At 69.7% G+C, this 56,294-nt stretch carries 50 protein-coding genes and 2 pseudogenes (2 of these 52 only partly in view); 27 read left to right on the top strand and 25 right to left on the bottom strand.

Annotated elements, in window-relative coordinates; translation table 11 throughout:
* Window positions 1–64 carry the beginning of a hypothetical protein gene (locus tag WMF11_RS25575; protein ID WP_437910902.1) on the bottom strand. 1,046 nt of this gene lie to the left of the window's left edge, so the window shows 64 of its 1,110 coding nt (coding positions 1–64); it begins with the start codon at window positions 62–64; the stop codon falls past the left edge of the window.
* A gap of 10 nt (window positions 65–74) precedes the next feature.
* Window positions 75–1,556, bottom strand: a complete 1,482-nt coding sequence (locus WMF11_RS25570; protein WP_437979250.1) for a serine/threonine-protein kinase — start codon at window positions 1,554–1,556, stop codon at window positions 75–77.
* Between the two features lie 367 nt (window positions 1,557–1,923).
* Between WMF11_RS25570 and WMF11_RS25565 the strand changes: the two genes are divergently transcribed.
* Entirely contained in the window at window positions 1,924–2,547 is a 624-nt protein-coding gene (locus tag WMF11_RS25565; RefSeq protein WP_437979249.1) for a TetR/AcrR family transcriptional regulator, read from the top strand.
* A 10-nt stretch (window positions 2,548–2,557) separates the two neighbouring features.
* Here the strand turns inward: WMF11_RS25565 and gcvA are convergent, their stop codons facing one another.
* Complete coding sequence (gcvA, locus tag WMF11_RS25560) at window positions 2,558–3,493, bottom strand: transcriptional regulator GcvA (protein ID WP_437979248.1); 936 nt, start codon at window positions 3,491–3,493, stop codon at window positions 2,558–2,560.
* A 69-nt stretch (window positions 3,494–3,562) separates the two neighbouring features.
* On the opposite strand from gcvA, the gene WMF11_RS25555 reads away from it, so the two are divergent.
* Window positions 3,563–4,213 (top strand): glutathione S-transferase family protein, encoded by a 651-nt coding sequence (locus tag WMF11_RS25555; RefSeq protein ID WP_437979247.1) that lies wholly within the window; start codon window positions 3,563–3,565, stop codon window positions 4,211–4,213.
* Window positions 4,214–4,375: 162 nt separating this feature from the next.
* Here WMF11_RS25555 and WMF11_RS25550 read toward each other — a convergent pair whose 3' ends face one another.
* Window positions 4,376–4,894, bottom strand: a complete 519-nt coding sequence (locus tag WMF11_RS25550; protein ID WP_437979246.1) for a hypothetical protein — start codon at window positions 4,892–4,894, stop codon at window positions 4,376–4,378.
* A 519-nt stretch (window positions 4,895–5,413) separates the two neighbouring features.
* Between WMF11_RS25550 and WMF11_RS25545 the strand changes: the two genes are divergently transcribed.
* From WMF11_RS25545 to lon, 4 genes are all read left to right on the top strand, one after another.
* Entirely contained in the window at window positions 5,414–6,016 is a 603-nt protein-coding gene (locus WMF11_RS25545; RefSeq protein WP_012237139.1) for an RNA polymerase sigma factor, read from the top strand.
* A complete protein-coding gene (locus WMF11_RS25540; protein WP_437979245.1) occupies window positions 6,013–6,891 on the top strand; it encodes a tetratricopeptide repeat protein in 879 nt (292 codons plus the stop codon). The genes WMF11_RS25545 and WMF11_RS25540 overlap by 4 nt, the downstream gene beginning before the upstream one ends.
* Before the next feature lie 49 nt (window positions 6,892–6,940).
* Entirely contained in the window at window positions 6,941–8,737 is a 1,797-nt protein-coding gene (locus WMF11_RS25535; protein ID WP_437979244.1) for an LA_2272 family surface repeat-containing protein, read from the top strand.
* A 235-nt stretch (window positions 8,738–8,972) separates the two neighbouring features.
* Entirely contained in the window at window positions 8,973–11,372 is a 2,400-nt protein-coding gene (lon, locus tag WMF11_RS25530; RefSeq protein ID WP_437979243.1) for an endopeptidase La, read from the top strand.
* Window positions 11,373–11,499: 127 nt separating this feature from the next.
* Here lon and WMF11_RS25525 read toward each other — a convergent pair whose 3' ends face one another.
* From WMF11_RS25525 to WMF11_RS25500, 6 genes are all read right to left on the bottom strand, one after another.
* Window positions 11,500–13,299 carry a tyrosine-type recombinase/integrase gene (locus WMF11_RS25525; RefSeq protein WP_437979242.1) on the bottom strand — a complete coding sequence of 600 codons (1,800 nt, stop codon included), beginning with the start codon at window positions 13,297–13,299 and terminating at the stop codon, window positions 11,500–11,502.
* A gap of 70 nt (window positions 13,300–13,369) precedes the next feature.
* Window positions 13,370–13,828, bottom strand: a complete 459-nt coding sequence (locus WMF11_RS25520) for a hypothetical protein (RefSeq protein ID WP_437979241.1) — start codon at window positions 13,826–13,828, stop codon at window positions 13,370–13,372.
* A 700-nt stretch (window positions 13,829–14,528) separates the two neighbouring features.
* On the bottom strand, window positions 14,529–15,317 hold the full coding sequence (locus WMF11_RS25515) for a TSUP family transporter (protein WP_437979240.1): 789 nt from the start codon (window positions 15,315–15,317) through the stop codon (window positions 14,529–14,531).
* A 503-nt stretch (window positions 15,318–15,820) separates the two neighbouring features.
* On the bottom strand, window positions 15,821–16,147 hold the full coding sequence (locus WMF11_RS25510; protein WP_437979239.1) for a YnfA family protein: 327 nt from the start codon (window positions 16,145–16,147) through the stop codon (window positions 15,821–15,823).
* Window positions 16,148–16,177: 30 nt separating this feature from the next.
* The gene (locus tag WMF11_RS25505) at window positions 16,178–16,624 is read right to left on the bottom strand and encodes a hypothetical protein (RefSeq protein ID WP_437979238.1); all 447 of its coding nucleotides are present in this window, start codon (window positions 16,622–16,624) and stop codon (window positions 16,178–16,180) included.
* Window positions 16,624–16,953 carry a hypothetical protein gene (locus WMF11_RS25500; RefSeq protein WP_437979237.1) on the bottom strand — a complete coding sequence of 110 codons (330 nt, stop codon included), beginning with the start codon at window positions 16,951–16,953 and terminating at the stop codon, window positions 16,624–16,626. Before WMF11_RS25500 ends, WMF11_RS25505 begins: the two co-directional genes overlap by 1 nt.
* A 178-nt stretch (window positions 16,954–17,131) precedes the next feature.
* Between WMF11_RS25500 and WMF11_RS25495 the strand changes: the two genes are divergently transcribed.
* Both WMF11_RS25495 and WMF11_RS25490 read left to right on the top strand, forming a co-directional pair.
* Window positions 17,132–17,668 (top strand): RNA polymerase sigma factor, encoded by a 537-nt coding sequence (locus WMF11_RS25495; RefSeq protein WP_437979236.1) that lies wholly within the window; start codon window positions 17,132–17,134, stop codon window positions 17,666–17,668.
* The gene (locus WMF11_RS25490) at window positions 17,655–18,194 is read left to right on the top strand and encodes a hypothetical protein (protein WP_437979235.1); all 540 of its coding nucleotides are present in this window, start codon (window positions 17,655–17,657) and stop codon (window positions 18,192–18,194) included. The genes WMF11_RS25495 and WMF11_RS25490 overlap by 14 nt, the downstream gene beginning before the upstream one ends.
* 189 nt (window positions 18,195–18,383) lie before the next feature.
* Here the strand turns inward: WMF11_RS25490 and WMF11_RS25485 are convergent, their stop codons facing one another.
* From WMF11_RS25485 to WMF11_RS25475, 3 genes are all read right to left on the bottom strand, one after another.
* On the bottom strand, window positions 18,384–20,126 hold the full coding sequence (locus tag WMF11_RS25485; protein ID WP_437979234.1) for a transposase: 1,743 nt from the start codon (window positions 20,124–20,126) through the stop codon (window positions 18,384–18,386).
* 456 nt (window positions 20,127–20,582) lie between these two features.
* The gene (locus WMF11_RS25480) at window positions 20,583–20,879 is read right to left on the bottom strand and encodes a hypothetical protein (RefSeq protein ID WP_437979233.1); all 297 of its coding nucleotides are present in this window, start codon (window positions 20,877–20,879) and stop codon (window positions 20,583–20,585) included.
* A 16-nt stretch (window positions 20,880–20,895) separates the two neighbouring features.
* Window positions 20,896–21,993, bottom strand: coding sequence for an IS630 family transposase (locus tag WMF11_RS25475; protein ID WP_437979232.1), 1,098 nt, complete (start codon window positions 21,991–21,993; stop codon window positions 20,896–20,898).
* Between the two features lie 356 nt (window positions 21,994–22,349).
* Here WMF11_RS25475 and WMF11_RS25470 point away from each other — a divergent pair, with 356 nt between their 5' ends.
* The 3 genes and pseudogenes from WMF11_RS25470 to WMF11_RS25460 form a co-directional block, all read left to right on the top strand.
* Window positions 22,350–22,553, top strand: a complete 204-nt coding sequence (locus WMF11_RS25470) for a helix-turn-helix domain-containing protein (protein WP_437979231.1) — start codon at window positions 22,350–22,352, stop codon at window positions 22,551–22,553.
* Window positions 22,550–23,110 (top strand): annotated as a pseudogene (locus WMF11_RS25465) (sigma-70 family RNA polymerase sigma factor). Before WMF11_RS25470 ends, WMF11_RS25465 begins: the two are co-directional and overlap by 4 nt.
* Before the next feature lie 307 nt (window positions 23,111–23,417).
* Window positions 23,418–24,757 (top strand): annotated as a pseudogene (locus WMF11_RS25460) (IS3 family transposase); the annotation flags it as partial.
* A gap of 187 nt (window positions 24,758–24,944) precedes the next feature.
* On the opposite strand, the gene WMF11_RS25455 reads toward WMF11_RS25460, so the two are convergent.
* The 6 genes from WMF11_RS25455 to WMF11_RS25430 all read right to left on the bottom strand — a co-directional run bounded on the left by WMF11_RS25455 (window position 24,945) and on the right by WMF11_RS25430 (window position 30,558).
* Complete coding sequence (locus WMF11_RS25455) at window positions 24,945–26,318, bottom strand: P63C domain-containing protein (protein ID WP_437979230.1); 1,374 nt, start codon at window positions 26,316–26,318, stop codon at window positions 24,945–24,947.
* Between the two features lie 108 nt (window positions 26,319–26,426).
* On the bottom strand, window positions 26,427–26,774 hold the full coding sequence (locus tag WMF11_RS25450; RefSeq protein WP_437979229.1) for a hypothetical protein: 348 nt from the start codon (window positions 26,772–26,774) through the stop codon (window positions 26,427–26,429).
* A gap of 341 nt (window positions 26,775–27,115) precedes the next feature.
* The gene (locus WMF11_RS25445) at window positions 27,116–27,937 is read right to left on the bottom strand and encodes an ATP-binding protein (protein ID WP_437979228.1); all 822 of its coding nucleotides are present in this window, start codon (window positions 27,935–27,937) and stop codon (window positions 27,116–27,118) included.
* Window positions 27,934–29,523 (bottom strand): IS21 family transposase, encoded by a 1,590-nt coding sequence (gene istA, locus WMF11_RS25440; RefSeq protein WP_437979227.1) that lies wholly within the window; start codon window positions 29,521–29,523, stop codon window positions 27,934–27,936. Before istA ends, WMF11_RS25445 begins: the two co-directional genes overlap by 4 nt.
* Before the next feature lie 48 nt (window positions 29,524–29,571).
* Entirely contained in the window at window positions 29,572–30,291 is a 720-nt protein-coding gene (locus tag WMF11_RS25435) for a hypothetical protein (protein WP_437979226.1), read from the bottom strand.
* A gap of 15 nt (window positions 30,292–30,306) precedes the next feature.
* Complete coding sequence (locus tag WMF11_RS25430; RefSeq protein ID WP_437979225.1) at window positions 30,307–30,558, bottom strand: hypothetical protein; 252 nt, start codon at window positions 30,556–30,558, stop codon at window positions 30,307–30,309.
* Window positions 30,559–31,017: 459 nt separating this feature from the next.
* Between WMF11_RS25430 and WMF11_RS25425 the strand changes: the two genes are divergently transcribed.
* Window positions 31,018–31,233, top strand: a complete 216-nt coding sequence (locus WMF11_RS25425; RefSeq protein WP_437979224.1) for a hypothetical protein — start codon at window positions 31,018–31,020, stop codon at window positions 31,231–31,233.
* A gap of 111 nt (window positions 31,234–31,344) precedes the next feature.
* Here WMF11_RS25425 and WMF11_RS25420 read toward each other — a convergent pair whose 3' ends face one another.
* A complete protein-coding gene (locus tag WMF11_RS25420) occupies window positions 31,345–31,485 on the bottom strand; it encodes a hypothetical protein (protein ID WP_437979223.1) in 141 nt (46 codons plus the stop codon).
* Window positions 31,486–31,772: 287 nt separating this feature from the next.
* Entirely contained in the window at window positions 31,773–32,813 is a 1,041-nt protein-coding gene (locus WMF11_RS25415; protein WP_437979222.1) for a DUF1835 domain-containing protein, read from the bottom strand.
* A gap of 1,012 nt (window positions 32,814–33,825) precedes the next feature.
* On the opposite strand from WMF11_RS25415, the gene WMF11_RS25410 reads away from it, so the two are divergent.
* The gene (locus tag WMF11_RS25410) at window positions 33,826–34,359 is read left to right on the top strand and encodes a hypothetical protein (protein WP_437979221.1); all 534 of its coding nucleotides are present in this window, start codon (window positions 33,826–33,828) and stop codon (window positions 34,357–34,359) included.
* Window positions 34,360–34,676: 317 nt separating this feature from the next.
* Here WMF11_RS25410 and WMF11_RS25405 read toward each other — a convergent pair whose 3' ends face one another.
* From WMF11_RS25405 to WMF11_RS25395, 3 genes are read right to left on the bottom strand one after another with little or no spacing between them, the layout of a single operon-like run.
* The gene (locus tag WMF11_RS25405; protein ID WP_437979220.1) at window positions 34,677–36,221 is read right to left on the bottom strand and encodes a hypothetical protein; all 1,545 of its coding nucleotides are present in this window, start codon (window positions 36,219–36,221) and stop codon (window positions 34,677–34,679) included.
* A gap of 38 nt (window positions 36,222–36,259) precedes the next feature.
* A complete protein-coding gene (locus WMF11_RS25400) occupies window positions 36,260–37,858 on the bottom strand; it encodes a hypothetical protein (RefSeq protein WP_437979219.1) in 1,599 nt (532 codons plus the stop codon).
* A 51-nt stretch (window positions 37,859–37,909) separates the two neighbouring features.
* Window positions 37,910–39,019: a hypothetical protein gene (locus WMF11_RS25395; RefSeq protein ID WP_437979218.1), complete on the bottom strand. Its 1,110-nt coding sequence runs from the start codon at window positions 39,017–39,019 to the stop codon at window positions 37,910–37,912.
* A 230-nt stretch (window positions 39,020–39,249) separates the two neighbouring features.
* Between WMF11_RS25395 and WMF11_RS25390 the strand changes: the two genes are divergently transcribed.
* The 14 genes from WMF11_RS25390 (at window position 39,250) to WMF11_RS25325 (ending at window position 56,028) form a co-directional block, all read left to right on the top strand.
* Window positions 39,250–40,329 carry an RNA polymerase sigma factor gene (locus WMF11_RS25390; RefSeq protein ID WP_437979217.1) on the top strand — a complete coding sequence of 360 codons (1,080 nt, stop codon included), beginning with the start codon at window positions 39,250–39,252 and terminating at the stop codon, window positions 40,327–40,329.
* Window positions 40,330–40,448: 119 nt separating this feature from the next.
* Window positions 40,449–41,321, top strand: coding sequence for a helix-turn-helix transcriptional regulator (locus WMF11_RS25385; RefSeq protein WP_437979216.1), 873 nt, complete (start codon window positions 40,449–40,451; stop codon window positions 41,319–41,321).
* Window positions 41,322–41,377: 56 nt separating this feature from the next.
* Entirely contained in the window at window positions 41,378–41,938 is a 561-nt protein-coding gene (locus WMF11_RS25380) for a sigma-70 family RNA polymerase sigma factor (RefSeq protein ID WP_437979215.1), read from the top strand.
* The gene (locus tag WMF11_RS25375; RefSeq protein WP_437979214.1) at window positions 41,935–42,147 is read left to right on the top strand and encodes a hypothetical protein; all 213 of its coding nucleotides are present in this window, start codon (window positions 41,935–41,937) and stop codon (window positions 42,145–42,147) included. The genes WMF11_RS25380 and WMF11_RS25375 overlap by 4 nt, the downstream gene beginning before the upstream one ends.
* A gap of 1,630 nt (window positions 42,148–43,777) precedes the next feature.
* On the top strand, window positions 43,778–44,197 hold the full coding sequence (locus WMF11_RS25370; RefSeq protein ID WP_437979213.1) for a hypothetical protein: 420 nt from the start codon (window positions 43,778–43,780) through the stop codon (window positions 44,195–44,197).
* A 333-nt stretch (window positions 44,198–44,530) separates the two neighbouring features.
* The gene (locus WMF11_RS25365) at window positions 44,531–44,965 is read left to right on the top strand and encodes a BlaI/MecI/CopY family transcriptional regulator (RefSeq protein ID WP_437979212.1); all 435 of its coding nucleotides are present in this window, start codon (window positions 44,531–44,533) and stop codon (window positions 44,963–44,965) included.
* Window positions 44,965–45,978 (top strand): M48 family metalloprotease, encoded by a 1,014-nt coding sequence (locus WMF11_RS25360; protein WP_437979344.1) that lies wholly within the window; start codon window positions 44,965–44,967, stop codon window positions 45,976–45,978. The genes WMF11_RS25365 and WMF11_RS25360 overlap by 1 nt, the downstream gene beginning before the upstream one ends.
* A gap of 89 nt (window positions 45,979–46,067) precedes the next feature.
* Window positions 46,068–46,526 (top strand): TolC family protein, encoded by a 459-nt coding sequence (locus WMF11_RS25355; RefSeq protein ID WP_437979211.1) that lies wholly within the window; start codon window positions 46,068–46,070, stop codon window positions 46,524–46,526.
* Entirely contained in the window at window positions 46,523–48,130 is a 1,608-nt protein-coding gene (locus WMF11_RS25350; RefSeq protein ID WP_437979210.1) for an efflux RND transporter periplasmic adaptor subunit, read from the top strand. The genes WMF11_RS25355 and WMF11_RS25350 overlap by 4 nt, the downstream gene beginning before the upstream one ends.
* Before the next feature lie 17 nt (window positions 48,131–48,147).
* Window positions 48,148–51,300 (top strand): efflux RND transporter permease subunit, encoded by a 3,153-nt coding sequence (locus WMF11_RS25345; protein ID WP_437979209.1) that lies wholly within the window; start codon window positions 48,148–48,150, stop codon window positions 51,298–51,300.
* A gap of 896 nt (window positions 51,301–52,196) precedes the next feature.
* Window positions 52,197–53,222, top strand: coding sequence for a cysteine synthase family protein (locus WMF11_RS25340; protein WP_437979343.1), 1,026 nt, complete (start codon window positions 52,197–52,199; stop codon window positions 53,220–53,222).
* Entirely contained in the window at window positions 53,209–54,606 is a 1,398-nt protein-coding gene (locus WMF11_RS25335) for a hypothetical protein (RefSeq protein WP_437979208.1), read from the top strand. The genes WMF11_RS25340 and WMF11_RS25335 overlap by 14 nt, the downstream gene beginning before the upstream one ends.
* Window positions 54,590–55,015: a BlaI/MecI/CopY family transcriptional regulator gene (locus WMF11_RS25330; RefSeq protein ID WP_437979207.1), complete on the top strand. Its 426-nt coding sequence runs from the start codon at window positions 54,590–54,592 to the stop codon at window positions 55,013–55,015. The genes WMF11_RS25335 and WMF11_RS25330 overlap by 17 nt, the downstream gene beginning before the upstream one ends.
* Entirely contained in the window at window positions 55,012–56,028 is a 1,017-nt protein-coding gene (locus WMF11_RS25325; protein ID WP_437979206.1) for a hypothetical protein, read from the top strand. Before WMF11_RS25330 ends, WMF11_RS25325 begins: the two co-directional genes overlap by 4 nt.
* A gap of 42 nt (window positions 56,029–56,070) precedes the next feature.
* On the opposite strand, the gene WMF11_RS25320 is transcribed toward WMF11_RS25325, so the two are convergent.
* Window positions 56,071–56,294: the 3' portion of an aminotransferase class V-fold PLP-dependent enzyme gene (locus tag WMF11_RS25320; RefSeq protein ID WP_437979205.1), read on the bottom strand. 1,093 nt of this gene lie beyond the right edge of the window; only the last 224 of its 1,317 coding nucleotides appear in the window; its start codon lies off the right edge, out of view; its stop codon occupies window positions 56,071–56,073.

Below are 56,294 nucleotides of genomic sequence, written 5' to 3'. Positions count from 1 at the left end.
GGGCGGCAAGGAACATCGCGAGCGCCAGCAGGCGCCCGAGGTGCTTCACGGGCAGGCTCGTCATGGTGGTGTCCTCACTTGCGATCGTCGAACAGGTTGCCGCCGGGCGGCGCAGCGGCCGGGGCGGCGGGCGGCCGGGTGGCCGGAGCCTGCGTGGCGGCCGGGGGTCGTGGTGCGGCGCTCGGCCGGCGCGGCGCCGCGGGCTTGCCGCTGGCCGGCGCCGCGGGGGGCGCAGGGGGGATCTCGGCCGGGCCCGGCGCCGCCGTGCGGTCGTCCACCGGCGCGGGGGCCTCGGCGCCGCCGGGCGTGACGGTCGGCGAGAGCGACGCGGGCGCGGTCGCCGGCTGTGCCGCGGCGTCCGCCGGCGACCGCGCCGCCGACGCGCTGGCGGCCGGCTCGCTCGCCGCGCCGTCGCCGCGCGAGCGGGACGTCAGGAACGCGAAGACCGCGAGCGCGGCGATCAGCGACACGAAGGCGCCGGCCGCGACGGCGAGCCCCACCGGCCGCTTCCGCGGCACGACCGTCCCGCTCCACGTCGGCGAGGTGTTCAGCGACGTGTTCACCACGGTCGGCGAGGTGGTCACCCCGCTCGCCGAAGGGAGCTCCGGCCGCGGGGGCCCCGAGCTCCGCGAGATCCCGCTGATCCGGTCGACCGAGAGCCGGGCCCGCCCGGTCGCGAACGGCGCGAGCGCCTCGGCCAGCTCCCCGACGTGGCGGAACCGCTGCTCCGGCAGCTTCTCCAGGCACCTGCGGATCACCGCCTCGAGCGCCGGGGGCACGTCGGAGCGGAACGCGGCGAGGGGGCTCGGGATCCCCTGCATGATGGCCACGCAGAGCTGCGGCATCGTCGCGCCGTCGAACGGCGGCGCGCCGGTGAGCAGCTCGAACAGGATGACGCCGAGCGACCAGATGTCGGTGCGCGCGTCGACGTCGCGCGAGGACTTGAGCTGCTCGGGCGACATGTAGAGCGGCGACCCCATGATGGCCTTCGTGTCGGTGATCCGCGGGTCGGAGCCGCCGGTCGCCACCTTCGAGATCCCGAAGTCGAGCACCTTCACGCACGGGGAGCTGTCCGCGCGCCGGGTGAGGAACAGGTTCGCCGGCTTGAGGTCGCGGTGGATGATGCCCGCGGCGTGCGCCTCGGCGAGCGCCTCGCAGGCCTGGAGGACGTACTCGACGGCCGCCTGCGGGGTCATCGGCCCGCCCGCGCGGAGCGCGTCGGCGAGGTCGCTGCCCGACAGGTACTCCATCACCATGTACGGCGTGCCGGAGTCGAGCGTCCCGACGTCGGTCACGCGCGCCACGTGCTCGCTCTTGACCTTCACCGCGGCGCGCGCCTCGCGCACGAAGCGCTCGGCGAGCGTGCGCGACTTCGCAGCCTCGGGCAGGAGCAGCTTGATCGCGACCCGCTCCTCCAGCTGGAGGTGGGTGGCGGCGACGACGACGCCCATCCCGCCGGCGCCGATCACCCGCTCGACGCGGTACTTCTCGGCGATGACCTGCCCCGGTCGCACCAGCCCTTCGGCTTCGTCGTGTGTCGGCGCGGTGCTCGTCATGGCTCGGTCCCCTCGCACGCCGGACCGCGGATCCCGTGAACAGCGCGATCTTCGCGAAAAATCCGGTGCAAAGCCAGCCCACGATAGCCGCCGGGCGTACGGCGATCAATCTCGGGGCTGGGCCCCGTCGCGCGGGCGCGGCCCGCGCGCCGTCGGGTTCGTGCGCCATCGCCAGCGGCCAGCGCGCCCCCGCGCCCATGCCAGCGCGCCGCCACACCCGCGCCAGCGCGCCGCGCCCGCGCCCGTGCCCGTGCCCGCGCCCGTGCCCGCGCCCGTGCCCGCGCGCCGTGGCGTCCCCGTGGTCCCTGCCGGCCGCCCGCCAGGACGCTTCCCCCGGCCGTGAATCCGGGAGAACATCGCTCACCTCATGGAGCACGGTTACCCCGGCGGCGCCACTGAGCGGCGCCAGCGGATCCTCGAGGCGACAGAGCGGCTCCTCCGCCGGTACGGGCCTGCCAAGACAACCGTCGCCGATATCGCGCGCGAGGCCGAGATCGCGGTCGGCGCCGTGTACCTGGAGTTCGCCTCGAAGGACGCCATCGTCGAGGAGCTCTCCCAGGGCGAGCACCGCGCCGTCATGGCCGCGATGCGCGCCGCCGCGGCCGGGGACGACGTGCCCTTTTGCGACCGGCTCCGGGCGGTGTTCGACGCCCGCGCGCGCGCTTTCCTGGCGCTCGCCGGCTCGGGCGCGCACGCGTGCGATCTCGTGCATTGCCAGAGCCGCGCCGTGAAGGCCGCCCACGCCCGCTTCCTCGACGAGGAGCGCGCGCTCCTCCGCGATCTCGTCGCGCGCGGCGCCGGCGCCGGCGAGCTCGACGCCGCCGACCCCGAGCTCACCGCGCGCGCCCTCCTGCGCGCCTATGCGAGCTTCGCTCCTCCGTGGCTGTTCCAGGGCTCCCGCGAAGAGGTCGAGGCGATGCTGTCCGCGGTCCACCGGATCGTCCTTTACGGCCTCGTCGGCCGCGGGCCCGCCCGCGAGCCGGGGGGCTGACGCCGCGCCGTCAGCCTCCGGGCCTGCGCAGGCTCGCGGCCTCGGATACGACCCAGTCCCTGAAGGCGGCAACCGGCTTTCGCCGCAGGCTCGCGCGCGTGCTCACGAGGTAGTAAGCGAGGCCCGTCGGCAGCGCCGGGAGCCTGGGAAAGAGCAGCACCAGGCGGCCGAGATCGAGCTCGGCGGCCGCGAGCGACCAGCGCGCGAGCGCCACCCCCTGACCGCGCACCGCCGCGTCCACCAGCATCGACGAGTCGGTGAGCTGGCTCTGGCGCACCCGCGCTGGCAGGCGGCGCGAGCGCTCGCGAAACCAGCGGCCCCAGGCGTCGGGGTGGTCGTCCCCGAGCAACACCTCGTGGCTCAGGTCCTCGACGCGCCAGCGAGCGCGTTTGCTCGCGACGCTCGGCGCGGCGGCCACGATCAGGGCGTCGTCCGCCAGCTTGACGGTGATCAGGCCCGGGTAGCCGCCGAGGCCATAACGGATGCCGATGTCCACCGGCTCTCTCGCGAGATCGATGAGGCGTTCGGTGGCGGAGATGCGCACGTCGACCTCCGGGTGGCTCACAAGGAACTGCCCGAGCCGCGGCACGAGCCAGCGCGCCCCGAACGACGGCGTGACGCTGACCGACACGGCGGGCCGCGCGTCCGCGGCGGGCCGCCGCAGGCGGGCGTTCGCCTCGCGCAGCCTGGCGAACACGACGCCCAGCTCCGCGGCCCAGCGCTCGCCGTCCTCCGTCAAGCTGATGCCGTGCGGCGAGCGCCGAAACAGCGCCGTCTCCAGCGTGTCCTCGAGGGCGCGGATCTGGTGGCTGACGGCGGCCTGGGTCACGCCCAGCTCGCGCGCCGCGCGGGTGACGCTCGCATGGCGCGCCGCGGCCTCGAACGCCTGAAGGGCGGTGAGCGACGGCAGCGGCGGAGGGGGATCCCCCGGGGCAGGGCTGGTCATGAGAATTTCTCATGTACCATGGAAAACATTCGTTCGCTCGTCCAGGCGCGCCGCGGTATTCCGGGATTCATGAAGCTCTACCGACTCCGATACAGCCCCTTCGCCCGCAAAGTTCAGATGCTGCTCGACCTCCTGGGCCGCCCGTACGAGCTGGTCGAGGTGCCGTACGATGATCGCGACGCGCTGGCCCGCGTGACCGGCGGCTACATCTACGTGCCGGTGCTGGTCGGCGACGACGGCCGGGTGACGGTCGAGTCGCGGCGGATCTGCGAGCTCCTGCTCGAGGACCCTGCCGCCCGGCGCTTGACGTTGGATGTCCTCGAGGGCCCGGTCTGGGCCTACGCGGACTTCTGCGACGGACCGCTGGAGGACGTGCTCTTCCGAATCGCGTCGCCGCGCATCCGCGACGCGTGGGAGCGGCCGGGTCAGCGCGCCCTGTACACGCTGATCAAGGAGCGCAAGTTCGGCGCTGGCTGTATCGAGCAGTGGGAGCGCGACACCCCGGCGCTGCTCGAGCGCGCGAAGACCCTGCTCGCGCCGACCGTCCGGACGCTGAAGCGATCGCCGTTCGTGTTCGGCGAGGCCCCGAGCCTCGCGGACGCGGCGCTTTACGGCAACCTGGCGATGTTGTTCGAAGCGGATCGGGCGCTGCCCGGAGCGCTGGCGGCGGAGCTGCCGGGGTACATGTCCCGGCTCGAGCGGCTCATCCCGTCGCGCTGAGCCTGGGCTCCCCCGCCGCGCTCATTGCCCCGCTTCGTAGAGTTCACCAGTCCGGCGATCAGGAGTCGGGCTGTGGGGTAGGAGTGCGCGCAACTCTACGAGGCTCACGATGCGGCGCGCTTCGAGCTCAGGGCTCTGCGCCCCCGGGGAGCGCCCCGCGGCTCAGGTGCAGACGCCCTCGACGCACGCGTTGCCGCCCGGGCAGTCGCAGTCCGCCTCGCAGGAGATGGCCGGCTCCGGCGGGGGCGCGCAATAGCCGTCTTCGCAGGACTCGCCCTCGGCGCAATCGCACGAGGCCGCGCACGGCGTCTTGCAGATCCCCTCGACGCACGCGTCGCCGCTCGGGCAGTCGCACGCCGCCTCGCACGCGATCGGTCCCCCTGGGGAGCTCCCGCCCGCGCCGCCGCTGCTCGCGCTGCTCTCGCCGCCGCTGCCAGCGGTGCTCTCGCTGCCGCTGCTGGCGCTGCTCTCGCCGCCGCTGCTAGCGCCTTCCTCACCGTCGTCGTCATCCGTGTCCTCGTCATAATCCGGGCGCTCGAAGTCGGGACCGTCGGGCGCGTCGATACAGTCGTCGTCCCAGTCGCAGTCCTCGCCAGTCTCGATGTAACAACCGACCGTCGTCATCGAGAAGAAGGACAAAGAGAGACCGAGACCCCACTCGAAGGCCGTGCGCATGCTCATGTGTCATCACTCCTGATCAGCGATGGATCCAGGGCAGCGGCGCGGCTCGTCGGCGCGGCGCCCTCTGCCCACTCGGAGCTGCGTGCCCGCTGCCACGCGATCCGTTCAACGGGTCGTGCGCCTGCGCACGATCTCGACGGTCGCCGGTCCGGAGCTCGCGGGCGGGGGGGTGGACCCCGGCGGTCGATCGCGCTCCCTGGCCGTCGATTTCAGCCGTCCGGACCCCGGTGGTCGATTTTGCCGACCGGGGTTGAACGTTCCGGACCCCTCCGGGCACGAAACCGACGCGCCGACCATGAACGCTCTTCTCCACGCCGGGCACGACGGGGTGTGCCTCACGCCGACCCGGGCTCTCCGACGCTTGTTGATGGCAAACGGGCAACGCCGCCGAGCGCGTTCGGGTGTAACGATGATGGCGCAGGGATGGACGGAGATGGGACGGATCGAGCAGCGGGTTTTCCGGGGGCACAGCCGTCCGGCGACGCCGAGCCCCCGCGCGCCGGGGAGAGGTGGCGCCCGATGAAGACCATGGCGCTCCTTATGCCGTTCTTCTTCTCCCGCGGCGCCGAGCGCGCGCAGGACGCGGAGGAGGAGCTCGTCGAGCGGCTGCGGCGCGGGGACGCCGCGGCGGTCGGCGAGGCGTACGACAGGCACTACGGCGCGGTGCGCGGGTTCGCCCGCCGCCTCACCGGCGACGACGCGTCCGCCGAGGACCTGGCCCACGACGTCTTCATCAGCCTGCCGCAGGCCGCGCAGCGGTTCCGCGGCGGCTCGTCGCTCAAGACGTTCCTCATCGCGATCGCGGTCAACCACGCCCGCCACCACCTCCGCGCGGCGGCGCGGCGCCGCGCCGCGATGGAGCGGCTCGCCCTGGAGCCGGACGAGGAGCACGCGTCGAGCCCCGAGCGGGAAGCCGGCCGCGCCGCGCTCGCCCAGGCCCTGAACCGCGCCCTCGACGCGCTGCCGACGGCCCAGCGCGTGGCGTTCGTGCTCTGCGAGGTCGAGGAGCGCAGCGCGCGCGAGGCGTCCGAGATCATGGGCGTGCCCGAGGCCACCGTGCGTACGCGGCTGTTCCACGCCAAGCAGAAGCTCCGGACGCTGCTGGAAGAGAGGGCGCCGTGAAGGAGAAGGACGACGTGCTCCGCGAGGCCGCGCGCGCGCTGCGCTCGGAGGCAGACGCGTCGCGCAACCGCCGCGACGAGACGCGCGCCCGCGTGATGAGGAGCCTGAAGGCCCAGCGCGCCCGCCGCCTCGCGATGGTCCGCGTGGTGGTCCCGCTGGCCGCCGTGCTCGTCGGATCGGTCGCGTGGGCCTCGGCCGCGCGCTGGTTCCCCGGCGGCTGGGACGACCTCGCGTCGCGGCTCGGGCTGCGCGTCTCCGAGGCGCCCACCATGCCGCCCGCGCCGCCGCCGCAGCGCGCGCTGTCCGGGCCGCGGCACGCGGCCGAGGCGCCCGCGCCGCCCGAGGCCGAGGCGCCCGCGCCGCCCGAGGCCGAGGCGAGCGCGGAGGCGGTCGCGCCGGAGCCGCCTCCGCTGCCTTCGCCGATCGCGGAGCCCCCGATCGCCCCTGCGCCGCCGCGCGCGCCGGTGCTTGCGGTCGCGCCGGTCCGGTCGGCCTCGCGCCCGGTCGCGGCCGTCGCGCCGCGCGCCGCGCGCCTGCCGACCGCGCCGCGGCCGGCCGCGGGCGATCCGCAGGCCATCGAGCGTCCGCCGGCCGGCCCCGACGCGGACGCGCTCTATCAGGCGGCGCACCGCGCGCACTTCGCCGAGCGCAACCCGGCGGCCGCGCTCGACGCGTGGAACGCGTACCTGGCCGCCGCACCGCGCGGCCGCTTTGCGGTGGAGGCCCAGTACAACCGCGCTCTCTGCCTCGTTCGCCTCGGCCGCAAGGACGAGGCGCGGCGGGCGCTCGATCCGTTCGCGCAGGGCGCCTTCGGCGGCTACCGGAAGGACGAGTCGCGCTCGCTGCTCGAGGCGCTCAGCGGCGCGGACGAGTGAGCGTGGCGGCGCGTGAACGAACGCGCGGCGAGCGGGCACAGCACGGTCGATGAACACACCCGACACCGCTCCTCTCCCCGCGGCTCCGAGGGGCTCGCCGCGCCGTTCCCCGGGGCTCGGCGCGCGCCTCCGCGCGGGCGTCCTGCTGCGCGCCCTCGCGGCGGCGGCCGCGTTCGCCGCGATCTCCACGCCTCCCGCGGGTGTCTTCGCCGAGGAGCCGAGCGCCGCCGGCGTCGATCTCGTCATCGACGGCGCGCCGTGGACGCTCGATCCCGATGCGGTGAGCGCGGCCATCGGCCGCGAGCTCGGCGGCGGCGTGACGCTGGCCCCCGCGGCGATCGCCGGGCGCTCCACGCTGGTCCTGCGCGGCGAGCCCGACGGCCGCGTCACGCTGACGTACCGCGCCTCGGACGGCCGCCGCATCGAGCGCACCATCGACGTCCCCGAGGATCCCGATCGCGCCGCCGAGGCGATCGCCTTGCTCGCGGGCAACCTCGTCCGGGACGAGGCCGCGGAGCTCGCCGCGGAGCTCGCCGCGGCGCTCGGCAAGCGCCCGCCCGAGGCGCCGGCCGCGGCGCAGCCAGCGCCCGCGGCGCCCCCCGCGCCGCCCGCCGCCGGCAGGCCACCTCCCCGCGCCGCGCGCCCCGCGAAGGGTGCGCGCCCCGCCCCCGCGCCACCGGAGCCGCCTCCGTGCGCGTCCCCCGGCGCGACGAGCGTCCTCTTCGGCGCCGACGTCCTCCCCCTCGTCGGCTCCTCGACCTCCACCGGCACGAACGTGGTCCGCCGCTACTCGCTGAACCTCGTCGCCGGGTACACGGCGGGCACCACGGGGATCGAGCTCAGCGCGGGCGCCAGCATCTCCTCGTCGTTCCTGTGCGGGGCGCAGCTCTCGACCGTGGCCAACCTCGTGTTCGGTCCGGCGCGCGGCGTGCAGGTCACGAGCGGCGTCAACGTCGTCGGCTCGCTCCGGGGCGCGCAGATCGGCGCGATCAACGCCGCCGCCGGCCAGGTCGCGGGCGCGCAGGTCGGCGTGCTCAACGCCGCCGGCCAGGTCGACGGAGCCCAGGTGGGCATGGCCAACCTCGCCGTGGGAGCGTCGATGGATCTTCAGATCGGCGTGGCCAACGTCGCGGTGAGCAAGGCGACCGACGTCCAGATCGGCCTGGCCAACGTCGCCGTGGGCGAGGCGACGGACGTGCAGCTCAGCCTGGTCAACGTCGCCGCCGGCGGGTCGGCCGACCTGCAGGCCGGCCTGACCAACGTGGCCGCGGGCGAGTCGGCGGACGTGCAGATCGGGCTCCTCAACATCGCCACCGGCAAGGTGGGGGGCGCTCAGATCGGCCTCGTGAACTACGCCGACGACTCGCCGTTCTCGCTCGGGTTGTTCAACTTCATCCGCAAGGGCCGCCTCCACGTGGACGTCTGGGGGCTCGAGTCCGGCATCGTGGTGGCCGGCGTCAAGCACGGGAGCGACCACTTCCACAACATCTACGGGATCGGCCTTCGCACGATCGGCAATCGCCCTCTCCTGGTCTCCGCGCTCGGCCTGGGCGGCCGCTTCTCCATCCACCAGCGCGCCTACGTCGACGTCGACGTGCTCGGGTACACGCTCCACGAGCCCTCGACGCTCGAGTCCGCGGCCACGATCGCGCAGGCGCGCGCGCTCCTCGGCTTCCGCCTCTTCCCGGAGCTCGCGATCTTCGGGGGCCCCAGCTTCAACGTCTCGTTCGGCGACACCCCGGCGGACGCCCGCCTGAGCCCCTACGGCAGCACCCCCCTCGGCTCCGACGCCACCAGCACCAAGCGCGCCTGGCCCGGCCTCGTGCTCGGCGTACAGGCGTTCTGATCCGGCCGTCGCGCTCGCCGGGGGGGCGGGTTGACGGATGCGTGAACGAATTTACTTTTCGTTCATCGATTCATGGAGCTCGCCCGAGCGGTTGCTCGCGGCGGTCTACGTGAGCCCATCCGCGCGCTGCGCTGCCCTGACGGGCGGAGGCGCAGCGCGCTGTCCACGCAGTCCACCTGACCTTCGACCGATCCGGCAGGGATGGCGCGAGCCGACCGCTGCCACAGGAGTTCGCATGAGCCAGCTTCGCAGCGGCGCCAGCGCGCCTCGTTCTCCCTTTCCCCTGCTCCCGCTCCGCACCGGCGTCCTCTTTCCCGGCACCGTGCTGACGCTCCCGGTGGGGCGCCCCCGCTCGGTGGCGCTGCTCAACGCCGTCCACGCCGGCGACGTGATCGGCGTCATCGCGCAGCGCGATCCGAAGCGCGAGGATCCGCGGCGCGAGGACCTCCACGACATCGGCACGTTCGCGCGGGTCGTCGACATCTCGCGCGTCTCGAACGGCTACCGGCTGGTGATCGAGGGGCTCGATCGCTTCGCGCTCTCGGCCCTGGTCGAGACCGAGCCGACGTGGCGGGCCGAGGGCACCCTCGCGCCCGAGTTCCTCGGCGAGGCCGAGGAGGCGCGCCTGCTCGCGGCGTCGCTGCGCGAGCGCGCCCGCGAGGTCGGCCCGAAGACGGGGACCAACCTCGCCGAGATCGCCGCCTCGAGCCGGGCGGAGCCTGGCGTCTTCGCGGATCAGGTCGCCGGCGCGCTCGGCCTGCCCACCGAGAAGGAGATGGAGGTGCTCTCGGAGCTCCGCGTGGTGCCGCGGCTCCAGCGGGTCGCCGGCCTGCTCGCCGAGGCGTCCGCGCTGGCGGACCTGAAGAAGAAGATCGACGGCGACGTGCGCCGCGAGCTCGGCAAAGGCCAGCGCGAGGCGATCCTCCGCGAGCAGCTCCGGGCCATCCAGAAGGAGCTCGCGGGCGGCGAGGAGGGCGAGGACGAGCTGGCGGCCCTCCGGCGGCGCCTCGACGAGGCCGGGCTCCCCGAGGAGGCGCGCGCCGTCGCCGATCGGGAGCTCCGCCGGCTCGAGTCGGTCGGCCCGCAGAGCGCGGAGCACAACGTGATCCGCACGTACCTCGAGTGGATCGCGGACCTGCCGTGGAGCGCGAGGGCGGAGGTGAAGGACGACCTCGACGCGGTGAAGGCGAAGCTCGACGAGGATCACCGCGGCCTCGACGACGTGAAGCGCCGCATCCTGGAGCACATGGCGGTGCTCAAGCTGACCGGGAAGGCGCGCGCGACGATCCTGTGCTTCGCGGGCCCCCCCGGCGTGGGCAAGACCTCGCTCGGCCAGTCGATCGCCGACGCCACGGGCCGCCCGTTCGTGCGCATCTCGCTCGGCGGCGTGCACGACGAGGCGGAGCTGCGCGGCCACCGGAGGACGTACGTCGGCGCGCTGCCCGGCCGGATCGTGCACGCGCTGAAGAAGGCCAAGGTGAAGAACCCGATCGTGCTCCTCGACGAGGTCGACAAGCTCGGCGCCGGGTGGCGGGGCTCGCCCGAGGCGGCGCTGCTGGAGGTGCTCGATCCGGAGCAGAACCGGACGTTCGTCGACCACTACCTGGAGCTCCCGTTCGATCTGTCGGAGGTCGTCTTCCTCTGCACGGTGAACGATCTCGGCGCGCTCTCGGCGCCGCTGCGGGACCGGCTCGAGGTCATCGAGCTGTCCGGCTACACGCCGGACGAGAAGATCGCGATCGCGCGGTCGCACCTCGTCCCGAAGCAGCTCAAGGAGCACGCGATCGACCCGGGGTCGCTGTCGATCACGGACGAGGCGCTCGCGGCGATCGTGCGCGACTACACGCGCGAGGCCGGGGTGCGGCAGCTCGGCCGCGAGATCAAGAAGCTCTGCCGGGCGGTCGCGCTGGAGATCGCGCGCGCGGCGGACGGCAAGGCGCCGCGCGTGGTGGTCGAGGCGAGCGATCTCGGGACGTACCTTGGCAAGGTCCGGTTCTTCAGCGACGTGGCGGAGCGGACGAGCGTCGCCGGCGTCGCGACCGGGCTCGCCTGGACGCCGGTGGGCGGGGACATCCTGTTCATCGAGACGTCGCGGATGCCGGGGAAGGGGAGGGTCGAGATCACGGGTCAGCTCGGCGACGTGATGAAGGAGTCGGCGAAGGCGGCGCTCACCTACGTGCGCAGCCACGCCATCGAGCTCGGGGTCGACACGGCGAAGCTCGAGGCGGAGGACCTGCACATCCACGTCCCTGCGGGCGGCGTGCCCAAGGACGGGCCGTCCGCGGGCGTGACGATGTTCACGGCGCTGACGTCGCTCCTCTCCGCGCGGCGGGTGCGCTCGGACACGGCGATGACGGGCGAGTGCACGCTGCGCGGGCGGGTGCTGCCGGTCGGCGGGATCAAGTCCAAGGTGCTCGCGGCGCACCGCGCGGGGATCAAGCGGGTCGTCTTGCCGCAGAAGAACGCGCGTGACGCCGAGGAGATCCCGAAGGAGGTGCGGGCCGAGCTGGAGCTCATCTTCGTCGAGGACATGAGCCAGGTGATCGCGGCGGCGCTGGAGGAGGCGCCAATCGAGGCGGCGGGCACGGGCGGCGTGACCGGGGCGGCGGCCGGGGAGCCGGCGGCGGCCGCGTAGCGGAGAGGGGGTGAGCCGAGCCGCCGCGCCGGCGGGGGGCTGTGCGCGGCGGCGCGCGGGTGGGCGCTCGGCCATCCGCCAAGGCCGGGGCGGGGGAGCTTGCGCATGAGCCACCGCCCGGCATGTCTCACTTCGGGCCATGCCTTCTGAGACGTTTCGTCGCGCGCCACACAAGGCGCGCCTGGGACGTGGAGCCTCCTGAGAGCTTATGGTTCTTCCCTGGCGGCGACGCGGGATCGGAAGAAAGAACAAAAATTTCGAAAGGTTGAGGCTCGTCGTCGACCGGGTGCTCCTGAGGCGTGGCCCAACGCGGGCCCAACCGGCCGCCTTCGGGTGCATCCGCCTCCACCGTGGCAGGGATGGCAACGTCGCCCCCGGTCAGCGCCCGGTGGAGCGGAACGGCGGCGATGGAGATCGCGCTGCTCGCCGAGCCCGTTTCCTCGGACGCTGGACCGCCCCCCACTACCGAGCCGCCCTTGTCGGTCAGCTCGGGGATCGCTTCATCCAGGGGGGCGAAGTCGCCCAGGCCGAGCTCCGCGACCTTGCGCGCGGCGCGCTTGTAGTGGTGGATCTGGCTGCTCGACTTGTGACCGGTCCGATCGGAGATCCACGTCTCTGTGCGACCGGTGGAAAGCCGGATGGTGATGAACGTTGCACGGGTGTCGTGCAAGCGGATGTTCAACCTAGATGCAGTGGTCTCGAACAACTCAGGCCGGCTGATGCCGGCGCGTTGAAGGTTCGCTCTAAAGTCCTTCGCACCATTGTGCCCGGGCAAGGATGTGCCTAAATTCCCTACGAAGACGCGTGCCTTCTCCGGACAGATCTCTCGCCACTTCCGGAGCGCCCGCACAACATCGGGTGAAAGCGCCCATGCGCGAGGATCGTCCGTCTTGTTCTCGTCGAGAACAACGGCTCCCCGGTCAAGGTCCAAATCCGACCATTCCAGCTTGCCGGCCTCGTCAGCGCGCATTCCCTCGCGAATGAGGAAGCCATAATAGATCCGAATGCACAGCGGGATCTCCTCGCACTGCATGAGGCGATGGTCCTCGTCAGGGTAGAGATATCCCTTCGCCTTTTCTCCGTCAACTTTCGGAATCCATCCGCGCGGCAAAGGATTGCTTCCGATAAGGCGTGCCGGATAGGTCGCCAATGCGAGTATGCGATGGATGACCTTCGCGATGTTTCTGCGCGATCCGGACTCCAGGTGCCCCGGAAGCAGTGACATCGCGTGATCGGCGTGGTCGAGCGTGAAGCGCACGAGAGGGACAGGACCGAGCACGTCGAGCACGTGATTCAGCCTGTGTCGATAGGTCCTCACGCCCCGAATTGCCTTCACGTGATCCGGGTACTGCTCGGTCAGGCTGCCAGAGAGAACCCGCTCAGCGAACTCGCCGAAGGTGGATTCTCCGGTTGCTCGAGCGCGCGCTTCGCCCTTGCACAGCTGGTCGATCGCGAGCCGGACATCACGGAGCGCGCTGCCCTCGCGCGCCGCAGCGTGCTCCAGCAGCGGTATGCCGAGCACGATCTGACCGGCAGCGAGCAGGCGCCCCGCGAGGTCGGCCAGCACCTCCAGGCGCGCGTTTGCTTCGTGCTCGGTCCGGCACGTCGGCAGGCTGAACGTGGGTCGACCGGCCTCGCCGAGGCTGAGGCGCGCGGTCCATGTCTTCCCGCGCAGCCGGACGGATCCGGCGCCATTCGCGCGCTTCTCGCCTGGCACTGGGCGAATTTCGGCCAGCGAGCGTTCCGCCGAGCTCGCCGAGCCCTGCGCGGCCGTGTCGGGGGTGGCTCCCTCGTCGGGTTGCGAGGGGCGCCCAACCGAGCGGCTCGGACGCGCGTGCCGCTCAGTCGATGCCGCTGCGGGAGGGGAAGAGGAAGAGAGGGCAGGCGAGCGCTTGGCGCGCACCCGCCGGTGGGGTACGTCGGTCATGGGTCGGTCTCCGGTGATGCGGGGGTCGATCAAGGGCCCGTCCGGCGTTCCAGCGCCGAGCGGGCCCGCTCTACTTCAGCGGCAGCCTAGCACGGCTTGTTCTTGCGGGCGGAGCGCTCGCCTGGCCGGTGCGCGGACATGGGGCAGATTCGAGGCCGGCAGAGGCCAGCACGGCGGCAACCCGCGTGCGCTCATCCACCTCCGCGGCACGCCGTGATACCGGGTCACTGGCCAGCGCCTGGAGGTAGGCGATGAACGCCTCGCGCTGGACCAGGCGCAGCTTGCCAAGCCTCGTGACGGGCAGCGGGAAGCCCAGCCCGCGAATCGTGTCGAGGAAGACGCGTGCCGGGATCCCGGTGACCGACTCGACGTTCCTCTGTGAGAGCATCTCCGGCTGCGGCGCCGTGAGCGTGAGCCCGTCCAGTGGGATCGCGAGCGTCGCCGTTGCCGTGGCGGGCTGTGCAAGCCCCCTCGGTGGGCACGATCCTCTGGCGGGCACCTCCGGGAATGTCCTCTCGATCACGCGCATGCCGTTGTCCGCCTGACGAAGGGCAAGGGGCGCCGAGCCACGCGCGAGAGCCGCTCGTGTCATGCTGTACCTCCATCCGTGTTGGGGTCGTTCGCAACCGTGACCGACGCTTCCGGAAGTGGCACGAAACGGTAATTCTGCGTCGCCGGTAATTCGGCACGAATTTGCCGGAGAACTGCCTGGGGAAAAGGCCTTGCTACATCGCGGGGTTGGGTGTTCTGGAAGGCCCTGCCGAGGGGGTCGAAAACGGCGGGTTGCGACGGGCTCGATTTGGTAATTTCGCGCGCTCCGCCGACGCCGCGCGTGGAGGCGACACGGAGGGGGAGCCACGGTAGGCGCGGAGAACGCGATCAGTGCTCGCGCACGTCGAGGCGCGCCGCAAGCAGCAGGATTTCGCCGTGACATATCCGTGGTGCCCGCGTAGGACGCCTGGCCACCCCAGTGCGGAAGTTCCTTGGGCTACAGAGGATCTCCAGCGGGTGGTGTCCGAAATAGGGCCTCTCCCAGATCGAGTGTTCGGAAACTGAAATTGCAGTGTCCGGAATGATGATATCTGGTGTGACCTCGTGACCCGCCCATAGATTCGGCCGGAAGTAGTGAGCCCCGCGAGCGCGCTAATTGACCCTTAAAATAGAACGAAACGCCTATTTCGGCATTTCTGAGTATATAAAACATTGGGGATCCTAGCCAGCGTGCGCGTTCACAGCCTGTTTGACGGCTCCTTCGCGTCGTCGGTCGCGAGCGCTGCCGGAGCCCGCTGAGCCCGTGGTACCGTCCGCCTATGCGCGCGAGGCTCATCCTGGAGAACGGCGGTCACACCCCGTCGAAGGTTGTGGAGCTCGACGAAGCGCCCGCCGTGAGCTCGATCGTCCTTGGGGACCGCGAGCGGCGCGTGGTGCTCGTGAACGAGGTCACGCTCGGGGCGAGCGCGCGTACGGCGAGCGATGCTCGGCGCGTCTATGAGGCCGCACGATGGCGGAAGACGCGCACGGCCGAGATCGAGATGACGAGCAGCACCCCCAAACCGAACTTGAGCGCGCCCGCAGGTACGAACGGCACGAGGTAACCGCCGAGCAGCGCGCCGCCACGGCACGAACGCCTCGACCATCAACGCCAAGCCGATCGCGACGAGCAGCACGAAGATCCAGCGCTCCAACTTCGCAGCCGGGATGCGCGCCGCGTAGCTCGCTCCCAGGTAGGCGCCGACCATGGAACCCGCTACGAGCGCGAGCAGCACGGGCGCGAGAGGGATCAAGGGATCCACGCCCGTCACGCGCAGCCGCGCGACGAGCGAGGCCGCGAGCGTGATCAGGCTCACCTCAAGGTTGAGCGCGACGGCGCGGGCAGCGGGGTAGCCGAAGTTGGCCTTGAGGACGGGCAGCCGAAACTCGGCGCCCCCAAGGCCGATCAGGCCGCCGAGCGTCCCGATTGGAGCGCCGAACTGGAACGCCGCGATGGGGCTGCGCCGAGGGGAGGACATCCGGCGCATGGTTGAGTGGGGCTCTGGGCTGGCGCGACCGGTAAGGGGCCCCTAGTTCGCCCCACCGCTGCGCGTGCGGGCGGCTGGGATGTCGAGGAGGGGCCGCGCCGATGGCGTGGCTCAGGCGTCAGGTCAGGCGTCAAGGCGGACCGTGGCCCATTGCTCAAAATTGAGCACCACCTCCGCTGCCGCGTCCACGTGAGCGCGACCTGCGCGGTCGAGACACCGAGCTCCCTTCGCGAACGCGATGTCCACGGGGCCAGTGGAGCGTTCGAAAAATTCGTGAACATTTGGGGCTCGACCTCAGGGCCGGGCTCGGGAGTGGTCCCCGCAGGCTTGCCCGCGAGAATAACGAAGAGCTTGAGGATGCGTCGCATGGTGGACTCCGCGAAACAGGAGGCGAGGCGCTTGGCCAGCCTGCGAGGAGGCAGTCCACCTGGGCACCGAGCATCTGGACCGCGCGCCTCGCCTCCGGGAGGGGCAAAGCGCGGCGCCCGCGGTAGCGGGACAGCCTACTGGCGCGGCCCGAAGGTGATGATGGCCATGCCGATCAGGCACACAGCCGCGCCGATGATGTCCCAGCGATCTGGTAGCTGCTTTTCGACGAGCCACCCCCACATCACCGCGGACGCGACGTAGACGCCGCCATACGCCGCGTACGCCCGCCCCGCGCTCGGATGAAACGAGAGCAGCCAGGCGAAAAGCCCGAGCGCGACGGCCGCGGCGAAGAGCAGCAGCAGCGACCGACCGCCGCGCATCCACAAAAACACGAGATAGCAGCCCGTGATCTCGGCGACTGCTGTGATCACGAACAACGGGACGATGGCGAGCGGATTCATCCGAGGCGAGAGTGTACCGGTCGTCCCGTTTCAGCCAGGTTCTACCGGCAGGCCGACCCGTCCGGCTTCGGATACGAACGTGAGCCCGGCGTCGCCGAGGGCGCGCTTCATCGCGTCGAGCGTCGGCTCGCTACGCAGCGTCTCGGGGAGGCGCATGAACTCCTCGAGCACTCCGGCGGCGCTCTCTGGTCCGCGCGTCTCCCAGACGATCGAGGTGCCCTCGCGCGTGATGCGGAAGTCGAAGAAGCGGCAGCATTCCTGCTCGCGCCGCGCCAGGGCGCGGAGGTGGGCTTCGAGCGCGGGCTCGCCGCGGAAGTGCCAACGGAAGGCGCCCTCCAGCGGCTCCGTGCGCTCGAGGTGAACGAACGCGTCTCGGAACTCGGCTGCGCGCCTTGCCTGCTGTTCCTGACCCGTGAGCGTACAGGCGATCGGCTCCGCGGGGATCGCGCAGCCGCACGACGAGGGGTCCTTCGACATCACGCGCTCCTCGTCGCCGCGCCGCGAGCGCAGCAGCTTCCGTCAACCTTGCAGGCAGGACCACACCCCGAGGCATCGTTCCTCTTGAACCACCTCCGGGCGGCCATCACGCCCAGAGCGACGACAAACACGCTGCCGCCCACCAGGAGCTCAGAGCCCGGGCGGAACACCGACGAGAGCGTGGCGACGGCGCCGCTGCCGAGGCCCGCAGCGGCGAGCAGCGGGATGGCGCAGCAGGCAGCGCAGCCGATGAAGGCGGCCACGCCAGCGAGACCGAGGTGGCGCTTCGAGAGGATGGGTTCTGACGTGTGGACCGAGGGCGTGCTCATTCGTGGGCTCCTTGGACGGCTCACCGCGAGCCGCGCGCCCCCCCACTAGGCAGCCTCGGACCGAGCGTGACCCACCGGCTCGGACGATTTTCGGGTCACGCGCGAACGCCGCCCGCCTACCGTAGCGTGCCCGAGTGCTTGCGATCGTTCGGGGTCGTCGAGGTAAGGCCAAGTACGCATGGACGCAGCCCGCCGGAAAGCCATCCACCACGCCATGGTTCGGCTCTCCGATGGAGACCGGACCGCGTTCGACGTTCTGCTCGACGACCTCTGGCCTGTGATCCTCTCGTTCGCGGAGCGTGGGGTGGGCCGGGGCGCGGATGCCGAGGACGTCGCGCAGGAGGTCTTCTACAAGGTCTGCGCTCGAATCGCCGAGTTCGATCGAAGCCGCGACGGCCTCTCTTGGGCGTTCGGGATCGCCAGCTACGAGATCATGACGCACCGCCGCCGGCTCCAGCGCCGCCGCGAGGTCTTCGACGAAGCGTCCGTGGCAGGCCAGCTGGATGGCTCGGCGTCGCAGGAGGAGCAGCTCCTCGCGCGGGAGATCGCACTCGCCTTCGAGCAGGCCGTAGGCTCACTCACGGAGGAGGATCGGGTGTCGCTCGGGCTCGTGGACGGCACGTCCGATGCCGCCGGCGCCACGCTCCGCAAACGCAAGCAGCGCGCGCTCGACCGTCTGCGCGGAATCTGGAGGCACATCCATGGTGAACCGTGAGCAGCTGAAGCGCCTTGGCCTCCGCGCATACGAGGTCGGCCGGCTGCGCGTCGCTGCGCGCGCGGCGTGGATCCTGGTGCCTGTCGTGCTCGTCTGCATGCTCGAGACGGGCGAGCGCGAGACCTGCGCGTGCCTCGGAGTGCTCCTGCTCGGCGCGAGCTTCTTCCTGCGCTGGCGCGACCGGCAGGGGGCGGACTCGGTGCGCTACGGGCTCCTCGCTGGCGCGCTGCCGCTCCTGGCGGGGCTCGCCGTCGCCCGGGCGGCTCCGGCCTGCGCGGACGCGCCGATCATCTCGGTGTGCACCGCCGTGTGTCTGGGCGTCGGTGTTCCATCGGGTGTGTGGCTCGGCGCCCGCCTCGTCCGGGGCTCGGCGCCCGCATCGACCTGGCTGGGGGCGAGCGGCATCGCGGTCCTGGCCGCGAGCTTGGGCTGCGCGGGCCTCGGCATCTCGGGTCTCATCGGCGCAGGCGCTGGCGTGGTCCTCGGCGCTGCGTCCGCGAAAGTGCTCTTGCGCGCTCCGACGTAGCTGACACGGGGGGCTTCCGTGGGATCGCGCGCTCGGCATTCCGGAACTTTCAGCGAGAGCCCAAGCCGCGCGAGGATCTCCCTCGCCCTCGCTGGCTCAGGCAGCGGTGGTGCCCTAATTACCCCTCTTCTGCCCTAGCCTGGATTTTCACAGCAGAAGATCGGTTAACATAAAGGCCACTGACGGCGGTCAAGCGAACGCGACCTCGAGCGAAGCTCCTCCCCACCAGGGGACAGCGACGGGCGTCGCGAGCAAGCCGGATTCAAGCAGCATCGGGTTGTGAGCCCGACGAGGGAGGCGCACGTGAACGCGCTGCGGGCTGACCTCGACCCTCGCCGTCGTGTCGAGGAAGCGGCGGAAGATCTGCCGCGCCTTGGCGTGCTCGAAGCCGTGCAGGTGCTTGCCGAGCAGCCGGTAGAGGCCGGTGGCGATGACGGTCAAGGTCACGTCGAAGTCGACCTTCATGGCCACCGCAGACGACAGCGCATCGACGTGGAAGAAGTGGACCTGGTCCTCGAGGTTGTTCTCGATCAGCATGCGCCGAGCGTAGCGCTCGAGGATCGTACGCGGCGTCGAGCGGGTGTCGTTGGTCAGCAAGACCGTGGGCTCGTCGTGACCGAGATCGCGCGCGCAGATCTGGCGGATCGGCGCGGGATAGTCCCTGCCCAGCCGGATCGTCTCGTCGAGGACCTTGGGGTTGCGAAACTTGCGGTGCGGTACATCAAGCTCCACCCGGCGCCAGGCTGCAGCCGGAGCGTTCAGCACGTGGCGCTTGAGGACATCCGTGCGGCGGCGCAGCGTGACGAAGGTGATCCCCTGGGCATCGAGGCGGCTCAGGTTCTTGTAGGTGGTGAGCTTCGAATCGAACACGAGGTGCGGGGGCATTTGGCCGTGCGCCTTCTTCCAGAAGTCGACGAAGCGCAGGACCTCATCGCTCTCCTCTCCCTTGCGCAGGTCGGCGTTGGCGTAGCAGAGCACGTCGGTGTCCGCGTCCTGGGCGATGAAGGTAAGCACGGCCTTGTCGCGGCGACTGCGCTTGGAAAGGTAGTGGCGCTCGACGAACTCGTCCTGCCCGAAGAAGGGAACGGCGTGAAAGTCGAGGTTGAACGACGCGCCCGCGAGCGCGAGATGCGCGCGCAGGTGTTCGAGCCAGCCGCGCAGCAGTCGCACCGAACTGGAGCGGCCCAGGCGATCGGAGTACTGCGCGAGGAAGGTCGTCTTCGGGATGACGTTGAGCCCCGCGAACAGCGACAGGCCTTGGTCGAAGACCCGATCCATCACGTGGCTCTTGCGCTCGATGGACGTCAGCTTCAACGCGAGGGCCGCAAGCAGCGCGTGGGCTGCCGGGATCGCCTTCGAGCCAGGCAGGGCTGCTTCGTCGGCGAGCCGATCAAGGCCCACCTTGACGAGCAGCGGGAGGAGCACGAACAAACCGCCGACATGGGTCTCGAACGTCGCAGGGACGAGCTGAAAATTGCGGACATCGGCGCGGCTGGCGCGCTCGGGGCGCGTCCTGGCGGGGCGCTCGTCGTCCTTGCGACGCGGCAGCCTGGAGAAGCCCTCCTCGCGCAACACCTCGGTGATGGCCGTGGGGCTGAGCTCGATGTGCTGGCCCCGGAGCTCCTCGGCGATGTCGTAGATCGACAGGTTGCGCTTGCGCATCGCGATGATCAGGCGCCGGGCGCGGGACTTCTTCGGCTGCTCGTGCGGGCCGCGAATCGGCTCGGCGAAGAAGGCACGGTCAGGATCGTGCCGGAACTGATGGCAGAGCACGCGGAACGAGCCGGAAGTGTAGCCGAAGGTCTTCGCGACCTCGGCGCTCGAGCGACGCTCCACAAAGTAGGCGCGCAGCGCCTCGTACTGGCGGTGCCGCGCCTGGGTGGGCGCCAGGAAGAAGCGGGCGGGGTCAGTTAGGGCAGTTGGTGCGCTCATCGTAAAAAACGTGACCCACACATAAGGCATCACGTCAAGGTGAGGAGAGCGGTGCAGAGAAGCGATGAAGCCGATTTCTGCTGGATTTCAAGGTCGATCGGCGCTGCCGGCGCATCAGCTACGTCCGATGAGGGGGAGAGGCTGACGGACGAGAAATTCGCCCATAGCGCACCCTTTTCCCTCACGGAATCCTTGATGCCGCCGCTTGCCTGTCTCACGCCGTTCGGCGTAAAACCGTGTCCCTCGATTCCCGAACCGGAGGGACGGCCTCATGCTGCGCCGTTAGGCGAACTATCTCGGTGAAAATCCAGGCTAGTACAGCGTTCCCCAACTTCGTCCCTGGATCGGCGATGTGCCAGCCCCGCTACGAGCTGAGCCGGCCGGGCTTACGAACAAAGCGAGTTCGTCGCTGGACGTCGACGCAACGCCGGCGGCGCAACGCCAGCGCCGGGCCAGCTACTCGATAGGCGCGAGCGTCCAGGGGAAGTCGGTCATCAATAGCTTGAGCAAGTCCTGCCACATGCCACGGAGGCCGGTCTTCTCCCACTTGCCGGTGTGGGTTGCGATCTCGAGCGTCCAGAGGTGGACGGTGTCACGGCGCAGCCTGGCGTGCGCGATCGGGTCGGTTTCAGGACCCGACTCGATGATCACCAGCTGCCCGTACTTCCGGGCCCTCAGGTGGGGCAGTCCGTGCGCTTCGAGGTAGGAGCGGACCGCGGCGGCGTGCTCCGGGGCGGCGTGCGGCTTGGACATCGGCCCGCACGGAAGCTCAGGCTGCGTACGATGGCAAGGTCGCCCTCCACTGGCCGCGGAACTTCCAGCGGAAGGGCCGGGCTTGGTGCTCGTTCCAGTGGCGCACGAAGCCGAGCACGCACCGGCTCAGCTCCTCGGCAGAGGCGAAGGAGGCGTGCTTGAGCACCCGACGGCTCAGGATGCTGAACCACAGCTCGATCTGATTGACCCACGACGCGTGGGTGGGCGTGTAGACGAAGTGGAAGCGCCCTCCGTGCCGCGCATTGAACTCGTTCCACCTGGCACCGTGGTGGATGTTGAGGTTGTCCCAGATGATGTAGACCTCGCCCGTGGGGTAGCGCTTCGCCACCTCGTCCATGAACGCGAGCAGATCGGCGGCGGTGCGTGTCGGTCCACAGCGCGACACCACCTCGCCCGTCTTGACGTTGAAGGCGCCGATCAGCGTGAGCGTGCCGTGGCGTTGGTACTCGAACTCCCGGCGTGCGGCTTTTCGGCTGCGGCACGGCTGCATGGGGAACCGATGCTCCAACGCCTGCATGCCGGTCTTCTCATCGACGCACAGCACGGTCGCGCCTGCGGGAGGCTCCAGGTACAGCTTGCAGATCACCTCGACCTTGGACCGGAAGTCCGGGTCCGGGCTGTGCAGCCACAGCCGGACCCGATGCGGTCGGAGGCTGGCTCCCTGCAGCACGCGCCAGACCTCGGTGCGGCTCAGCTCCACCTTGGTCTCGAGCTTCAGGGCCTTGGCCAGCTGGTCCAGGGTCCAGACCTGCTCGAATGGGACCTTGTGCTCATCGGGGCGGCAGCAGGCCAGCTTGATGAGCTCGTAGTGCACCGCGGTCGCCACGCGCGGCGGTCGGCCCGTGCGCGGCTTGTCCTGCAGCACCGCCTCGTCCGCGATCGCTGCGACCCGGTTGCGCCACTTGCGCACCGTCTTGATGTCGCAGCCCACGGCACGCTGGATCTGCTCGTTGCTCCATCCCTCGTCGGCCAGGAGCGCGATCCGGGCACGCTGCGCATCGCGCTGCGAGGTCTTGGGCGAGCGCGCCGCCTGCTGCAGCTTCTGGCGCAGCGGCCCGGGCAGCAGGACGGGTTTTGCGCGAGCTCGGGGCACCTACGCGCGTGGGACCTGCCCCGAGCCGAGGGCTTCAAAAACGCATGCGATCGCAGGTGACCCGGCAACCTCGCCTCGCAGAACTCAATGCGCTGCGCGTGCTCGCCACACTCTGGCCGCGCACGACCCCGATGGGCTCGGCTGGCTCACCTCGGATCCAGGGACGAACTTGGGGAACGCTGTACTAGTTTGACTCCGGGCCTCGCATGAGCGGCTAAGTTCGGCCGGAAGTAGTGCAGCCCGCGACGGGGCCAACCGTCCGGGCTGCGCCGCCCTCTGCCCGCCCGCGCCGCACCCTGTCCATGGGAGGCGAGGAGGCGCAGCGCCTCCGTGCCGCGCTCCGTTCGCTCCGATCCATGGCCCGCTCGACCCGTTGCCTCGCCGAGATGCTGGGCATGGGCGAGGGGCACCTACAGAACATCATCTGCGGCCGGCGCCCATCGTACGGCGTCGCCGTGCGCGCCGCGAAGCTGGCCGGCGTCACCGTCGAGCGACTGCTCGGCGGACTCGCTGCGGCGGACCGCTGCGCAGCGTGCGGCGCCCGGCGGGGTGCTCCATGACCAAGGCGCGGAAGGGGGCCGGACGCCCGCCTGCCGCACGACATCCCCGGAAGAAGCCGACGATGGAGGCGATCCTCGCGGAACGCGGCATCGTCCTGGCGACGCTCGCGGGCATCCCGAAGCGCGACCGGCGCGACGTGGAGGCCGAGGTGTTGCTCAACGCCTGGAACGCCGTCCGACGCGGGCTCTACAGACCAGACCCGCGCGACAAGCCGCGCGACGCGCTGAGGAAGTGGCTGCACGGCATCGCGTGGCGCCTCGCCTCGCACTACGTGCACAGCGCGTGGGCGCGGCGCGCTGTGCTCCATCCGTAGCCGCTCGGGTTGCTCCGCGAGCTCGTCGGCATCGACATGCACGCCCAGATCGAGGCGCGGGAGGTGCTCGACGCGATGGCCAGCCTGCCGGACTGGCAGCTGGAGGCGCTGCTCTCCGTCGACAGCCCGGAGAGCCTCGTCGCGTACGCCAAGCGCTGCCGCATGAACCCGAGCACGGCGGCGTCGAGGCTCAGGATCCCCCGGGAGGCGCTCGCGCTGAAGTTGAGGAGGCGGCGGCGGTAGGCCGTCGCCACCTTCGCCTCATCCCGCCACAGCCACATCCAGACGGCGTGCCGCTGCGGCACCGCACCGCGAAGCGCCTTGCCGCCTGCAGCAAGTCACTGGTGATGGGCCATGATACATCAGCCCGGAGCACTTGCGAGGCCCTCTGTGCCAACGTCGGGTGAGACAGGCTGCCCCTGGAAATCTGTGGTGAGAGGGCGGAGAATGGACCTGACCCGTGCCGAAGCCTTCCCATCTCCGATCCGTCGATCCTACCCCCGCCCCAGCGGCGCAGGGCGCTGCTCCCCGCCCGAGTGGCGTCGCCGTCGAGGCCATGCCGAAGCCGGGCAAGAGGCGGAAGTTCTCGGCGGCGGAGAAGCTGCGCATCGTTCGCGAGGCAGCCGCGTGCACCCAGCGCGGGGACATCGAGGCACTGTTGCGTCGCGAGGGCATCTACAGCTCCCTCCTGACGGCGTGGCGCAAGCAGCTCGCACTCCATGGCAGCGAGGCTCTCGCGGGGCGAAAGCCCGGCCGCAAGCCGAAGCAGGACGCGAAGGATCGGCGCATCGCCGAGCTCGAGAAGCGCTCAGCGCGCCTCGAGGAGAAGCTCGCACTCGCTGAGAAGCTCATTGATCTCCAAAAAAAAGTTTCTGCCATTCTGGGCATCAACCTCACGAACGACGAAGAGCGCTGATGGACGTCATCGAGGAGCTCGATGACCCGCACGTCCCCATCGCCCAGGCGTGTGCGGCACTCGGCGTCAGCCGCGCCACGCTCTACCGGCAGACCCTGCCCGCGAAGCCGCCCGCGCTGACCAGGCCCGCTCCGAGCCCACGCGGGCTCAGCGACACCGAGCGGCAAGCCGTGCTCGACGTGCTGCACAGCGACGAGTTCGTCGACCAGCCACCACCGGAGGTCTACGCGACGCTGCTGTCGCGCGGCGTCTACCTCGCCTCCATCCGCACGATGTACCGCCTGCTCGCGGCGTCCGGCGAGAGCGGCGAGCGCCGCGCGCAGCGTGGGCCGATGAAGCATGCCAAGCCGACGCTCACCGCCACGGCCCCCAACCAGATCTGGACGTGGGATATAACGAAGCTGCGCGGGCCGCTGCCCGGGGTCTTCTACTGCCTGTACGTCGTCCTCGACCTGTTCAGTCGCATGACCGTCGGCTGGCTGCTCGCCGAGCGGGAGAGCGCAGAGCTCGCCGAGCACCTGTTCGCAGAGACCGTCACCCGCCACGGCGTCGAGCCCGGCTCGCTCACGGTGCACGCCGACCGCGGCTCCGCGATGAGGTCGGAGGGGCTTGCTCAGCTCCTCGGCTCGCTCGGCGTTGTTCGTAGCTTCAGCCGGCCTCACGTCAGCGATGACAACGCCTTCTCCGAGTCGCAGTTCAAGACGCTCAAATACCAGCCCGACTATCCGGAACGCTTTGCCTCGTTGGCTCATGCACGAGCGTGGTGCCAGGAGTTCTTCAGCTGGTATAACGACATTCATCAGCATTCTGGCCTTGCGCTCTTCACACCTGCTGATGTATTCTATGGCCGCGTCGAAGATATCGCGGCTCGGCGCCAGGTCGCCCTCGACACGGCCTACGCCGCGCATCCCGAACGCTTCCCGAACGGTCCGCCCGTCGTACGCAGGCCGCCCGCTTCGGTAGCCATCAATCCGCTGTCCGTCGACGCCGCCGCATGCGAGGACGCGGCGCCGCCGCACACGGGCACGACCAGCGCGGCGTCCGAGCCCGTCGCTGCACCCACCGCCGTGCCGCGGCCGCCCCGATCTCGACCGGTTGGGGCCCAGAGCCGGAACGCGCCCCTCAGCGCGATCCCCTCATAGGATTCTCGTCCGGACTGTCTCAAACCCGTTGGCATTCTCCGAGGCGCCAGCGTTTGTCGGCATCCACCTCTACCAGCCCCTCGGCGCTCATCCTTCCAAGGAGTTTGCGCATGTTTTGGGCGGCGTTCCGCGCCTCACGGGATCGTGATTGGCCCGTGCTGTCGTGCCCGTAAACGGCCAGCGTGAGGTCGGAGAACGTCGCCGACTCCTCGTACCGCAGCATCCTGAGAACCTGTTCGCGTACACTGGCCGAGGCAGAAAGCATCTTGATCCCGCCGAGAACGGGCTCTTCTTCCGGAGCCTTTGGGAGCGCCATGGGCTCCGACGCCGCCTCGTCCAGCGACGGCTCGATCTGGAGCGGCGGCTGCAGGACCTCGCGCATGAGAAGTTGCTCGCCAGCCTTTGGGAACGCCACGCGGAACATCTCCTCGAAGTGCGTCTTCGTGCTCGACACGGTCATCAGCGTGGTGACGGACGCGAGGTGGCGGTCCACCGTCGGCTCACCCAGCGCCTCGCTCAAGAACTGGTGATGCTTGTGCTTGCGTCTCTTGTCGACCACAGGGTTCAACTCGCGCAGGCGCGCAAGCACGGGCGGTGGCAGACGCTCGTAGACGTATTTGTTGATGAACTTGCCGACGTAGCGTGGCCCCTGAGTCACGCCGGGTTTGTATTGCCAGCCGTGGATCCGGTAGACCTGACGAAAGAAGCTGTCGGGGAAGAGTCGGACCCATGGGCGCATGTCCTCGACGACGTACGCCTCCACGAGACGCTGAAGTTCATCGCTCGCGCGGTCTGCCTGGTAGCCCGTCGCTTCGTCGATGAGCGCGATCACGCCCACCTTCGCGAACGCTCGCATGACGATCTCCGCGCCATCGGCGACCCGCAGCTGGTTCGGTCGAAGCACGCCGGCGCGTCGAGCATCGAGCAGCGCCTCGCACACGAGATTGAGGATGTCCGCCAGGTATCCGTAGGCGGGCGATCCGCCTGACATGGGCATGAACTTAATCGTGTTCGCGAGCCGGTCCGACAGTTCCGTCGAGATGAACGGCTGAAGATTGTTCGCGGCCAGAAACTCGGGCACGGGCGTCCCATCTGGGAGAGCCGTGCGGCTCTTACCGCCGGACCCGAACGCTCGGAGCAAGCCGTTAACGGAGAAGACGCGCTTCCCGTTGCTCAGAACAGAGCAAGGGATGCCCGCGCCGAGGTCGAGGATCCCGGTGTGGGTCTCGCGCGGCAGGCCCTTGATCGCGGCCCAACGTTCGGCCGCAGCCCGCTGCGCGATAGACTTCCGCTCCTCCGGCGACAGCGCATCTCGCCTAGCGAGGCCGCCCTTGGATGCCTTTACCGATGAGCGCTTCTTCGCGCGCTTAGAGGTGCCCTTGCTTGCTGCCACGTGTTCCTCCGTTCGTTGTCGAGCAAGCATCACGTAGCACGCGCAAGCAAGCATGCGCAAGCATGCGGTCGAAAATGTAAGCAAGCATCGCCGGATGCGACGGAGCGGCTACTCCTCCGGCGGATCGCCGAACAAAGACATCTGGACCGGGGTCCTCGGTCTCGGACGCCAGGCGAACAGGTCGAGCTGGCGGGACGACTCCGGCGGAGGACCGGCGGGTTCGACGGCGGTAGGCGTCGCGACGGGCGCCACAGGCGGCGGCTGCGGAGCAGAGGGCGCCGACGGAGCGGAGCCGCCAGGAAGCACCCGGAGCCAGCCACGCCCCGCGGGGAGCTCGCGGGCGGGCCCCTCCGGCTTCGGGATGGCGAGCGGCTGCGGCTGCGGCTCCTCCCCTGCCGGCTCCTCCAGCGCGGCGACCATGAGCTGCTCCAGCGTCCACACGGTGTCCGTTGCCACGTTTCAGGGTCATGGGGCCACCCCGTTGCAGGGTCATGGGGCCAGGGGGAGACGACGTGGTCGGCCTCGACGATGCCCGAGACCGCGAAGCGTGTCGAGGTCCCCGGAGCCGGGAGCGAAGCGACCGGCGACGTCTCTCTTTTTTGCAGGGTCATGGGGCCACCCAGGCCCCCTGGTAGGCTCTGGCGGAGAGGAGGGGCCACGACGCTCACGAACAGGTCCCCCGGCCCCCGCGGCACCGGCGGTTACCTCGAGGAGGGCGGGCCAGGCGCGCCGCGGGGAGCGAGGGGGTCAGAGGCGGCGCGGCCCCGGGTGCGACGTCCTCGCCGGGACCGCAGCGGTCATCGACGCTTGGTGCGTGGATGGGTGGGCGGCTTGCCGCGCGCGGGCGGCGGTGCGGCCGTGCTGCTCTCGTCGAGCTTCGGCTTGAGCCGTGGCCTGTACGACTCGCCCTCGATGATGAAGTCGAACGCCGCGTTCTTGAACCGATCGACGGCGCTCTGCGCGAGCAACACGTCGTCGAACATCCCGAGCCACTCGGCCGTGTCGCGATTGCTCGTGACGATCATCGACCCGCGGCCCGTGCGTTCGAGGAAGAGCTGGTAGACGTCACGGCTCTCTTCCTTGTTCATCGCCTCGAGCGCGAAGTCGTCCAGGATGAGCAGGTCGACGGTCGTGAGCGCGATCATCTCGGCGTCGCGTGAGTTGTCGAGCCTGCTCTGGCGCAGCCTGCGCAGCATCGCGTCGGCGCGCAGGAAGCGCACGCTGTAGCCGTGCTGACACGCGAGGTGTCCGAGCGCGTTGGCGAGGAAGGTCTTGCCCACGCCGACGGAGCCGAGGATGACGATGTGCTTGTGCTCTTCAAGGAAGAGCAGGCTCGTGAACCCCCCGAGCAAGCGCCTATCGAAGCTCACCTTCGCGGTCTTGTCCCAGAGCTCCAGGCGCATGCTTGGGTCGAGCCCGGCGTCGCGCACGCGGCTGTCCGTCGCGCTCGCCTCGCGGCGCGCGATCTCGTCAGTCAGCAGCATGAGCAACATCTCCTCGTGCCCCATCGACTGCTTCTCGGCGAGCAGGAGGCGCTCACGCAACGTCGCTGCGATGCGGCCGAGGCGCAGCCGCTTGAGCGCCGTGACGAGCGCAGGGTCGACGTCGTTGGCGCTCATCGCACCTCCTCCTTCGTCACGGCAGCCGCCGTCGTACGTGTCGCGAAGTGCTCAGTGCTGCGCGCGAACCGCGGCGTGGAGAGCGCAACGACCTTGCGGTCCTCGGTCGACGGTGACGCGGCCGGCTTCGCCGTCTCGAGCATGCGCGTCACGCGCTGCACGTCGACGACGTCGAAGGCGAGCGCGCTCTGGCAGATCGCCTCGACGCGCCCCTCACCGAACTTCTTGCACAGCCGCAGCAGCGCATAGACGAGCCGCATGCGCGTCCAGGGCAGCGGCACGTCGAGCAGCCGCTCGGCGTAGATGCCGACGTGCGCCCCGCACTTTCTCGCGCTCGCGACGAGCGAGGCCACGTCGCGCACCGCCGCGACGGCCTTGCCCGTGGGGTAGTCGCTCGGGTCGGTGGAGCGCTTGCCCGGAGCGACCCGCGCGTGCAGCTTCACGAGCTCGGTACCCGCGTAGATTCTCACCGACGCGCGGTCGGCGCGGACGCGCACCGTGCTGCCGACGTAGCGCGTGGGCACGCTGTAGAGCGACCGGAGGACCTGCACATGATGATCGGGGTGCACCTTCGCGTCAGTCCAGTGCGGCACGTCGAACGGCGCTTCCGGCGCCGGCCTCATGGCGCCCTTCTCGCGTGACTCGAACACCTCGCGCGGCACCTCGCGTGTCGTGCCGTGGATGCGCGCGCCAGCGACATCGCGACACCACAGCTCCGCGGATGCGCGGGCCTCGTCGAGGCTGGCGAACGACTCGCCGTCGAACCAGCTCTCGCGCACGTAGGCGACCTGGTTCTCGACACGCGCCTTGTCTTTGGGCGACCTGACGCGTGCGGCATCGACGAACAGCCCGCGCGTCTGTGTGTAGTCGAGGAAGGCCGGCACGAGCACGACGGCGAGCTCGTCGGCGCGCAGCACGATGGCCTTCATGTTGTCCGGCAGGATCACTCGTGCCATCGCACCGAAGAACTTCCACGCCGTGTCCAGGCCCGCGCACACCGCCGTGGTGGTCTGCTCGAACGACGGCCACACGAACTGGTAGCGGCTGTACGCGAGCGTCACCACGAGCACCCACAGATTGCGAACCCGCTGCGTTGCTGGGTCGAACAGTCTACCCATCAGGCCGAAGTCGACCTGCGCGACCTCGCCGGGCTCGGTGTCCGCGACGCGAACCGTCGGCGTCTTCTTGCGCCACGCGAGCTCCTCCATGGCGAAGCGCCGGAGCGTGCCGTAGCTCGCGCTGACGCCGTGGTCGCGCTTGAGCAGCACGTGGATCTTCGTCAGCTTCAGCGGCCGGGGCTGGGCGAGCCAGGCCTCGATACGTGCGCGATGCGTGCCGATCTCTTTCCACTCCTCGCTCGTGTCGGGCACGGGGCGCGCCTGCACGCGCTGGGCGATCGCGTGGATCTCCTCGTCCGTCGGCTCGCGGTCACACGGCAGTGGCAACGTCGTTGCAGCCTCGAAGTACCTGCCGACCGTCTTGCGATCGAACCCTGTCGCGCGCGCCACATGACGCGCGCTCTGCCCCGCCGCACGACGGCGGAGCATTTCCTTGATGTCAACCATGATCAGCTCTCGGTAGGGCATCGGCCTCCTTCCGACGGCGACCCGCGCCGTCATCGGAAGGAGCCCGTCTCAGATCCCGACCTCGGCGTCCCGAGCTGGCCCCATGAGGCTGCAAAAAACCTCGGAAGCTGGCCCCATGACCCTGAAAAAAACTGGGTCACGCCCCCGCGCGGGTGGCCCCATCCTCCTGGATTTGGGGTGGCCCCATGACCCTGCAAAAAACGCCGTCAGGTGGCCCCATGAGGCTGAAAACTGGCAGTCCGTGATGCCCGCTGCCATCGCCGGGGTGATCCGCATGTTCCGCGGGATGTGGCAGAGGTTCACGTAGACGTAGTGCAGCGCGACGGCGGCGCAGTGCCGCGAGAGCTTCTTGCTGAAGGCCAGCGTGCGGCGCCGGAGCCGCGCGTTCCACTGCCGCGCGGTGAGGTTCGACCGCTCGATCGCGTAGTTCGTCGCCTTCGCAGGGTCCGGCGTCCCGAAGATGGCGCGCTTCTGGATGAAGTCGACGCCGCGCTCGACCGCGAACTTCTCCGACGTGCCCGGCTTGCCAGGGCGCGAGCTGAAGCTCTTGACGGTCTGCATGTACGGCACGGCGCGCCCGAAGTTCGCCGCGATCGGCTGCGCGTACAGACCGAGCCCGTCGGTCGTGATCTGCGGCATGACCACGAGCCGCGCGCGCACGTCTTCGACGAGAGAATCGGAGCTCTCCTGGTCGCGCTTCCCGACGTGCCAGGCGATGATGAGCTTGCTGGTGCGGCAGATCGCGGCCCACGTCCACTGCTCGCCCACACTCGCCGCGTCGTCCTACGCGGCGTCCACCTTGTTCTGGCGCTTGCGCCACCACCCGTGCATCTCGTCGAGGTCTACCAGCGAGCACGTCAGATCGCGCACCAGCCGGTCATGGAGACGCGCGCAGCCTTCGCCCGTCGCCTGCCCGAACCGGCCGATCGTGTCCTGGTGCACGCCGGTCATGCGCGACGCGGCGCGGATGCTGGTGCCGTTCACGAGTGCGGCGAGCACCTCTAGCCGCCGCTCCGCCGGGAGCACGTTCGCCATGGGCCTTGCACCTCTCCGGAGGCGGGCCTGTGATCGCAGTGCGACGCGCGACGGGTGGGCCCCCATCCGGCGTTCCGCAGCCCCGCTTCGGGTACCAGCCGAGGCGGGGCGCTTTACCTGTGCAAGTGAGTATAGCCCTTGTTTCCTAGGTCTCCAGCACAGCTAGGACACTAGATGTCCGAGCCATTTGCGCAGATCCAGCGTCGAACGCAGGCTTTTGTGCACGGTGAAGGGGAACGACTGCGCCGTGTGTCGCGCCTCGCCCTGCGAGATGCAGGACGCCTTGGCGGGGCTTCTGTGGTGTGAACCGGTCACATGGCCAACGGCTGGCGACGGGGCAGCGGAAGCCTGGGGGCCGGCAGCTGCGCTTCCGTCCCAAATGGGCGGAGGTCTCTATGGTTGTCGTCGGCCGCGGAATCCATGTGGCCCGACGAGCGTCGCCGGAGTAGCGTCCGTGCCATGGAAGACAACGAGAAGAAGATCGAGCAACTCCGGCAAGCGATCGATAGGCTGTCCGAGCGGAAAGCGGACCTCAAGCAGCAGCGAGACGCGGCGAAGGAGGCAGGTGACCTGGAGGAGGTCGAGCGTCTGACGCGCGAGATCCAGAACACTGAGCAGTCGGCACAGAGTAACGCCGACGCGATCGACAAGGTGCGCCAGAAGATGCTGCCCTGATTCGAGGGGGCACATGCCCTAATTAGGGCACCACCCAGGCAGCCCGCGCGAAGCCGCCGCGAAGCGGCGCCGAAGTCCGGCCATCCCTGGCCGGACTTCGGGCGGGCGGAACTAGCCGGCGTCGAGGTCCCCGGGCACGAACTCGGGGCCTCCGTCGTCCACTTGGGCACTTTCAGGGCCGTCGCAGATGTCGAGGCGAACGTCGGCCAGCTCGGGGCAGTGGCTCTCCACCTGGCCGATCGCAGGAGCCATGCTGGCAAAGGGCGAGCGTGACCCCGTCGCCCATCTGGCCGAGTACAGGAGGGGCGCCAGCGACGAGGCGTGCGGGCGCGAGCTCGGCGCGGCCCCTCTCCGCCGCTGGGGTGGTAGAGGTCGAAGCGCATGCCGGGAAGCACGGTGCGGCCGCCAGGGTCAAGCCGAATAGTCGCGGCGCTGCGGATTTACGGGCGAGGGCCGTTCGCCAACCAATCGGTTGACGAACGCCTCGAGGGAGGTGCGTTCCGCTGTCAACGGATGTGCAGATACGTCGATCCTAGTCCTCACAACCGAGCCAGCCCACCATGTTCGAGCAACACCCAGGGGGCTGAAGTCGAGTACGCCTCGATCCCAGCCATGGGCAAACTAGGTGCGTCCGCGAGGCGTTCGAGGCCTTCTCGGAGCTTCATACCACGTTCGGTGAGCCGATAGACGAACGACTTCATTGGAAGGCCCGGCTTCGGGCCAGGCGCGCGCTCCACAGCCGCGCTCGAGTCGTGGTCTGCCCACTGCTCCAGACGGTCTACCAGGAACATGTCGCCTGTGCAGGAAAGAAGCTGCCACAGATCCATCCCCAATTGCGATTTGTGGACGGCTACGGCAACAGGAGTTTGCCACTCCGCCGACAGAAGATTCAGTATGAGCTCGTCGAATCGACTGAGGCGTAAGGCTCTTTGGGTGGTCAGTATTGGAAGGAATGAAGACAGCAGCGCCCACAATGGGGCGAGCTCTGGAAAACCTTTGACGCCACGGGCGCAGCTTTGGGCAAAAGGTAAGGGATTCGCATCGGCGTATAAATCCCAGAGTCGGACGGCACGATTGTAGCGTTCGCGCGGCCAGGGGCGAGCTTTGCTGAGGCGCTCGAGAAGAACCTCGTCAGGATGATCGGACACTGACGCGGAGCAGTCGAACGGTGGCATCGGTTTCCCGGGAATCTTTGTGTGTACTGGATCAAAATCGAGGATGAGGACGTCACGGTACGCGAACCCCAGGTGGCGCAACCAACTACAGGCCCTCCAGAGGTTTACCCGTTCGTGGAGACTCGACGATGCCCACAATACAACGGGAAGATCCCAGTGGACATCCGATGAATAGAGCCGGTCCCATTCTTTGCCATAAGGGTCTTTGTTAGAAGACTCTTCAGGCGAAGAACACCACGCCTCACGCGTCCGGGCATGCTCCATGGCATCCAGGCGACTCGGCCCGATGGTAAGGCGATCGGCGGCGCGCACGACGTTGGCTGCGCCGATCTCCAGCAGCCGATCTGTTGTCCGCGTGTCGAAGGCTACATGCGTGGCCCCACGAAGAGTGTTGGAGGTCGTCATGTTTAGTAAAATCCACACTTGTGACACTCTGCGGTTGGGTAAGGCTCATCCCGTTGGCAGAAGTCACGACAAACGGCGCAAAGTGACTTTTTCGGGTCGATCAGACGCGTGCAAGGCCACCCCTTGTCCTCGCAAGCATCGTACATGTCGGTGCATCTAGAAACTCGTGAGCATCCTGCCAACAGTTCAGACGATTCTCCCCCAACGTCGTCACCGTTTCGGAACCCGTCCCCCGTAGCTGCTGACCCCGGTGGGTATGGGTCTCCGGCCCCTGTGCCTTCCGTCCCCCTAAGATAGCACTCGCCCACGTCGTAGTTGCACGCCCACACCGTGAGACCGAGAGGAATAAGAACAGGGATCGCCTTCAATTTCGGCCTGTGGCGCATGCCCATCCTCCAAGCTTTTCCAGATGCGTGTGCGGAGGGGCGGCGTCAACTGTGATTCAGGGCATGGATTGCGTCCCTGCGGCTACGGCTTTTCAGTCTCGCCCCGGTCCGAAGCCGGGCTCGAGCTGAGCGCAGCGGGTTGCACATCGCCGCGGCCGAGCTCGGCGCGGCCCCTCGGAGGTCGAGGCGCACGTCGGCGCGGCCTTGAGCCTGCTCGGCGCGTTGTGACGCCCGGGCGGGAGGTCTCGAGCGTGAGCGCGGCGCAGCCCCCACGGCGGGGTGCGGAGGTCGAGGCGGACGGACATCGGCGAGCGCGGCGCGATCTCCGTCCACCTGGTCGAGTTCGGGCGGGTCGCCAGCGACGAGAAGCTCGAGCGCGAGTTCGGTGCAGCCCGCCCCCGCGGCATGGCGCGGCGGTCGAAGCGGACGCCGACGACGGCTGGCGACGAGGAGCCCGGGCGCGAGCGCCACATAGCCCTTCGCCGCGGCGCTGCGGCCGTCCGGGACGCGTCGACCCCAGAGCATGGGGATCTGCTCGCCGAATTTCTCTTTGACGCCCACGTCATGCCCAGAAAGATCGTGCGCGCTCTCATATCGCCTGTCGCGGCTCGGCCAGGGCTTCCACCATGTCCATGCGCTTACTCGGCAAGATCGGCTTGCTCTACGTCGGTGCGCTCGTCGTGGTTCCGGCGCCAGCCCAGGCACTCGAGTTCCACGGCGGCGTGAGCGTGGGCGGAATCCAGATTGGGACCGAACCCAGGCTTGCCGTGAGCCCCTTCGCCGGATGGCTCTGGCGCAGCGAGGGGGACCTCCGGCTCGAAGTCCACAACATGCTCAGCATCGTTCCAGGGGCAGGTATCGGGGTCTACGATCGAACGGCGGTCACTCTTGGGTATGCCACGAAGACAACCACCGCCAGCCTCGGGCCGTCCCTGGCGATCTACTCGATGCCGGTGTGTGGTGCCGTGATCTGTGACCGCGTGGTGGGGGTTGCTCCAGGCGGCCGCGCCCAGTCCGACTGGTACTTCGCCGGGCCCTTGGGCGTGTCCACCAGCGTCCATGTGGACTGGGCTGGCGGCAGTAGTCGCGTTCTCCCTGGAAGTCTGGTCGTGATGTTGACCACTGGACCAATTTGGAGATTCGAGGTGAAGCCGAAATGAACATGCTGGCTGTTTGTTGTTACGACTGACACCGGTGCTCAGCGTCGGCGAGCTCGGGGCCGTCGCCGTCGACCGGTTCGAGTTCGGTCGCATCGCCGGCGAGGTCCCCGAACGCGGGCCGGTGCTGCGGCCTGGTCGACTACGCGGGGGGCCGCGGCGTCGAGGTGGACGCTGGCGAGCGCGGGGCCGTCGCGCAGGTCGAGGGCGACGTCGGGCGCTGGTGACTGGACACCGGTGCTAAGCGCCGGGCGCGCTCGTAGCTGTTGCCATCCACCTGGTCGAGCTCGGTCACGTCGCCCTGATGTGTCGTTGTGATCCTATTCAGGGAAGCGCTGCGTCTCGACCTGGATGCCGTCCTCCCCGTGGATCTCTTCGCCGGACCAATCCCAGCTCACGCCGCCCTTTCCCGGCGGTCCCAGCTCGTAGGTCACGCCCTCCAGCGTGAGCTGGTCCTCGTCGAGGGTTGCGATGCCGATCGAGTCGCCGCCGCGCCCGGGGCCGCCGTAGCCGCCGTCGCCCCCTCGGCCGCCGTCGCCTCCCTGACAGGACCATGTGCCGTCCCCCACGGCGCCGCCTAGTTCGCCTCGGCCCCCATCGCCGCCTTCCTCGGGCTCCCCGCCGTTGCCACCTGGGCCCGCGGCGATGGTCCTGATGACGCTATCGCGCAGCGTCAGCTTGGCGTGGAGCGCGACGATGCCGATGGTCGGGTGCCCGTTTTCGCCCCCGCGGCCGCCCCTGCCGCCGCAGCCACCGGCGCCTCCCGAGCCGCCGCCGGCGCCTCCCTTGGCGGCCACGCCGCACGCGGTGAGCCCCCCTCGACGGCCGCCGCCGCCTCCGCCGCCTTGACCCGGCATGCCCCTGCCGCCGTCGCCTGCCCAGTCGGCCACCCAGCCTGTCTCGGTGATACGCCCGATGCCCTGACCCGCGGTGCCTACGACGCCGTACATGCCGGAGATCCCGTTGTTTCCACCGTTGCAATGGATGCCTGGCAGGTCCCCGCCTCCTCCCAGGCCAGCGTACGTGGCGTCTGGAGTTGGCGTCGGCTCCCCGTCATCCCCGTCCTCCGCGCCGTCGGGGAGCCCGTCACCTCCCTTGCCCCCGACGCTCGGGAGTCCACCGTCGCACCGATTCACCACCGCCGGGCCGCCGGAGACGGTGTCTGCGGAGCACGCATCGTCGCCGTACACGCCATCCGGTCCGATCGGTGCGTGAATTCGATCGTCCCATTTCGCCCCTTCGTGACCTGCCCATCCGTACGACGTGCCAACCTCGCTCCGGATGAGCTCCACGGCCGTGCCGGATTGCACGAGGATTCCGATCGGGCCGGCCGACTTGAACCGCATGTCGACGATCGTCGATACCCCGTCCGCGGCTCCCGTGTCTCCGGCGCTCGCCGGTACGACGGTCATGGCGATGCCGTCGGTACCTGAAATCTGAAGAATCGAGCGCCCGAAGCGGGGCATCCGCTTCCAGTCGATGCAGCTGAAGCCACCGATGAGATCCACGCCGGAAGGCAGCGCGAGGGGCCCGAAGAAGCCGTCGGCGCACGCGAACACGCGCCCTCGTGCGGTACGTGCGAGCTCGACGGCGCGCTGCAACGTGCGCACGGGCCGCTCCTTCGTACCCGGGTTCGCGTCGTCGCCGTCGCCCCAGACGCCGGCCACGAACACCCCGCAGCCATCCTCCCAGACGTCTGCGGCGAGGCGCTCGAGACAGAACGACTCTGTCGGCGCGTCACCCTGACACGACGAGGTGCCGTCGCACCCCGTTCCGCCAGGCTCGTTGGGACCCGGTGCGGTGCCGCAGCCGGCCGCGACGAGGAGCAGCGCGGGGGACAGATAGATCGCTCTTGTGATTCGCATCGTTCTCCCTCGATGTCGTGTCACGCATGGACGGACATTCACTGGGGTGGTGGCGGATCGGGAACATCGAATTGACGGTAAGGCGCTGAGTCGCCCTGCTGGCCCTTCCCGACGTCGTCATCAGGTGCTGCATTGCCGGCCAGGCCACCCTCCCCACCTCTTCCGGCGTTCGCGGGGGCGTCCGGACCGAAGGCCACGTAGGCGCCCAGGGACGCGACGCCATACGAAGGGCCGCCGAGGCCACCTCCGGCATCGCCTCCGCGACCGCCGTAGCCTCCGTTGCCCCCGTTGCACGCCTTCCACCCGTCGGCCGCATAACCGACCCCGCCCTGGCCACCGAACACCCCAACGCCGCCCGGTTGGCCCGTCCCGCCAACGCCACCGCCGCCGCCGTTGCCTGCAAACACCTCGGTCCGCTCGAGCGTCAGCGCGCTCCCCTGCAACGCAACGATGCCGATGCTCGCCCCGCCATAGCTGCCGCCCTTGCCTCCCTGGCCGCCGCAGCCCCCGCTTCCTCCCGAGCCGCCGGCCGCCCCGGCCTTAGGTCGGCCCGCCGGGCACGCCGTCATCTCGCCCCGCGATCTGCTGCCGCCGCCGCCGCCGCCCCCCTGGCCGACGCCGCCCTTCTTCCCGTCCTCACCCCGGACGCCGATCCAGCCATCCATGCTGAGCTGGCCTATGCCCACCGCGCCGGCCGCGCGACCGCCGTCAAGGCCGTCCATCCCATCTGCGCCAGCACTGCAACGCGCGCTCCCCGCGCCAGTGCCTCCAAGGCCCTTGCCTGCTGGATTCGCCGCGGGCACCGGCTGCCCCCAAGCGCCATCGCCCCCGGACTCGAGCCCGCCGTAGCCTCCAGGTCCGCCCGTCGACTCGATGCCGTCGTCGCACACCGTCACGACTGGCAGGGCACCCGCTGCGAAATCCTCCGTGCAGGCGTCCGCGCCGTCGTTGCCCACCACGCCGCCGTTGGCCGGTTCACTGTGCGCGTCCTTTCCCGGCTCCCCATCCTTGCCGCTGCCCGCGATGATCTTGCTGTCCCGCACGATCGCCCGCGCCCCCGAGCTCAAGATCATCGCGATCGACGACTTTCCATCGCTCGCCGAGGCGTCGGCCGCCACGGCGCGCACGCCGACGATCAACGACGTCGCGTCGCCCCCCGCGATGCTCGCATCGTCGCCCCCGCGGACCCGCACCGGGATCCGCGCAGGCGGCGCGATGACGGTCGACGCATTCGGCACGATGCCCGACCATTCATACGACCAATCACCGCCGTCATCGCAAAGACGTCCGCCCCAGAGGTCGACCCCGGAAGGCAACGTGATCTCCTCCTCGAACGTTCCGCCGCACGCAAGCACGCGCCGGGTCGGCGCCTCGCCGTGGCCTCGTCCGCTCGCGGCGAGCCCGATCGCGTGTTGCAGGGTCTTCACCGGCGCGCCCGTCGTGCCAGGGTTGCTGTCGTCACCCGACGACGCGCTGACGAACACCCCGCATTCGTCGAGCGCCGGCGCCGTGGTGGGGTCGCCGTCACAGCGAGACGTCGGCGGTGTGAGGCAGAGGCGTCGGTCGTAGCAGCTATCGTCGTAAGCGCACCCGGAGAGGCCGCCCGCGCCGACCGTGGAAACGGTGCCTACAGCCAACAGCAGCCGCATTCGTCGCGGTTCGAGAAGAGACATGTCCTGGCCCCCTGATCACCACGCGCCGTACGCAACGAGGCCGGCCTGTGTCGGCGCGACCGTCGGCACCAGCGCGACCCGAGCTTTGGTCGGTTCAGCCTGCAGTAAAGAGAAGTCCGTGAAGAACGAAGCCAGAGTCGCAGCGCCCACCACACCGCTCGTCACCACCATCGCCGTGCCGAGCCCGGCGAAGAGATCCCGCTCTCGTTGGAGACTCGTCAGCTCGCCGCACGCGGAGGGCTTCGGCGTTCCCCGACATACCCCTTGAGAGACGCCCACGGCGTCGAGCTTCGCGTTCCGCTCGTCCAGGTCTCCGTCGGCGGTCCTCGCACGAACCATGAAGACCGCACCGAGCGAGCCTGTCGCCAAGGTCAACCCGATACCGGTGATGCGCAGGGCGCCTGGCCAGGATGTCCAAGGGCTGGGCGGCCGGCCCCGCACGGCAGGCGACGAGCTCCTGGTTTTCGGCGTTTCCTTCGGTGAAGCCGGCGCGCTCTCCGGAGCTTGGCTCACCGCCATAGGCGCCAACGGCATTCTGACGTTGTACGCCGTTGCGGCCACAGCCCCGAACTCATGGAAACCATCCTGGCGGCCCGGGGCGCGGGCCCGCACCATGCGCTGGCCGGGCTCCAAGAACAGCTTGTACGTCCGCGCGACCCGGCCTACCCACTTGCCGTCGACGAGCACCTCGGCATCCGGCGGATCGACCGAGAGCACGAGTGTCGCGACGTGCGATGTTGCCTCGCGTTCTCCTTTCTCGAATCGTAGCTGAAGCGCGAGCGGCAGCGCCGTGCGCTGCTCGAGGCTAAAGGCCAGGTGCTCGGCGGCATCGCGGTACTTGCGCAGCGCGAGCTCGCAGAGGCCAAGCTCGCCGGCGAGCTCCGCGCGCTCTCGCTCCGTGCTGGACGCCGGGTCTGCTGCCTCGAAGGCGGCCTTGTAGGCGGCGTATGCCTCGGTCCACTGCCCGGCGTTGCGTGCCCTGCGACCGCGGCGAACATGGTCCTTCACCGTTGCGCCGTCACGTGGTCCTGGCTCCGGATAGGCGTCCTCCGCGCTGGCCGAGCTCGCAGCGCCGGTTGCGGCGAGGAGCGCAGAGAAGAGCAGAGCGCATGCGGAAAATCGCATGGTTGGACGGTACTCGCGCCAGCCGCGCGGCGTCAACGGGAGCGAATCGATGCAAAGTGGCCCTGGCAGTGGCAAATTGCGTTCGGGTGCGGCAATGCGATCGCTTCCTCTGCGGCAGCGAGGGGCTCGAACGCCTGAACGCATGTATCGGTGCCACCTGGTGCTACCAAAGTTGCCGCTCCTTGCACTTTCCTGCACCGTTTCGAGCGGCTCAGGGATGCTACCTAACCGTGGGCAAGCCAGCGACCCATCTCCTCAGCTTCAACCGCTTCCGGCGCCTGGCCAGGCTCCACGGCGTGCCGGCGCGCGACGCCGAGGACGTCGCGCAGAATGCGCTGCTGCGGGGATTGGAAGTGGCGAGGCGGGTCGAGCTGAGCGGCGATCCGGCGCGGTACTTCGTCACGATCGCCCTCAACGAGGCACGGAAGCACAGGCGGAACGAGCGCCGCCGCGGAGAGGTGCTGACGTCGTTCGAGGAGCGCGATCCCCGAGACGAATGCCCCACGCCGGAGGAACTGCTGCGCTTGCGGCAGCGGGAAGAGCTGACCCGGGACTTGCTCGACCGGATCGGCCCCAAGTACCGGGATCTTTTGGTCAAGCACGAGCTGGAGGGGACACCGCTCTCCGCAATCGCCGCCGAGCTGAACGTCCCGCTGGACACAGTGAGGGCGCAGCACCGCCGGGCTTGGGATCGACTCGATGTGGCTTTCAAGCGGTGGAGGGCCCAGCAACCCGCGCACGGTAGGGATGAGAGCGCCTGTGTCCCGCTGGTGCTCGGGCTGGACCGCCGTGCGTCGTGGACGGCTTGGCTGCGCCGGCTGGGCGTGAGGATCGTCGTGCAGGGTGCGTTCCTCGTGTTGAGCGGCGCGCTCCTCTCGGCGGTGCCGCCGCTGCCCAGCGCGGAATCGTGGCTGCACCCGGCGGCATTCCGCGCACCGGGGGGCACGCCTGCACCAGACGACGTCACGGCGCAAGGCTCACGTGACAGCGCGCGTTCCCCTGCCGCGCCCGCCGCGCCCGAGAGCTCGTCGCCGGCGGCGACAGGTAGCGCGCGCGCTGAGGCTGTGGTGAGCAGCACGCCCGCGCCCTCGGTGACGACAGCACCTCGTATCTCGTCCCCGGGGAGCCCCGTGTGGCCAGCGGTCACCGCACGCGAGATGCGCCTGATCAGCCAGGCCCGAAGGGCCATCGAGGACAACGACGGAGAGGGCGATCACGAGGCGCGCCTGCTGCTCGAAGCGCATGCGCGGGAGTTTCCGCGCGGTCGGCTCGCAGCGGAGCGCGAAGCGCTGTTCAGGCACATTCGCTGAATCGTCGGCCGTCGATTGACGGCGAGCTGACGGTGACGCTGATGGTGTCTTCAGACCAGACAGCACAGGGCCGAGATCTGTCTTGCGTAGGAATGCTTACGTCCAGGAGGAGAATCGCTATGGAGGACATGCTGGGTGCGATGTGGCTCGTCTCGCCGCTCGGGCTCGCGATGATAGCCTGTGTCGCGATCGGCTTCGCGGTCACCGCGCGCGAAGCGCTGGGACGCGAGCGCGGCCTTCGTGAGGCGCGCGAGCACGCGCATGACGACGAGGAGGCCGCCCTCATCGATGCGAAGGAGCAGGCAGTGGGGGAGCGGGACCGATCCCGGCGCCTTCTGGACTGTCATGTCGACGCGGCGCTCGCAGAGCTGACAGACGCCCGCCCGCGCCCCGTCCCCTGGCCAGGAAGAGTGCTCGAGTCGTTCTGCGCGACGATGCCTTCGTGGAGGAGAAAGCTGGGCGAGAGCACGGGGTTGGAACCGAGGGATGTGGAGCGGTTGCTGAGGAGCGACCTCCCCATGACGCCCGGCCTCGCGCGGCAGCTGGAAGCCTTCACCGGCACGCCCGCGCGGTACTGGGAACGCCTGTGGCGGCTACACGACGACTACCGGATGCACGCCGAGGAGACCGTGGTGATCCAGGTCGGCGAGCCCGTCACCGAGCGCGAGAGCTCGACGCGTCCCGCGTCGTCGCCGGCGCCGCCGATACCTCCCCGCGCGCTCGACGTTCCTCCGCCAGTGGTGCCGTCGCCCGAGCTCGCGGCCATGAGCCCGCGCGCGAAGCTCCCGCCGCCGCCGCAGTTGCGCCTTAGGTCGCCGCTCCCTGTCCGCGCCGCCACGGGGACTGAGCCCGCCCGGCGCGCTGCCACGCTGACGAGCTTCCCGCTACAGCGTGACGAAGGCGGGCCGGGTTCCGCGAACATTGCCGATTGGGAGGACGTAGAGCGCTCTCCGCTGAACACGACCCTTCCGGGAGTGGGGAGCCATGGGTGAGCGCAGCCGTGCCTCGCATTCATCATAGGGTGCGATTTCGCAAGGGGGGTAAAATCATGGATTGTCCCGATGAAGACAAGCGCGCTGCGGCGTACGCGCGCTTGTTTTGCCCGATGCTGGTTCGTGCCGTGTTGCTCTGGTTGGAGAGGATGGGGGTCCCTCAGTGCCAGCGTGGCGACGTCGCGGGCCAGGTCTGGCTCAACGCCTGCGAGAGCTGGCCCAGGTTCGATCCGAAACGCGGCAGGCCGGAGCGCTGGCTGAACGCGATCACCGTACACGTTGCCTCCCACTACCACGAGCGTGTGCGAAAGCGCAGGGAGGAATTGGTCAGTTCGATCGAGGTGCTTGATCCAGCGCCGGATGCTGCTGCTGTGATGGAGTCCGACAACGTCAGGGCCAGCACCATGGATGCAGTGAATGAGCTCGATCCGGTGCTGCGACTCGTTCTCGTGGCACACGATTTGGGCGGAGTTTCGATGGCCCAGATCGCCCAAGATGCAGGGCTGCCCCTCTCGACGCTTTACAGGCGACGCGCACGGGCCATCGGTGAGTTGCGTAATATCCTTATGCTTCGGGAAGCCGGCGAGATCCCTTGGCGGGGAGTGGGACTGCAATGAGCGTCAAGGGCCTGGTTGTTCACTTCCGGCGCGACCTGGATGACGACGAGGCGGAGCGAATGATCGACGCTCTGATGCTGCTGAAGGGCGTCGCCAAGGTATCATCTGTCAAGGCCGGTTACGAAGACGAACTGAACCGGCAGCGGGTCAAGCGAGAACTGCTAAGCAAGATTGATGGGCTTCTGAGAGATGACGAGGTCTCGATCTAGCTGCCGACGAACCAGCGTCGTCGTGGCGTCGACGCAAAAGGCCCGCGGTGCCGCCATCGGGCCGCGCTCGCTGGCGACGCTGGCGCACGGACGGCGTCGTGCCGGTCCAGGCGTGCGCCTCTGATCACGATGCGCGAGCCGAGCGTGGCGAATCGGCATCGTGTGGGTTCTACGCGCACATGCAAGGGATCACGCTGGATTCCATTCCCACAAGAGATGGTGTTCACCGTGCGCAGTTGAAGCCGAGCGGACGCGAGGGAGCTCGGCGAGCCTGCGACGTCGGCCGGCAGCCCCATGGTCTCGTACGCGATCGACGGGTGCAGGGCCCCAACGTGGCGCCCGCGTTCAGCGTCGCCATGCGCGGCCCGGATCGGCGCGCGTGGACGTCCGCGCGCGAGGCGCCCTGGGAGACATTTTCTCGGGAGACAGTCGGAGGCGCCAAGCTGGCCGATCGCGCGCGCCATCGTCCGGTCTGCCCGGTCTGACGTGAAGGGCCGCCGCTGGCGCTTGGCCTCGCGCCCCTCACGGGCGCGGGGAGCGTGGGCGGCGTCACGGAGGCGCGCGCCGACCGCCGCGACGCCGGCCCGCTGGCGTGGCGATGTCGCCGTCCGTGCGCCAGCGTTGTCCGCCTCCCGGCCCGGCGTGGCGCCGTGGGCAGGACGGCGCTCGACTGCGTTGGCGGAGTGTTGGCGACCACGCGGCTGGAGCTACACGACGTCGCCCATGCGTGGCCGTGCCGCGCGCGGGCGGCTCGTCGGAGCGCGCCGTGGGGCAGGTCGCGGTCACCGCACGCTGACGGCCGAACGCCTCGGGCTGCGCACGATGCCGCCCGTGCAGCAGCGTCGCCCGCCAGCGCGGCCCGACGACCGCGCGTCTGGAGCCGCTGAGAGCGCGAGGGTAGCTGCTCCTGCCAATACAAACCTCCGTTGTTGTGGTGTTTCGGGTTCGGGACGGAGCCTGAACGAGAGCCCGTGAGGAGGCCCGAAATGGTAATTCTGACGATCCGGTATCTCGTCGCGAGTTACCGGGATCTGGTCAGGTGTGGAAACCGCTCTGGTGACGCGCAGTTAGACCGCTTCGAGGGAGCGCCCGAGGGGCCGATTTGGGGGGGCGCGAAGGGGTCGATTTGGTAATTTTGCGCGGGGTCGGCTGAGGGGCTCCGGCGAGCCGCCCACCTCCGTTTTGTTGCGTACGCGTGCCACAGGGCGGCGCGCGACGGGCACGACCGCGGGGCGGCTGACGCGGGGCGCGAACTCGGCGCACGAGGCCGCGGCGCTCGTCCAGGCGGGAGGCTGGCGCAGGCGCAAGGCGGAGCTCGCCCAGGTGGATGCCAGCGCGGCTCGCGACCGCGGTGCCGGGCGAGCTGGCCCCGCTCGACGGCCGGGCCGTGGGATCGCCGGGGGCGTCACCCCGCACACCGAGGTCACGTGATCGGGCCCCAGCGAATGCCAGTCAGGTCACGGTGCCACGTGAGAACCGGCGTCCTCTTGGTCGCACGCTACATCGGACTTTAATGCCGTCGCCCTCGCCAGGAGCCGACTCTTGTACTGTGCTTTAACGCTCTTTAAAGTTGAACGGAAAATGAAGGCTTCGCTCTGGCAGGTTTCTGTTTCGGTGCTTTTGTAGACGCATGAGCTCGCGGCGCTGGTACGAGCTCGCGTGCGGAGTTGTCCGCGCGCCGAGCCACGTCCTGGAAGAGTGTTTCCAGATGAACAAGCAGACCCGGTGCCACCTGCGCGCGATCGCACGGTTGCACCCCGAGATCGGCAACCTGTGTGATCAGCTTGAAGCGCCCTGGAACGCCGTGCGAAGGATCGCGCACGCGCCGGGGGCGGCGGAGCAGTGGGAGCGCGCGGCGCAGGTGCTCGGTGAGCTCGTGGAGAAGCGCCGGGCGACGGCGCCGCGCCGGTCGAGGCTGGAGGCTGCACGCTTGGAGGCGCTGAAGCGGATGGGACCGCCGATGGAGGGGGGAGGAAAACTTGCAAGCAGCCTGCGAGCTGCGTGGGAGGCGGCGGAGCGCGGGACGCCCGCGGTCCCAAGCCCACGGTGAGCGCAGCCGGCCGTGAGGGGGTGAGGTGTGCTCATGTGGCTACCCGAGCGTGAGCGGGCGCGGTGGCGTCGACCTGAGTGTCCTCGAACGGCTTGCGTGAATGTCCAGAGAGCTGAGCGCCAGGCGTTCGGCGCGGCACTCTCAAACGGGGAACTCTCGATATTGATAGTTGGCGGGCCGAGAGTTTGACAGGTGTCCGAGCCGGGGTCGTGATGCGCCGACATCGATGGCGCGGGGAGCGCGGTCACGGGAGCCGGGGGACGCTGCCAAGGGTCGAGAGCGCGGGATATCTGCCGGATTGACATCAACTACTCGACGTAGTAGTTGACCTCCGTGACGTTGCCGAAGCCCAAGCCGCTCGGTGAACTCGAGGAAGCAGTGCTCTCTGCGCTGTGGAGCAGCGCTTCGCCGCTCTCGGTGCGCGAGGTCCTCGGGCGCGTACAGCGGCGGCCGGCGCTCGCGTACACGACGGTGCTCACCGTGCTCGACCGCCTCCACGAGAAGGGGATGGTCGACCGAGAGAAGGAGGGGAAGGCCTTCTTGTACCGTCCCCGCGCCTCGAAGGAGGCATGGCTCGGCGAACAGGCAGCGCGGATGCTGACCGCGGAGCGCGGACCGCCGAGCAGCGCCGTCCTGATGGCGTTCTTGGACTCGGCCGAGCGCGCTGATCCCGCGCTGATCGAGCACCTGTCGTCCCTCATCGAGCTCCGGCGCGCTGGGTCGTCGCAAGCCGCTCCTGCGCCGGGCAAGAAAGGACGGTCCACGTGATGCCGCCGCTGGCCTTTCTGCCGCTAGGAGCCGCGTTCGTCGTCTTCGGGCTGCTGAGCGCGTGCGCGGTCGGCCTCGTGGCGCGGTGCGCCCTGCGCTGGTCGTCGCCGGGCCAGCAGCTGCCGTCGACGGCGCTGCGCGCCGCCGTCGTCTTCACCCCGGCGGTCCTCGGGGCGCTCGGATGCGCGGCACTCGCGCTACCGAACCCGTTCGTCGGGTGCCACTGCGCCGAGCACGGGCTGCATCACCCCCACCTCTGCGCGCTCCACCTGGCCTTCGCGCTGCCGCTTGTCACGCCGTCCGCTTGCCTGCTCGGGGCATGGCTCGCGGTCACCGCGCCGGGCGTCCTCCGGCTCCTCCACGACACCGTCGCGTCGACGCGGTGGACCAGGGCCGTGCGGCGTCTGCCGATCGTGGCGCTCGACGGCGTCGCCGTGCGGCTCGCCGACTGCGGAGCACCCAGCGCCTTCACGATCGGCGCCCTCTGGCCGATCGTCGTGGTCGACCGCGTCCTCTGGCGATCGCTCACCGACGAGGAGCGGCGCGCCGTTGCACACCACGAGCAAGCCCACGTCGAGCGACGCGATGGGCTCACGCTGCTCGCGCTGCGCCTCTGCGTCGCACTCTTCCCGAGCCCCGCGGGCCAGCGGCTTATCCAGGCATGGCGAGCCGCAGCGGAGCAATCCTGCGATCGGTACGCGGCCGGCAAGCTCGGCGACCCCGCCGCGGTCGCTGCAGCGCTCGTCGCGGTCGAGAAGATCCGGGCGCAGGGCTCCCAGGGCGCCGCGCTCCCCGCGCACGCCATGGGCGCGCTCGCAGGCGGCGATCTCTCGCGTCGCGTCCTCGCGTTGCTCGGAGCGGATCCGTCTCGTCAAGGCGCCGAGCCGCCGCTCGCCAACGACGTGCTCGCCACGGCGATCGTCGCCGCCGGCACGCTCCTGCTGACGTTCGTGTGGCCTGGGGACGAGTTCCACCACGCCATCGAGACGCTGATCGGTCACCTCATTCACTAGGGAATGCAGCGATGCGAACTCGCCATCTCGCCATGCGCTCATTTACTACAATTCGTAGTAGATTCACCACTGGCTGTGTCGTTGCCTCGATGGCGGCCGCATCGAGCAGCTTCGCGTCGCCTCTCGATGAGGTCGCGGCTACGCGGCGGGTCTGCGCCGAGGGGCTCGCGGCCGCGGCGGCGCGCGCGGAGCGGCTCCTCGGGGACGCTGCTGTCACCGCGGCCGGCGTGCTGCCGAACCCGTCTCTCTCCGTCCAGCACCAGCGCACGCTGAGTGGACCGGGCGAGAGCGAGACGGTCGTCGGGTTGTCCGTCCCGCTCGGGCTCGGCGGCCGGCGCTTCGTGCTCCAGGACGTGGCGCGCGCCCTCCGCGAGCGAGCGCTCTCCGAGGCCCACGCGGCGCGCTTCGACGCCGCGCTCGCCTTCAGGGAGGCATACGCCGCGGCCGCCGCCGAGGACGCGCAGCCCGCCTGGATGCGCGCCACGGGCAGGAAGCTGGACGCAACGCTGGATCACGCATGCGGCGACGCCGCGGGAGGTACACGATGAACCCTGAGCGCTTCACCCGGGCGACCGCGTTCGCCCTCTGCGCGCTCGTGCCCAGCGCGATCGGATGCCGTCGCGGCGAGCACGGGCACAGCCACGGTGATCACGGCCACGGCCATGGGGCCGAGGAGAGCGAGCGGGAGCCGCTCGCCATCACGAAGTGGACCGATCTGCACGAGCTCTTCGTGGAGTTCCCGCCGCCGGCTCCTGGTAAGCCCGTGCCCTACCACGCGCACGTCACCCGGCTCGACGGCTTCCAGGCCGTCACCGAAGGGACCTTCCATGTGCGCTTCAAGACGCCGACCGGTGTCGCCGCGGAGACGAGCATCCAGGGCGTCAAGCGGCCGGGCATCTTCACCCCTGAGGGGCCGGCGCCAGCGGCAGGCTCGTACATCCTCGAGATGGCGTACGAGCACGCAGGGAGGACCGACGTCTTCGACTGCGGCCCCATCACGGTTGCCGACACGCCGGCGCCGCCAGAGCCGGAGGCAGGCGGAGCGATCACCTTCCTCAAGGAAACGCAGTGGAAGATCCCCTTCGCGACCGCGTGGGCGGAGGAGCGCCCCATGGCCAAGGAGATCGAGATCGCCGCCACCGTGGAGCCGGCCGCCTCGGACCAGCTCACGATCGGCGCGCCGACGGGCGGGCGCTTCTTCCATGACCCGAAGCGCGCTCTCGCGGAGGGGCTCCGCGTCGCCAAGGGGGATGTGCTCGGCGCCATCGCGCCCACCGTGGCTGGCGACGATTACACGCGGCTTCAGTTCGCCACCGAGGAGTCCAGGCTGGAGAAGGAGCAGATCGAACGAGAGATCGCCCGGATCGAGCCGCTCGTGAAGGACGGCCTCGTCCCCGAGCGACGGCTCATCGAGCTCAGGAACCAGCTCGATACGGCGCAGGCGAGGCTGCGCTCGGCGCAGGGCCGGATCGGGCGGGTCCTGTCGCCGGGCGGGGCAGGCGGCATCACGATCAAGTCGACCCTCGACGGTATCGTGTCGCAGGTCCTCGTGCCGAACGGCGAGCCAGTAGAAGCCGGAGCGCCGCTCGTGCGTATCGGCGGCACGGATCACCTGTGGATCCGCGCACGCTTCGTCGCCCGCCCTGCGTCGACGTTCGAGCAGGCGAAGCCCACGGCCGTGCGCCTGCCGAGCGGCGAGCGCCTCGACATCGAGGAGCGCGGCGCTCGGTTCCTGTCGTTGCTGCCGGTCATCGACGCCAGCTCCCGCATCGCGACATGGATCGCCGACGTGCCGCCGCTTCGGAGCGCTGGCGCGCCGGGCGGCGCGGGGGCCTCGGCCCAGGGAGCGGCCGCGCCTGCCGACGATCTGTGGCCCGGCGCCAGCGTGGTGCTCGCGGCACGGCTCGGCGCTCCCCGGACAGCGCTCGCGGTCCCCCGGGCGGCCGTGGTCGAGATCGACACCCGCCCGTACGTGTTCGTCCAGGCCGACGGAGAGCACTTCGAGAAGCGTCGCGTCACGCTCGGCGACGCCGACGGCGCCTTCGTGGAGGTGCGCTCGGGCGTCGCGAAGGGCGAGCGGATCGTGACCCGAGGCGGCTTTGACGTTCACCTGGCCTCCCTGATGGGGACCGTCGAGTCCCACCGCCACTAGCCGAGGAGCTCCCCGCCATGTTCGACGCCATCATCCGCGGCTCGCTCCGCCACGCTTGGCTCGTGATCGCCGCCGCGCTCGTGCTGGTCGGCGCCGGCGCGTACGCCACCGCCACCATGCCGCTCGACGTCCTCCCCGAGCTCTCGGCGCCGTCGGTCACGGTCATCGCCGAGGCCGGAGGGCTCGCCCCGGAGGAGGTGGAGAAGCTCGTCACCACGCCGCTCGAGCAGGCGCTGAACGGCGCCTCGGGCGTGCGCCGGATCCGCTCGTCGTCCGCGGTCGGGATCGCGCTGATCTGGGTCGAGTTCGAGTGGGATGTCTCGCCCGTCCTGGCGCGGCAGGTCGTCGCCGAAAAGCGCTCGTCCGCACGCTCTTCGCTTCCCGCGGGCATCGAGCCGCTGATGGCGCCCGCGTCGTCGATCATGGGCGAGATCATGTTCGTTGGCCTGGTCGGCGACGACGAGGGGAAGATCTCGGGCGGCGACCTGCGGGACACGGCCGAGTGGTTCGTCCGGCGGCGCCTCCTGGCGGTGCCGGGGATCGCGCAGGTGGTCCCCATCGGCGGCGCGCTGAAACAGGTGGAGATCACGCTCGCGCCGGAGCTGCTCATGCAGCACCGGGTGGGAACAGAGCAGGTTCTCGAGGCGCTGCGGGGGATCTCCGAGAGCACGTCCGGCGGCTTCTACGTCGCGGGCGCGCAGGAGTACCTGATCCGCGGGCTCGGCCGGCCGAGCTCGATCGACGCGCTCGGACAGGTGGTCATCGCCGAGCGCGACGGCGTCCCGCTCCACCTGGCCGACGTCGCGACGGTCGCCATGGGCGAGGCGATCCGGCGCGGCGAGGCGGCCGTCGACGGCCGGCACGCCGTCGTGCTCAAGGTCCAGAAGCAGCCGCAGGCGAACACGCTCGATCTCACCGACCGGGTCGACCAGGCGCTCGACGAGATCGCGGCCTCGCTGCCTGAGGGCATGTCCCTCTACCGCAAGGGGTTTCGCCAGGCGGACTTCATCCGCGTCGCGCTCGGCAACGTGACGACCGTGCTCCGCGACGGGGCGATCCTCGTCGCGATCATCCTCACCCTTTTCCTCATGAGCTGGCGGACCACGCTCATCTCGCTGCTCGCCCTGCCGCTCTCGCTGCTCGCGGGGCTGCTCGTGCTCCGCGTAACGGGCGCGTCCATCAACACGATGACGCTCGGCGGGTTCGCGATCGCCATCGGCGAGCTCGTGGACGACGCGATCATCGACGTGGAGAACGTCTACCGCCGCCTGCGCGAGAACGCGCTCTTGCCGCCGGGAGAGCGGCGGCCCGTCCTCGATGTGGTGTACGAGGCGTCGCGCGAGATCCGGAGCTCGGTCGTCTTCGCGACGCTCATCATCCTGCTCGTCTTCGCCCCGCTCTTCTTCCTGAGCGGCATCGAGGGGCGCCTCCTTCGCCCGCTCGGGGTCGCTTACGTGACCAGCATCGGCGCCTCGCTGTTCGTGGCGCTGACGATCACGCCGGTGCTCTGCATGCTCCTGCTCGGCCGAACGGACGGCGCCGCGGCGCACCGGGAAGGGTGGCTGGTGCGCTTCCTCAAGGCGCGCTACCGCCCGGTCGTCGCCGCCACGCTGCGCATCCCCGTGCCCATCGGCCTCGCCTCGCTCGCCGGCGCGGTCGCGGCCGTCGTCGCCCTGGCCTCGTTCGGCAGGAGCTTCCTCCCCGAGTTCAACGAGGGATCGCTGAACATCGCCGCCGCGACCGCGCCCGGCACATCGCTGGAGACCTCGGACCAGATCGTCGGCCGGCTTGAGAAGTTCTTGCTCTCCCACCCGGCGGTCACCTCCGTCATCCGGAGCACCGGGCGTGCCGAGCGGGACGAGCACGCGCTCGACGTCAACTTCTCCGAGCTCGAGGTCGGGCTCGACATCTCCAAGGGCGAGCGCGAGGAGATCCTGGCGCAGATCCGCGAGCAGGCCGCTGCGATCCCGGGCCTCGCCGTGACCGTGGGCCAGCCGATCAGCCATCGCATCGAGCACCTCGTGAGCGGCGTGCGCGCGAGCCTCGCCCTCAAGATCTACGGCGACGACCTCGATCAGCTCCGCGCGCTAGCGCGCGGGGCCGAGGCGGCCATGAAGGGCGTCCCCGGAGTCGTCGACCTCGCGGTCGAGCAGCAGACCGAGATCCCCCAGCTCGTCATCCGTCCCAAGGCAACCGAGCTCGCCGCCTTCGGCAAGAGCCCTGGGGAGCTCTCGCGCTTCGTCGAGACGGCCTTCGTCGGCAACAAGGTCGGCCTCTTCTGGGAGCACGAGCGCGTCTACGATGTGGTCGCGAAGCTCCCGAGCTCCTACCGCTCGGATCTCGCTCTGCTGGCCGCCACGCCGGTCGACGTCCGCGGCGAGCGATTCACCGAGCTCTCGGGGATCGCTGCGCTCGACAAGACCATGGGGCCGAACCTCATCAACCATGAGAACGTGCAGCGCCGGATCATCGTGACGGCGAACGTGGCCGGGCGCGATCTCCGTGGGACTGCCGAGGACGTCCTCGCGGCCGTGCGCGGCGAGGTGAAGCTGCCGCGCGGCTACCGCGTCGAGCTCGGCGGGGCGTTCGAGAGCGAGGCGTCGGCGAGCCGCACGATCCTGGCCCTCTCGGCGCTCGCGCTCGTCGGGATGACGGCGCTCCTGCTCATGGCCTTCCGCTCTGCGAGGGACGCGGCGCTCGTCCTGTTCAACTTGCCGCTGGCGCTCGTCGGGGGTGCGGTCGCGGTCTGGCTCGGCGGCGGCGTGCTGAGCATCGCCTCGCTCGTCGGGTTCATCACCCTGTTCGGGATCGCCACCCGGAACGGCATCATGATGGTGACCCACTACCGGCACCTGCTCGCGGTGGAAGGGCTGCCGCTGCGCGAGGCGGTGATCCAGGGGAGCGTCGATCGACTCGTACCGATCTTGATGACAGCGCTGACGGCGGCGCTGGCGCTCGTCCCGATCGTCCTCGCGGCCGGCGAGCCAGGCAACGAGATCCAGGCCCCCATGTCCGCCGTCATCCTCGGCGGCTTGACGAGCTCGACGCTGCTCAACCTGCTCGTGATTCCACCTCTGTTCGCGCGCTTCGCCGCGGCGCAAATAGCAGCCCGGAACGCCGCCTCGGCCGAGGCCGCCGCAGCGGACACAGGGGGCCGCGCCGCGGCCTAGGGTCCCATCCCAGAATGCCTGGATCCGGCCCTCGCGGGCTTCAACCCGCAGCTCGCGCCAGTCGCCGGCCACCGCGCCGCTCCAGCTCGCGATCTGCGTTCTGCGTCCGTCCTTGACATGATAGTGCCGCCCACATTGCGCTTGAGCGCGACGACCCCCGGGCGATGCAAGTGGCGCCCGAGCGTCAGGCTCCCGGGGGTCGTCCGTCGCTGAAGCGTCAGACGGATCGACCCGGGGCATCAGGACGGTCCGGAGCGCAGCCGCCTGAGGCATGGGGGCCTCGCTTCGACGTCGCGTTGTTAGCGCTCGGCAGCGAAGGTGTAAGCGCAGGCGGGCAGGGCCTGATGTCGGTCCAGGGAGCGGGGCCCGCTTGAGCAACAACCGCCGTCACTCGCGCCATTGAAGTGCTCGCCAGCCTGTCCAGTTTGTCTCGACTGACGATCCACCTGCAAATCGACGCGCTGGCGCTGGTCATCAACTACGCGCGGTAGTATGTAGTACATCGACGCTACGGTTGGGGGCTAACCGCGCGCGTGCAGTGGCTTCTTGCCTGGCACGGACGCGATGTTGCGGCGACAGGAATCGATCACATGCCGCCGATGCGTGCTGAGCGCATCGACTCCAGACCACGTGTGTCTGCTGAGGGTCGCACTGGGCAGCTAAAGACTGGACGATGGGGGGAGAGCAAGATGAGCATGAGGTACGATCGTGTCGCGGTCCGGAGGGGCCGCAACAACGGGACGCAGAGACAATCCACGATGAATCTGGCGCTTGGCAGGATGACTACCGTGTCAGAGCACGCTGTGCGAGAGGGGCAGAGTCCGTCCGCGGGCGCGCCGCCTGCTCTCGCGTCCGGCGAGCGCAGGCCCCGGCTCGCCAGAGACGTCAGCGAGGCGATAGGCCATGTCCCCCTCGTCCGCATGAACCGCCTGGGGAAGGTGTGCGAGCGACATGACCTGTTCCTCAAGCTGGAGTCGTGCAACCCCGGCGGCAGCATCAAGGAGAAGAACGCCGCGTATCTCATCAAGGAAGCTGAAACGCGGGGGCTCCTGCGTCGCGGCGGGACAATCGTCGAATCGAGCTCAGGCAATTTCGGCATCGGCCTCGCCATGGTCGGCGCCGCCCGGGGCTACCGCGTGATCATCGTGGTCGACGCCAAGACCGCCCCGCCCATGCGCCGTACGCTCGCGGCCTACGGCGCGGAGCTCATGGACGTGCCGCTCTCGGCGGCGGACGCACACGGATCCATGCAGGTAGCCCGCATGCAGAAGGCGGCTGAGCTCGCCCGAGAGATCCCCGGCGCGTGGTACCCTTGCCAGCACCTGAATCCCTTGAATCCCGAGGCGCACGCGCTCTACACAGCGCCCGAGATCGCGGAGGCATTCAGCGGTCCACCGGATGTGATCGTGCTCGGCATCAGCACGGCCGGCCAGCTCGCCGGGGTCGCGAGGTATTTCCAGCGCTGGTACCCTGGCGTGAAGCTCGTGGGTGTCGACGTGGCCGGATCCGCCATCCTCGGGACGCCACGCCACCACTACAAGATGACCGGGCTGGGACTCTCCTTCGTTCCACCCAATTTCGCGCCCGAGGCGCTGGACGCTGCTTATTCGATCCCGGACCGGTTGGCCTTCTCCGTGTGCCACGCGCTCGCCCGCAAGGAGGGCCTGCTCCTGGGCGCATCGACCGGCGCGATCGTGGCCGCTGGCCTGGCCTATATGTCAGCCTTCGTGTCCCGCCAGCGGGTCGTTCTCATCAACCCTGACCGCGGCGATCGCTACCTGGAGACCGTCTACAACCGGGAATGGCTCGACGCGCAGGGCATCGAGATCCTGGAGGGAGATGCACTCACCGTGGCGATCCGGGCGCTCGAACCGGCGTCTCGAGAGAGAATGATGGAGAACGTCCGGCATGAGCGAGCCTGACGAGACGGTGGTCACGCTTCGCTCGCTCTGGGCACAGTTCCTGCCACTGTCACTGAGTGAGGCGACGATGGCGGCCGGCGATCCGCTCATCACGACGACGCTCGCCCACCTCCCGGAGGCCCAGACCAGCCTGGCGGCCACTGGCGTGGCGAAATCGCTTGCAGTGCTCTTCGAGAGCCCGGTCATCATGCTCCTGCACGCCTCGAATGCGCTCTCGGGTGCCGTGGCCTCCAGGAGGGCGCTCTTTCGCTTCATGCTGCTCGCCAGCGCGGTCCTTACGGGCGGCCTGTTGCTCCTGGCCTCGCCGCCCTTCTTCGACCTCCTGGGACGGCACGTCTTGCGTCTGGACGGTGCCGTCGCGGAACGTGCCCACACCGTCCTGAGCTTGTTGGTCCTTTGGCCCGCCGCGATCGGGTGGCGGCGCTATTTCCAGGGCCTGCTCATCCGCGCCGGTCACACCAGGCAGGTGGGCCTGGCAGGTCTGGTGAGGCTCGCCGTGGTGGTGGCCGTACTCGCGGTCGGGTTCGGGACCGGCATGCCAGGCGCGCGTCTCGCGGGCATGGCGCTGCTTTGCGGCATCGTCTCCGAGGCGCTGACCGTGACGGTAGCGGCCAGGAAACTGGCCATGGATCAGGCGCCGCAAGCCGCAATCGCGCGCGACCACCCGACGGATGTGGCCAGCGTCTTCCGGTTCTACTGGCCCCTCGCCAGCTCCATGCTCGTGGTCTGGGGCGGACGCGCGATCCTCGTGGCGCTCGTGGCGCGCGCCGCGGATGCGCCCGTCGCGCTGGCCGCCTGGCCCGCCGCGTGGGGCTTCGTGCTCCTGATCGCGAACACGACGCGCATGGTACAGCAAGTCGTGATCCGCAACCGCGCCCAGGCGTCAGGCGGCCTCCTGGTCTGCTTCTCGCTGAGCGTGGGAGCCCCCTGCGCGCTGCTGCTGCTCGGTACAGCTCTGACGCCGCCTGGACGGCTGCTCCTGAACGCCTTCATCGGGCATGACTCGGCCCTCCTGACAGGAGTGCTGCCAGCCGTCCTCCTGTGCTCCGTCGCGCCCGTCCTGATCGCGCTCCAGAACGCGGCGCAGGGACTCCTCCTCTGCCAAACCCGCACGAACCGGGTCAACGCCGCGACGTGGCTCGGGACGACGGTGCTCCTGGGCGCTGCTGCCCTGGGCATCCGGGCGAAGATGCCCGGCGCCACCGCCGCCGCGCTGGCCATGCTCGCGGCCCTCACGGTCGAGACCCTGTGGCTCGGCCTCGGGCTGCGCCAACGCGTCGAGCGCGCTCTGGCGCACTGCCATGACGCCGCGCTCGCTCGCGGAGAGCAATCCAATCCTGGAGAGCGCGCCCGACACGTCGACATCCGTGACCTCGAGCGGTAGATATCTCGTGTTGACCACCTCGAACGACAGGTCTCTCGGCGAGCTCGAAGCCGCTGTGCTGTCCGTGCTGTGGGACAGCACAGCGCCGCTGTCTGTTCGCGACGTCCTCGGCCGGATTCAGCGGCAGCCCCCGCTCGCCTATACAACCGTTCTCACGGTGCTGGATCGGCTTCATGACAAGGAGTTCGTGATCCGCCACAAAGAGGGCAAGGCCTTCCTGTACAGCCCTTGCGAGTCCAGAGAAGCCTGGCTGGGCGAGCAGGCGGCGCGCTCGCTCAAGGCCGCCAGCAAACACAAGAGCCACGCGCTCTTGATGGCTTTCCTCGACTCTGCGGAGCGCGCTGATCCGGATCTGCTCGATCAGCTCTCGGCGCTCATCGAGCAGCGACGGCGGAGGCGGTCCCCATGAGCATCCTCACCTTGGTCGCCTCGCTCGCGGCGTGTTTCGCGGCGCTCGGCCTCCTGGGTGCAGGCGCCGTGGGGATCGCGGTCCGGCACGCGCGGGGCCTTTCGTGGGGTGGCCGGAGCGACATTCCGGCGCTCCGCGCCGCGGTGATCTTCGCGCCTGCGCTTCTCGCTTTCCTCGGAGCTGTCGCGTACGCCTCGCCGGCGAGGCTCTTCTCTCCCTGCCACTGCGCGGCCTGTGGGTTGCACCACCTGCACCTCTGCATGCTGTATCACCCCGAGCTCGCGCTGCCCTTGGTCGGTCCGGCCGCGGGGCTCGTCACCCTGTGGCTCGCGCACGCCGCGCCGCCCCTGTGCCGCCTCGCGCTGGAGATTCTCACGGCGGCGCGCCGGGGCCGCGCGGTCCGCCGACTGCCGGTTGCGAGGATGGATGGTATTCCGCTCCGGATTGCTGACTGCGGGGCTCCTACCGCGTTCACCGTCGGCGCGTTTGCGCCCGTCATCATCATCGATCGGCGCCTGCTCGGGGCGTTGACCGAGGAGGCGTGCAGAGCCGTGGCGCACCACGAGGAAGCGCACTCCAGGCGGCGTGACACGCTGACCCTGATCACGCTCCGACTCGCCCTCGCGCTGTTTCCCATCCCGGGAGGGGATCGGCTGATCGACGCTTGGCGAGCGGCCGCCGAGCGCGAGTGTGATCGGTACGCCGCGGCGCGCCTCCGAGATGCAGGCGCGGTCGCAGCGGCGCTCGTCGCGGTGGAGCGGGCGCGGGTTGGCGCTCGTGAGCACTCGCCGCCGGTGATCGCGCTGAGTGCACCTGCCGGCGTCGCGCTCGAGCAGCGCGTGCGCGCCCTGCTGGAGTCGGTGGAGGCTGGCGGTACAGCGCCGCAGCTCCTCAATGACGCGCTCGCCGCCGCGCTCGCGGCGCTCGCCGCCGCCGTCGTCGTCAGCGTATGGCCGGGCGGATCGTTCCACGACGCCGTGGAGACGGTTCTCGGCTGGCTCGTCTCCCGATAGGGGCGCTTGCGCGCGCCCCATCGGCACAGGCCCGCCGGCCGGTCAGGTTCGAAACCGATGGGCGACCTCCACGAGGGCACTCGCCAGGCGGTCAACGTCATCGGCCGAGGTGAACAGGGCAGGGGTCACCCGCACGCAGCCGCCCTTCGCGAGCCCGTCGCGGCGAACCGTGAAGATCCGGTGCGTCCCCATCAGATGATCGACGATCGCCGTGTTGTCGGCCTCCGAGGTTCGCCCGGCGATCCGGAACGCGGTGATCCCCCCAT

The organism is Sorangium sp. So ce295 (assembly GCF_051527405.1).
In the GTDB taxonomy this organism is placed as follows: Bacteria; Myxococcota_A; Polyangia; order Polyangiales; family Polyangiaceae; genus Sorangium; species Sorangium cellulosum_B.
The sequence above is the reverse complement of the archived record's forward strand: the minus strand, read 5'-3'. Positions and strand labels throughout refer to the sequence as shown.

What these genes read in the sequence shown, in the direction of transcription:
- WMF11_RS25570 (WP_437979250.1), bottom strand. Translation starts at nt 1,556, where the DNA reads ATGACGAGCACCGCGCCGACACACGACGAAGCCGAAGGGCTGGTGCGA.
- WMF11_RS25565 (WP_437979249.1), top strand. Translation starts at nt 1,924, where the DNA reads ATGGAGCACGGTTACCCCGGCGGCGCCACTGAGCGGCGCCAGCGGATC.
- gcvA (WP_437979248.1), bottom strand. Translation starts at nt 3,493, where the DNA reads ATGACCAGCCCTGCCCCGGGGGATCCCCCTCCGCCGCTGCCGTCGCTC.
- WMF11_RS25555 (WP_437979247.1), top strand. Translation starts at nt 3,563, where the DNA reads ATGAAGCTCTACCGACTCCGATACAGCCCCTTCGCCCGCAAAGTTCAG.
- WMF11_RS25550 (WP_437979246.1), bottom strand. Translation starts at nt 4,894, where the DNA reads ATGAGCATGCGCACGGCCTTCGAGTGGGGTCTCGGTCTCTCTTTGTCC.
- WMF11_RS25545 (WP_012237139.1), top strand. Translation starts at nt 5,414, where the DNA reads ATGAAGACCATGGCGCTCCTTATGCCGTTCTTCTTCTCCCGCGGCGCC.
- WMF11_RS25535 (WP_437979244.1), top strand. Translation starts at nt 6,941, where the DNA reads ATGAACACACCCGACACCGCTCCTCTCCCCGCGGCTCCGAGGGGCTCG.
- lon (WP_437979243.1), top strand. Translation starts at nt 8,973, where the DNA reads ATGAGCCAGCTTCGCAGCGGCGCCAGCGCGCCTCGTTCTCCCTTTCCC.
- WMF11_RS25525 (WP_437979242.1), bottom strand. Translation starts at nt 13,299, where the DNA reads ATGACCGACGTACCCCACCGGCGGGTGCGCGCCAAGCGCTCGCCTGCC.
- WMF11_RS25520 (WP_437979241.1), bottom strand. Translation starts at nt 13,828, where the DNA reads ATGCGCGTGATCGAGAGGACATTCCCGGAGGTGCCCGCCAGAGGATCG.
- WMF11_RS25515 (WP_437979240.1), bottom strand. Translation starts at nt 15,317, where the DNA reads ATGCGCCGGATGTCCTCCCCTCGGCGCAGCCCCATCGCGGCGTTCCAG.
- WMF11_RS25510 (WP_437979239.1), bottom strand. Translation starts at nt 16,147, where the DNA reads ATGAATCCGCTCGCCATCGTCCCGTTGTTCGTGATCACAGCAGTCGCC.
- WMF11_RS25505 (WP_437979238.1), bottom strand. Translation starts at nt 16,624, where the DNA reads ATGTCGAAGGACCCCTCGTCGTGCGGCTGCGCGATCCCCGCGGAGCCG.
- WMF11_RS25500 (WP_437979237.1), bottom strand. Translation starts at nt 16,953, where the DNA reads ATGAGCACGCCCTCGGTCCACACGTCAGAACCCATCCTCTCGAAGCGC.
- WMF11_RS25495 (WP_437979236.1), top strand. Translation starts at nt 17,132, where the DNA reads ATGGACGCAGCCCGCCGGAAAGCCATCCACCACGCCATGGTTCGGCTC.
- WMF11_RS25490 (WP_437979235.1), top strand. Translation starts at nt 17,655, where the DNA reads ATGGTGAACCGTGAGCAGCTGAAGCGCCTTGGCCTCCGCGCATACGAG.
- WMF11_RS25485 (WP_437979234.1), bottom strand. Translation starts at nt 20,126, where the DNA reads ATGAGCGCACCAACTGCCCTAACTGACCCCGCCCGCTTCTTCCTGGCG.
- WMF11_RS25480 (WP_437979233.1), bottom strand. Translation starts at nt 20,879, where the DNA reads ATGTCCAAGCCGCACGCCGCCCCGGAGCACGCCGCCGCGGTCCGCTCC.
- WMF11_RS25470 (WP_437979231.1), top strand. Translation starts at nt 22,350, where the DNA reads ATGGCCCGCTCGACCCGTTGCCTCGCCGAGATGCTGGGCATGGGCGAG.
- WMF11_RS25445 (WP_437979228.1), bottom strand. Translation starts at nt 27,937, where the DNA reads ATGAGCGCCAACGACGTCGACCCTGCGCTCGTCACGGCGCTCAAGCGG.
- istA (WP_437979227.1), bottom strand. Translation starts at nt 29,523, where the DNA reads ATGCCCTACCGAGAGCTGATCATGGTTGACATCAAGGAAATGCTCCGC.
- WMF11_RS25430 (WP_437979225.1), bottom strand. Translation starts at nt 30,558, where the DNA reads ATGGCGAACGTGCTCCCGGCGGAGCGGCGGCTAGAGGTGCTCGCCGCA.
- WMF11_RS25425 (WP_437979224.1), top strand. Translation starts at nt 31,018, where the DNA reads ATGGAAGACAACGAGAAGAAGATCGAGCAACTCCGGCAAGCGATCGAT.
- WMF11_RS25420 (WP_437979223.1), bottom strand. Translation starts at nt 31,485, where the DNA reads ATGGCTCCTGCGATCGGCCAGGTGGAGAGCCACTGCCCCGAGCTGGCC.
- WMF11_RS25415 (WP_437979222.1), bottom strand. Translation starts at nt 32,813, where the DNA reads ATGACGACCTCCAACACTCTTCGTGGGGCCACGCATGTAGCCTTCGAC.
- WMF11_RS25410 (WP_437979221.1), top strand. Translation starts at nt 33,826, where the DNA reads ATGTCCATGCGCTTACTCGGCAAGATCGGCTTGCTCTACGTCGGTGCG.
- WMF11_RS25405 (WP_437979220.1), bottom strand. Translation starts at nt 36,221, where the DNA reads ATGCGAATCACAAGAGCGATCTATCTGTCCCCCGCGCTGCTCCTCGTC.
- WMF11_RS25395 (WP_437979218.1), bottom strand. Translation starts at nt 39,019, where the DNA reads ATGCGATTTTCCGCATGCGCTCTGCTCTTCTCTGCGCTCCTCGCCGCA.
- WMF11_RS25385 (WP_437979216.1), top strand. Translation starts at nt 40,449, where the DNA reads ATGGAGGACATGCTGGGTGCGATGTGGCTCGTCTCGCCGCTCGGGCTC.
- WMF11_RS25380 (WP_437979215.1), top strand. Translation starts at nt 41,378, where the DNA reads ATGGATTGTCCCGATGAAGACAAGCGCGCTGCGGCGTACGCGCGCTTG.
- WMF11_RS25375 (WP_437979214.1), top strand. Translation starts at nt 41,935, where the DNA reads ATGAGCGTCAAGGGCCTGGTTGTTCACTTCCGGCGCGACCTGGATGAC.
- WMF11_RS25370 (WP_437979213.1), top strand. Translation starts at nt 43,778, where the DNA reads ATGAGCTCGCGGCGCTGGTACGAGCTCGCGTGCGGAGTTGTCCGCGCG.
- WMF11_RS25360 (WP_437979344.1), top strand. Translation starts at nt 44,965, where the DNA reads ATGCCGCCGCTGGCCTTTCTGCCGCTAGGAGCCGCGTTCGTCGTCTTC.
- WMF11_RS25355 (WP_437979211.1), top strand. Translation starts at nt 46,068, where the DNA reads ATGGCGGCCGCATCGAGCAGCTTCGCGTCGCCTCTCGATGAGGTCGCG.
- WMF11_RS25350 (WP_437979210.1), top strand. Translation starts at nt 46,523, where the DNA reads ATGAACCCTGAGCGCTTCACCCGGGCGACCGCGTTCGCCCTCTGCGCG.
- WMF11_RS25345 (WP_437979209.1), top strand. Translation starts at nt 48,148, where the DNA reads ATGTTCGACGCCATCATCCGCGGCTCGCTCCGCCACGCTTGGCTCGTG.
- WMF11_RS25335 (WP_437979208.1), top strand. Translation starts at nt 53,209, where the DNA reads ATGAGCGAGCCTGACGAGACGGTGGTCACGCTTCGCTCGCTCTGGGCA.
- WMF11_RS25325 (WP_437979206.1), top strand. Translation starts at nt 55,012, where the DNA reads ATGAGCATCCTCACCTTGGTCGCCTCGCTCGCGGCGTGTTTCGCGGCG.